The organism is Solibacillus sp. FSL R7-0682 (assembly GCF_038005985.1).
Taxonomy (GTDB): Bacteria; Bacillota; Bacilli; order Bacillales_A; family Planococcaceae; genus Solibacillus.
In genome coordinates this window covers 3926316-3983986 of sequence record NZ_JBBOUI010000001.1, presented here as the reverse complement: position 1 = coordinate 3983986, position 57671 = coordinate 3926316, and the positions used below count along the sequence as shown (strand labels likewise).

The 57671-nt window shown below is 35.9% G+C and carries 62 protein-coding genes, 1 pseudogene and 2 riboswitches (2 of these 65 cut by a window edge); of the genes and pseudogenes, 50 read left to right on the top strand and 13 right to left on the bottom strand.

The genetic code is table 11. From position 1 onward, the window contains the following. The 3 genes from MKZ17_RS20110 to ychF all read left to right on the top strand — a co-directional run. Positions 1 to 623: the 3' portion of a mechanosensitive ion channel family protein gene (locus tag MKZ17_RS20110; RefSeq protein ID WP_445326958.1), read on the top strand. The gene continues 190 nt to the left of window position 1, outside the view; only the last 623 of its 813 coding nucleotides appear in the window; the start codon falls outside the window, past its left edge; its stop codon occupies positions 621 to 623. Between the two features lie 3 nt (positions 624 to 626). Further along, a complete protein-coding gene (locus tag MKZ17_RS20105; RefSeq protein WP_340725463.1) occupies positions 627 to 827 on the top strand; it encodes a DUF951 domain-containing protein in 201 nt (66 codons plus the stop codon). 83 nt (positions 828 to 910) lie between these two features. Further along, a complete protein-coding gene (ychF, locus tag MKZ17_RS20100) occupies positions 911 to 2011 on the top strand; it encodes a redox-regulated ATPase YchF (RefSeq protein WP_340725462.1) in 1101 nt (366 codons plus the stop codon). Between the two features lie 49 nt (positions 2012 to 2060). Here the strand turns inward: ychF and MKZ17_RS20095 are convergent, their stop codons facing one another. Beyond that, positions 2061 to 2594, bottom strand: coding sequence for a DUF3267 domain-containing protein (locus tag MKZ17_RS20095; RefSeq protein WP_340725461.1), 534 nt, complete (start codon positions 2592 to 2594; stop codon positions 2061 to 2063). A 181-nt stretch (positions 2595 to 2775) separates the two neighbouring features. Here MKZ17_RS20095 and rpsF point away from each other — a divergent pair, with 181 nt between their 5' ends. From rpsF to MKZ17_RS19990, 21 genes are all read left to right on the top strand, one after another. Next, a complete protein-coding gene (gene rpsF, locus MKZ17_RS20090; protein ID WP_340725460.1) occupies positions 2776 to 3066 on the top strand; it encodes a 30S ribosomal protein S6 in 291 nt (96 codons plus the stop codon). A 38-nt stretch (positions 3067 to 3104) separates the two neighbouring features. Next, positions 3105 to 3668: a single-stranded DNA-binding protein gene (ssb, locus tag MKZ17_RS20085; RefSeq protein WP_340725459.1), complete on the top strand. Its 564-nt coding sequence runs from the start codon at positions 3105 to 3107 to the stop codon at positions 3666 to 3668. A 45-nt stretch (positions 3669 to 3713) separates the two neighbouring features. Then, positions 3714 to 3953: a 30S ribosomal protein S18 gene (rpsR, locus tag MKZ17_RS20080; RefSeq protein WP_188227411.1), complete on the top strand. Its 240-nt coding sequence runs from the start codon at positions 3714 to 3716 to the stop codon at positions 3951 to 3953. A gap of 123 nt (positions 3954 to 4076) precedes the next feature. Then, on the top strand, positions 4077 to 4202 hold the full coding sequence (locus MKZ17_RS20075; RefSeq protein WP_340725458.1) for a hypothetical protein: 126 nt from the start codon (positions 4077 to 4079) through the stop codon (positions 4200 to 4202). Positions 4203 to 4469: 267 nt separating this feature from the next. After that, a complete protein-coding gene (locus tag MKZ17_RS20070; RefSeq protein WP_340725457.1) occupies positions 4470 to 5417 on the top strand; it encodes a YybS family protein in 948 nt (315 codons plus the stop codon). A 13-nt stretch (positions 5418 to 5430) separates the two neighbouring features. Further along, on the top strand, positions 5431 to 7404 hold the full coding sequence (locus MKZ17_RS20065) for a DHH family phosphoesterase (protein WP_340725456.1): 1974 nt from the start codon (positions 5431 to 5433) through the stop codon (positions 7402 to 7404). Beyond that, positions 7401 to 7847, top strand: a complete 447-nt coding sequence (gene rplI, locus MKZ17_RS20060) for a 50S ribosomal protein L9 (RefSeq protein WP_340725455.1) — start codon at positions 7401 to 7403, stop codon at positions 7845 to 7847. The genes MKZ17_RS20065 and rplI overlap by 4 nt, the downstream gene beginning before the upstream one ends. 12 nt (positions 7848 to 7859) lie before the next feature. Beyond that, on the top strand, positions 7860 to 9212 hold the full coding sequence (gene dnaB / locus MKZ17_RS20055; RefSeq protein ID WP_340725454.1) for a replicative DNA helicase: 1353 nt from the start codon (positions 7860 to 7862) through the stop codon (positions 9210 to 9212). A 134-nt stretch (positions 9213 to 9346) separates the two neighbouring features. Then, the gene (locus tag MKZ17_RS20050) at positions 9347 to 10633 is read left to right on the top strand and encodes an adenylosuccinate synthase (RefSeq protein WP_340725453.1); all 1287 of its coding nucleotides are present in this window, start codon (positions 9347 to 9349) and stop codon (positions 10631 to 10633) included. A 360-nt stretch (positions 10634 to 10993) separates the two neighbouring features. Further along, entirely contained in the window at positions 10994 to 12463 is a 1470-nt protein-coding gene (locus tag MKZ17_RS20045; RefSeq protein WP_340725452.1) for a M23 family metallopeptidase, read from the top strand. 241 nt (positions 12464 to 12704) lie between these two features. Beyond that, entirely contained in the window at positions 12705 to 13415 is a 711-nt protein-coding gene (yycF, locus tag MKZ17_RS20040) for a response regulator YycF (protein ID WP_340725451.1), read from the top strand. Between the two features lie 5 nt (positions 13416 to 13420). Beyond that, positions 13421 to 15262, top strand: coding sequence for a cell wall metabolism sensor histidine kinase WalK (gene walK, locus MKZ17_RS20035; protein WP_340725450.1), 1842 nt, complete (start codon positions 13421 to 13423; stop codon positions 15260 to 15262). After that, complete coding sequence (locus MKZ17_RS20030) at positions 15259 to 16614, top strand: YycH family regulatory protein (RefSeq protein ID WP_340725449.1); 1356 nt, start codon at positions 15259 to 15261, stop codon at positions 16612 to 16614. Before walK ends, MKZ17_RS20030 begins: the two co-directional genes overlap by 4 nt. Continuing rightward, a complete protein-coding gene (locus MKZ17_RS20025; protein ID WP_340725448.1) occupies positions 16601 to 17428 on the top strand; it encodes a two-component system regulatory protein YycI in 828 nt (275 codons plus the stop codon). Before MKZ17_RS20030 ends, MKZ17_RS20025 begins: the two co-directional genes overlap by 14 nt. A 12-nt stretch (positions 17429 to 17440) precedes the next feature. After that, positions 17441 to 18229 carry an MBL fold metallo-hydrolase gene (locus tag MKZ17_RS20020; protein ID WP_340725447.1) on the top strand — a complete coding sequence of 263 codons (789 nt, stop codon included), beginning with the start codon at positions 17441 to 17443 and terminating at the stop codon, positions 18227 to 18229. A 139-nt stretch (positions 18230 to 18368) separates the two neighbouring features. Beyond that, positions 18369 to 19658, top strand: a complete 1290-nt coding sequence (locus MKZ17_RS20015; protein ID WP_340725446.1) for a S1C family serine protease — start codon at positions 18369 to 18371, stop codon at positions 19656 to 19658. Between the two features lie 155 nt (positions 19659 to 19813). Continuing rightward, positions 19814 to 19978, top strand: coding sequence for a CxxH/CxxC protein (locus tag MKZ17_RS20010; protein ID WP_340725445.1), 165 nt, complete (start codon positions 19814 to 19816; stop codon positions 19976 to 19978). A gap of 90 nt (positions 19979 to 20068) precedes the next feature. After that, entirely contained in the window at positions 20069 to 20548 is a 480-nt protein-coding gene (gene rlmH / locus MKZ17_RS20005) for a 23S rRNA (pseudouridine(1915)-N(3))-methyltransferase RlmH (RefSeq protein WP_340725444.1), read from the top strand. Between the two features lie 121 nt (positions 20549 to 20669). Beyond that, on the top strand, positions 20670 to 21788 hold the full coding sequence (locus MKZ17_RS20000; RefSeq protein ID WP_340725443.1) for a DUF418 domain-containing protein: 1119 nt from the start codon (positions 20670 to 20672) through the stop codon (positions 21786 to 21788). 9 nt (positions 21789 to 21797) lie between these two features. After that, positions 21798 to 22901 (top strand): sensor histidine kinase, encoded by a 1104-nt coding sequence (locus tag MKZ17_RS19995; protein ID WP_340725442.1) that lies wholly within the window; start codon positions 21798 to 21800, stop codon positions 22899 to 22901. After that, complete coding sequence (locus MKZ17_RS19990; protein WP_340725441.1) at positions 22898 to 23503, top strand: response regulator transcription factor; 606 nt, start codon at positions 22898 to 22900, stop codon at positions 23501 to 23503. The genes MKZ17_RS19995 and MKZ17_RS19990 overlap by 4 nt, the downstream gene beginning before the upstream one ends. Positions 23504 to 23760: 257 nt before the next feature. Here MKZ17_RS19990 and MKZ17_RS19985 read toward each other — a convergent pair whose 3' ends face one another. After that, positions 23761 to 24831: a Fic family protein gene (locus MKZ17_RS19985; protein ID WP_339196678.1), complete on the bottom strand. Its 1071-nt coding sequence runs from the start codon at positions 24829 to 24831 to the stop codon at positions 23761 to 23763. Positions 24832 to 25153: 322 nt separating this feature from the next. Here MKZ17_RS19985 and MKZ17_RS19980 point away from each other — a divergent pair, with 322 nt between their 5' ends. From MKZ17_RS19980 to MKZ17_RS19970, 3 genes are all read left to right on the top strand, one after another. Then, entirely contained in the window at positions 25154 to 27529 is a 2376-nt protein-coding gene (locus tag MKZ17_RS19980; protein ID WP_340725440.1) for a TOTE conflict system archaeo-eukaryotic primase domain-containing protein, read from the top strand. A 180-nt stretch (positions 27530 to 27709) separates the two neighbouring features. Continuing rightward, on the top strand, positions 27710 to 28138 hold the full coding sequence (locus MKZ17_RS19975; protein WP_340725439.1) for a hypothetical protein: 429 nt from the start codon (positions 27710 to 27712) through the stop codon (positions 28136 to 28138). 103 nt (positions 28139 to 28241) lie between these two features. Next, complete coding sequence (locus MKZ17_RS19970; RefSeq protein WP_340725438.1) at positions 28242 to 28973, top strand: Fic family protein; 732 nt, start codon at positions 28242 to 28244, stop codon at positions 28971 to 28973. 48 nt (positions 28974 to 29021) lie between these two features. Here MKZ17_RS19970 and MKZ17_RS19965 read toward each other — a convergent pair whose 3' ends face one another. Next, positions 29022 to 30212 (bottom strand): MFS transporter, encoded by a 1191-nt coding sequence (locus MKZ17_RS19965; protein WP_340725437.1) that lies wholly within the window; start codon positions 30210 to 30212, stop codon positions 29022 to 29024. Between the two features lie 279 nt (positions 30213 to 30491). On the opposite strand from MKZ17_RS19965, the gene MKZ17_RS19960 reads away from it, so the two are divergent. The 6 genes from MKZ17_RS19960 to MKZ17_RS19935 all read left to right on the top strand — a co-directional run bounded on the left by MKZ17_RS19960 (position 30492) and on the right by MKZ17_RS19935 (position 35361). Further along, a complete protein-coding gene (locus MKZ17_RS19960; RefSeq protein ID WP_340721992.1) occupies positions 30492 to 30809 on the top strand; it encodes a hypothetical protein in 318 nt (105 codons plus the stop codon). Positions 30810 to 30820: 11 nt separating this feature from the next. Beyond that, on the top strand, positions 30821 to 31654 hold the full coding sequence (locus MKZ17_RS19955) for an IS3 family transposase (protein WP_340721991.1): 834 nt from the start codon (positions 30821 to 30823) through the stop codon (positions 31652 to 31654). Positions 31655 to 32239: 585 nt separating this feature from the next. Further along, a complete protein-coding gene (locus MKZ17_RS19950; RefSeq protein ID WP_340725436.1) occupies positions 32240 to 33019 on the top strand; it encodes a transporter substrate-binding domain-containing protein in 780 nt (259 codons plus the stop codon). A gap of 33 nt (positions 33020 to 33052) precedes the next feature. After that, a complete protein-coding gene (locus tag MKZ17_RS19945; protein ID WP_340725435.1) occupies positions 33053 to 33718 on the top strand; it encodes an amino acid ABC transporter permease in 666 nt (221 codons plus the stop codon). 27 nt (positions 33719 to 33745) lie between these two features. After that, on the top strand, positions 33746 to 34474 hold the full coding sequence (locus tag MKZ17_RS19940; RefSeq protein WP_340725589.1) for an amino acid ABC transporter ATP-binding protein: 729 nt from the start codon (positions 33746 to 33748) through the stop codon (positions 34472 to 34474). Between the two features lie 143 nt (positions 34475 to 34617). Continuing rightward, positions 34618 to 35361: a DUF4230 domain-containing protein gene (locus MKZ17_RS19935; RefSeq protein ID WP_340725434.1), complete on the top strand. Its 744-nt coding sequence runs from the start codon at positions 34618 to 34620 to the stop codon at positions 35359 to 35361. A 319-nt stretch (positions 35362 to 35680) separates the two neighbouring features. On the opposite strand, the gene MKZ17_RS19930 is transcribed toward MKZ17_RS19935, so the two are convergent. Next, on the bottom strand, positions 35681 to 36877 hold the full coding sequence (locus tag MKZ17_RS19930; RefSeq protein ID WP_340725433.1) for an MFS transporter: 1197 nt from the start codon (positions 36875 to 36877) through the stop codon (positions 35681 to 35683). 58 nt (positions 36878 to 36935) lie between these two features. Continuing rightward, positions 36936 to 37035: riboswitch (purine riboswitch) on the bottom strand. Positions 37036 to 37276: 241 nt separating this feature from the next. On the opposite strand from MKZ17_RS19930, the gene MKZ17_RS19925 reads away from it, so the two are divergent. Further along, entirely contained in the window at positions 37277 to 37936 is a 660-nt protein-coding gene (locus MKZ17_RS19925) for a prolyl hydroxylase family protein (protein WP_340725432.1), read from the top strand. Between the two features lie 147 nt (positions 37937 to 38083). Here the strand turns inward: MKZ17_RS19925 and pdxR are convergent, their stop codons facing one another. Next, on the bottom strand, positions 38084 to 39538 hold the full coding sequence (gene pdxR / locus MKZ17_RS19920) for a MocR-like pyridoxine biosynthesis transcription factor PdxR (RefSeq protein WP_340725431.1): 1455 nt from the start codon (positions 39536 to 39538) through the stop codon (positions 38084 to 38086). 118 nt (positions 39539 to 39656) lie between these two features. On the opposite strand from pdxR, the pseudogene MKZ17_RS19915 reads away from it, so the two are divergent. Both MKZ17_RS19915 and MKZ17_RS19910 read left to right on the top strand, forming a co-directional pair. Further along, positions 39657 to 40276 (top strand): annotated as a pseudogene (locus MKZ17_RS19915) (LysE/ArgO family amino acid transporter). 166 nt (positions 40277 to 40442) lie between these two features. After that, positions 40443 to 41096: an SIMPL domain-containing protein gene (locus MKZ17_RS19910; RefSeq protein WP_340725430.1), complete on the top strand. Its 654-nt coding sequence runs from the start codon at positions 40443 to 40445 to the stop codon at positions 41094 to 41096. A 147-nt stretch (positions 41097 to 41243) separates the two neighbouring features. Here the strand turns inward: MKZ17_RS19910 and MKZ17_RS19905 are convergent, their stop codons facing one another. After that, positions 41244 to 42008, bottom strand: coding sequence for a hypothetical protein (locus MKZ17_RS19905; protein ID WP_340725429.1), 765 nt, complete (start codon positions 42006 to 42008; stop codon positions 41244 to 41246). A 152-nt stretch (positions 42009 to 42160) separates the two neighbouring features. On the opposite strand from MKZ17_RS19905, the gene MKZ17_RS19900 reads away from it, so the two are divergent. The 10 genes from MKZ17_RS19900 to MKZ17_RS19855 all read left to right on the top strand — a co-directional run bounded on the left by MKZ17_RS19900 (position 42161) and on the right by MKZ17_RS19855 (position 49814). Next, positions 42161 to 42718 (top strand): RNA polymerase sigma factor, encoded by a 558-nt coding sequence (locus tag MKZ17_RS19900; RefSeq protein WP_340725428.1) that lies wholly within the window; start codon positions 42161 to 42163, stop codon positions 42716 to 42718. Beyond that, the gene (locus MKZ17_RS19895; protein ID WP_340725427.1) at positions 42715 to 43656 is read left to right on the top strand and encodes a hypothetical protein; all 942 of its coding nucleotides are present in this window, start codon (positions 42715 to 42717) and stop codon (positions 43654 to 43656) included. Before MKZ17_RS19900 ends, MKZ17_RS19895 begins: the two co-directional genes overlap by 4 nt. A gap of 116 nt (positions 43657 to 43772) precedes the next feature. Next, complete coding sequence (locus MKZ17_RS19890) at positions 43773 to 44126, top strand: helix-turn-helix domain-containing protein (protein ID WP_340725426.1); 354 nt, start codon at positions 43773 to 43775, stop codon at positions 44124 to 44126. A gap of 202 nt (positions 44127 to 44328) precedes the next feature. After that, positions 44329 to 44817, top strand: coding sequence for a DUF4358 domain-containing protein (locus tag MKZ17_RS19885; protein WP_340725425.1), 489 nt, complete (start codon positions 44329 to 44331; stop codon positions 44815 to 44817). A gap of 3 nt (positions 44818 to 44820) precedes the next feature. Beyond that, complete coding sequence (locus MKZ17_RS19880; RefSeq protein WP_340725424.1) at positions 44821 to 46206, top strand: MBOAT family O-acyltransferase; 1386 nt, start codon at positions 44821 to 44823, stop codon at positions 46204 to 46206. A gap of 11 nt (positions 46207 to 46217) precedes the next feature. Beyond that, on the top strand, positions 46218 to 47360 hold the full coding sequence (locus tag MKZ17_RS19875; protein ID WP_340725423.1) for a DHHW family protein: 1143 nt from the start codon (positions 46218 to 46220) through the stop codon (positions 47358 to 47360). Positions 47361 to 47496: 136 nt separating this feature from the next. Then, on the top strand, positions 47497 to 47835 hold the full coding sequence (locus MKZ17_RS19870) for an isocitrate lyase/phosphoenolpyruvate mutase family protein (protein ID WP_340725422.1): 339 nt from the start codon (positions 47497 to 47499) through the stop codon (positions 47833 to 47835). Between the two features lie 30 nt (positions 47836 to 47865). Beyond that, positions 47866 to 48444, top strand: coding sequence for a bifunctional transcriptional activator/DNA repair enzyme AdaA (locus MKZ17_RS19865; protein WP_340725421.1), 579 nt, complete (start codon positions 47866 to 47868; stop codon positions 48442 to 48444). Next, positions 48425 to 49333 (top strand): DNA-3-methyladenine glycosylase 2, encoded by a 909-nt coding sequence (locus MKZ17_RS19860; RefSeq protein WP_340725420.1) that lies wholly within the window; start codon positions 48425 to 48427, stop codon positions 49331 to 49333. The genes MKZ17_RS19865 and MKZ17_RS19860 overlap by 20 nt, the downstream gene beginning before the upstream one ends. Next, positions 49326 to 49814 carry a methylated-DNA--[protein]-cysteine S-methyltransferase gene (locus MKZ17_RS19855; protein ID WP_340725419.1) on the top strand — a complete coding sequence of 163 codons (489 nt, stop codon included), beginning with the start codon at positions 49326 to 49328 and terminating at the stop codon, positions 49812 to 49814. Before MKZ17_RS19860 ends, MKZ17_RS19855 begins: the two co-directional genes overlap by 8 nt. 135 nt (positions 49815 to 49949) lie before the next feature. Here MKZ17_RS19855 and MKZ17_RS19850 read toward each other — a convergent pair whose 3' ends face one another. After that, positions 49950 to 50645, bottom strand: coding sequence for a metal-binding protein ZinT (locus MKZ17_RS19850; protein ID WP_340725418.1), 696 nt, complete (start codon positions 50643 to 50645; stop codon positions 49950 to 49952). Positions 50646 to 50867: 222 nt separating this feature from the next. After that, positions 50868 to 50914, top strand: a riboswitch (PreQ1 riboswitch). A 122-nt stretch (positions 50915 to 51036) separates the two neighbouring features. Between MKZ17_RS19850 and queF the strand changes: the two genes are divergently transcribed. From queF to MKZ17_RS19835, 3 genes are all read left to right on the top strand, one after another. Continuing rightward, on the top strand, positions 51037 to 51537 hold the full coding sequence (gene queF, locus MKZ17_RS19845; protein WP_340725417.1) for a preQ(1) synthase: 501 nt from the start codon (positions 51037 to 51039) through the stop codon (positions 51535 to 51537). 124 nt (positions 51538 to 51661) lie between these two features. Next, positions 51662 to 52321 (top strand): 7-cyano-7-deazaguanine synthase QueC, encoded by a 660-nt coding sequence (gene queC, locus MKZ17_RS19840; protein WP_340725416.1) that lies wholly within the window; start codon positions 51662 to 51664, stop codon positions 52319 to 52321. A gap of 14 nt (positions 52322 to 52335) precedes the next feature. Next, positions 52336 to 52875: a VUT family protein gene (locus MKZ17_RS19835; RefSeq protein WP_340725415.1), complete on the top strand. Its 540-nt coding sequence runs from the start codon at positions 52336 to 52338 to the stop codon at positions 52873 to 52875. A gap of 55 nt (positions 52876 to 52930) precedes the next feature. Here the strand turns inward: MKZ17_RS19835 and MKZ17_RS19830 are convergent, their stop codons facing one another. The 6 genes from MKZ17_RS19830 to MKZ17_RS19805 all read right to left on the bottom strand — a co-directional run bounded on the left by MKZ17_RS19830 (position 52931) and on the right by MKZ17_RS19805 (position 57467). Continuing rightward, on the bottom strand, positions 52931 to 53503 hold the full coding sequence (locus MKZ17_RS19830; RefSeq protein ID WP_340725414.1) for a GNAT family N-acetyltransferase: 573 nt from the start codon (positions 53501 to 53503) through the stop codon (positions 52931 to 52933). A gap of 148 nt (positions 53504 to 53651) precedes the next feature. Further along, positions 53652 to 53984 (bottom strand): hypothetical protein, encoded by a 333-nt coding sequence (locus MKZ17_RS19825; protein ID WP_340725413.1) that lies wholly within the window; start codon positions 53982 to 53984, stop codon positions 53652 to 53654. Positions 53985 to 54288: 304 nt separating this feature from the next. Further along, on the bottom strand, positions 54289 to 54723 hold the full coding sequence (locus MKZ17_RS19820; RefSeq protein WP_340725412.1) for a VOC family protein: 435 nt from the start codon (positions 54721 to 54723) through the stop codon (positions 54289 to 54291). Between the two features lie 160 nt (positions 54724 to 54883). Continuing rightward, a complete protein-coding gene (locus MKZ17_RS19815; RefSeq protein WP_340725411.1) occupies positions 54884 to 55600 on the bottom strand; it encodes a class I SAM-dependent methyltransferase in 717 nt (238 codons plus the stop codon). A gap of 94 nt (positions 55601 to 55694) precedes the next feature. Continuing rightward, a complete protein-coding gene (locus tag MKZ17_RS19810; RefSeq protein ID WP_340725410.1) occupies positions 55695 to 56405 on the bottom strand; it encodes a class I SAM-dependent methyltransferase in 711 nt (236 codons plus the stop codon). A 162-nt stretch (positions 56406 to 56567) separates the two neighbouring features. Continuing rightward, positions 56568 to 57467: a multicopper oxidase family protein gene (locus MKZ17_RS19805; RefSeq protein ID WP_340725409.1), complete on the bottom strand. Its 900-nt coding sequence runs from the start codon at positions 57465 to 57467 to the stop codon at positions 56568 to 56570. A 194-nt stretch (positions 57468 to 57661) separates the two neighbouring features. Between MKZ17_RS19805 and MKZ17_RS19800 the strand changes: the two genes are divergently transcribed. After that, positions 57662 to 57671 carry the 5' end (the start) of a CotD family spore coat protein gene (locus MKZ17_RS19800; protein WP_340725408.1) on the top strand. Its footprint extends 326 nt past the window's final position, so only the first 10 of its 336 coding nucleotides appear in the window; it begins with the start codon at positions 57662 to 57664; its stop codon lies off the right edge, out of view.

Below are 57671 nucleotides of genomic sequence, written 5' to 3'. Positions count from 1 at the left end.
TGTATTTTTCTGCGATTATGGGAATTCTATCCGCGGTTAATATTCAAGTAGCAGGTTTAATTGCCGGTGCCGGGATTGCATCCGTTGCGATTGCGTTTGGTGCGCAAAACTTAGTAAAGGATGTTATTACAGGGTTCTTTATTATTTTGGAAGATCAATTTAGTGTTGGGGATTATGTCAGAATTAATGCTGCTGAAGGAACTGTTATGGAAATTGGTCTTCGTACGACTAAAATTAAAGGTGGTACAGGAGAGCAGTTTATTATTCCAAACGGAAGTATTACAGAAGTAATTAACTTTTCAATTAATAACTCGAAGGCATTTATTGATATGCAAGTTTCGCTAGATGCAAATATTGAAAAAGTGCAAAAGGTGATTCAAGATTATTTAGAAACACTTCCTACGTTTCACGAGGAACTTGTAACAGCACCGGTATTTTTGGGAATAACGAATACAACGAGTACGGAGGCAACTATCCGTATTACCGTAGAGACATTACCACTTAAACAATATGCTATTTCACGCATTATTCGAAAAGATGTAATCGATATATTAACAAAGAACGGGATTCCGTTAGCTGTTCCAAAAATGATGTTCTACGAAAGAGGTCAAGGAGGAGAATAAGTAATGGAAGGAAAGATTTATCAATTAAATGACGTAGTTGAAATGAAAAAACAGCACCCTTGTGGCACGAATGAATGGAAGATTATTCGTGTAGGAGCAGATATTCGAATTAAATGTGAAGGCTGTGGACATAGTGTCCTGATTCCTCGTCGTGAGTTTGAAAAGAAAATGAAAAAAGTCCTTCGTTCAGCAGAAGCGAAATAGACTTTTAAGCGAGTAATCAATATAATAGACAAGGTTATAGAAATTTAGCAAAAATGGACCGAACATAGAAAGGTTGTGTCAAAATGGCATTAACAGCTGGTATTGTTGGATTACCGAACGTAGGAAAATCCACATTATTTAACGCAATTACAAAAGCAGGCGCACTTGCAGCAAACTACCCGTTCGCAACAATCGATCCAAACGTTGGGGTTGTAGAAGTACCTGATTATCGTTTACAAAAACTAACTGAATTAGTTGAACCGAAAAAAACGGTACCTACTTCATTTGAATTTACGGATATTGCGGGAATCGTAAAAGGGGCATCCCAAGGTGAAGGTTTAGGAAACAAATTCTTATCACACATTCGCGAAGTAGATGCGATTTGCCAAGTTGTACGTTGTTTCGAAGATGAAAACATTACACACGTTGCAGGGAATGTAAACCCAATTGACGATATCGAAGTCATTAATTTAGAGCTTGTATTAGCAGATTTAGAATCAGTGGACAAGCGTTTACAAAAAGTATCTAAAATGGCCAAGCAAAAAGATAAAGAAGCATTAATTGAAGAGCCTATTTTAGTGAAAATTAAAGAAGCATTAGAAAATGATCTACCAGCACGAGCAGTTGAACTTTCTGAAGATGACTTAAAAGTTATTAAAGGTTTACACTTATTAACGATTAAACCAATGCTTTATGTAGCAAACGTGTCAGAAGACGAAGTAGCAGATGCTGACAACAACAAATACGTACAAATGGTACGTGAATTTGCTGCTAAAGAAGGCTCAAAAGTGATTACAGTTTGTGCAAAAGTAGAAGAAGAAATTTCTGAGTTAGATGATGATGAGAAAGCAATGTTCTTAGAAGAGCTAGGAATTAAAGAGTCGGGTCTTGACCAATTAATCCGTGCTTCTTATGACTTATTAGGCTTAGCAACGTACTTCACAGCTGGTGTACAAGAAGTACGTGCTTGGACATTCCGTAAAGGCATGAAAGCCCCTCAATGTGCGGGTGTTATTCATACTGACTTTGAGCGCGGTTTCATCCGTGCAGAAACGGTTTCTTTTGAAGATTTAGTAGAAGCTGGGTCACATGCAGCTGCAAAAGAAACAGGTAAGGTTCGTTCAGAAGGTAAAGAGTACGTCGTTCAAGATGGCGATGTTATGCTATTCCGTTTTAACGTATAAAATTAAAACTCGATTTACTCCTAAGACTGTGAGTAAATCGAGTTTTTTATTAAAGATAAATATAAAGTTTTGGCTCTTTCGGGTCATCCTTCACGACAGCTTCTTCTGGATATTTTCTTAATTCTTTATACATATAAAAATCCCCTATAGCACCGGCAATTAGAAGAGCTCCTAATAAAACAAGAAGAAAATTATCAATAGAAAAACCAACTATTGCTGGGAGGACACCAGTTGTCCAAAAGGGTAAAAGTAATGCTTTTTTCATCGCAGCATTTGATAAAGGCTTTTTAGTTGTTGCATATGCAACGCCTAATTTTAAATTGACGCCATAATCAAGTTCCTTGTAGGCTACTTTGCCGAATAGCATAAACCCAATTAAATGAAAAGCTTCATGAAGTATGATAAGTAATAGATAGCTTGTAAAAAGAATCATGAAATCCCAAATGGAAAATTCAAATTGAAAACGTTGATGAATAAGCATATTCATAATGACAAAAATAATAACTAACAAGATCGTTAAAATAATATTGTCCCGGGCAATTTTTTTCATATCGAGTTCAACGACAATAGGTTGTTGATCCATTTCATCCCTCCTCGTATTCTTTTTAATTATAACAAAGGTTGGATTCCAATATAGAAGGTAAAGCTAGTTGCGCCTAATAAGGAAATGTGATACAATTCATTGATGTGAGTAATAGAAGTTACTTACTCCTTGCTCCCTACTTGCTAGGAGAGCCCAAGTCCATAAGGAGGTGCAAACACAAATGAGAAAGTATGAATTAATGTACATCATCCGCCCAAACATTGAAGAAGATGCGAAGAAAGCTTTAGTAGAGCGTTTCAACGAAATCTTAACTTCAAACGGTGCTGAGATCGTTGAAGCAAAAGAGTGGGGTAAACGCCGCTTAGCTTACGAAATCAACGACTTCCGCGAAGGTTTCTACCAAATCGTGAAAGTTAACGCTGATACAGCTGCTATCAACGAATACACTCGTTTAGCAAACATCAGCGAAGACATTATCCGTCATATCGCTGTTCGTGAAGAAGAAAAATAATTTTTAAATTTAAATGCTGAGAAAAGGAGGGTGTACTGATGATCAACCGTGTCGTATTAGTCGGAAGACTGACAAAGGATCCAGAGCTTCGTTACACACCGAGTGGCGTTCCAATGGCGCGTTTTACAGTTGCTGTAAATCGTACTTTTTCGAACCAATCAGGTGAAAAAGAAGCTGATTTCATAGGCTGTATTGCTTGGAGAAAACAAGCTGAAAACTTAGCAAACTTCATGAGAAAAGGAAGTTTGATTGGTGTAGAAGGTCGTATTCAAACAGGTAGCTTTGAAGGACAAGATGGGAAGCGTGTATACACGACAGATGTAGTAGCAGATGCAGTGCAGTTCTTAGAGCCGCGCGGAGGAGCGAACCAATCTCAAGGTATGCCAAATCAACAGTATGGTGGACAGGGCTATGGTGGCGGTCAACCGTCTTACAATAGTCAACCAAACCAACAATTTGGTGGTGCGCAACCACAGCAAGATTCTTATGGTTCATATCAACAACCACCTCAAAATCAGCAAAACTATACACGTGTAGATGAAGATCCATTTGCTAATAGTAAAGGACCGATTGAGGTTTCAGAAGACGATTTACCGTTCTAAGAAATTTTGAGTGTCTACAAATTAAAAATTAAAAGGAGGAACACGATAATGGCACCACGTCGCGGAGGCCGCAAACGCCGTAAAGTTTGCTACTTCACTTCTAATAACATTACGCACATCGACTACAAAGATGTAGATCTTTTAAAGAAATTCATCTCTGAGCGCGGTAAAATTTTACCACGTCGCGTAACAGGTACTTCTGCTAAATACCAACGTAAACTTACATCTGCAATCAAAGTTTCACGTATTATGGCTTTATTACCATTCGTTGCTGAAGACAAATAAGAACAAGATAAGTACAACAAGGGTTTAATTTAACCTTTGTTGTATTTTTTTGCTTATTTTGAGTTTGTAAGTGTTGGAAATAAAAGTGGTCATTATGTTTTGTTAAAAAATGAGGTCGATATAATGGATAAATTTATTAAAATTATTATAACAATTTCTCTTGTAGCTTTAGCTATAAATAGTTATTTTATAGTTGCTTATTTAAAGAATATAGTAGAATTGCTTGCTGGATTACTTAATTCTCATTGATAGAAATACTCAGAACCATATAAGACGTACAAAATCCACCATTAGATTTTGTGCGTTTTTTCTTCTATATAATAGGAAGTGGGAATTTCTATTGCTTGTTCGGTAACGCTAGTTTGTTTGCCCATATAAAAATGGTACAATAGAGTAGTTAGAAAAAATATTAGGTTGATATAAATTTTTCTTTTCAATCAGCCTTTAAAAAGATCCATACGTGAAGGCATATGCTACACGGGCGGTCTTTTTAATTTTAGATAAGGAAGGTTCTCAATGCAAAATAATCAATCAAAAAGGCTAGCACATGGGGCTATGATGATTGCGCTATTTACCGTGTTAATGGCTGTTGTATTCTTTGTGCCCTTGGTAAGCATAATTGCAATGTTTTTTGCTCCATTGCCGATTATTTGGTACAGTGCGACCTACGATAGAAAGTCTTCATTCTTAGTGGCTATTATCGCTATATTTGTTCCTTTTTTTATTGGAGGATTGTTCATTTTACCAGTGTCCTTCATTTTTGCAGCAGCAGGTGTAGTAATTGGTGATGCAATTTACAATAAAAAGAGCAAATTGTTTATGTTTCTCTCCACAAGTGTTGTCATATTAATTACATTTTCAATTCAGTACCTGATCTCAATACGTTTGCTAGGTATTGATTTTATTAAAGAATCAATAGAGCTAATGCGTACAAGCTATAAGGAATCCATTGAATTGGCCACAAAAATATCGGGTCAACCGGCTCCAGAACAAATGCTGGACAGTATGAATAAAATGATGGATACAGTTGAAATGACGATACCAGCTTCAATTACGTTAGGGGTATTGTTAGTGTCGTTACTATTAATAACAGTGAATTTACCATTATTAAAACGCTTCAAAATAGATGTCCCAAAGTTCTCGCAGTTTAGCGAATTGCGTTTACCTCGTGCAGTTTTATGGTACTATTTAATCGTTTTATCGATTAATTTATTTGTTCGCCCAGATGTAGATTCAGCATTGGCAATGGTTATGTTAAATATCTCGATTATTTTATGGGTATTGTTAACAATCCAAGGCATTTCGTTTATTCATTTTGTATTAGATGCTTATAAGCAGCCAAAATTTCTTAAAGTGCTGATTACTATAATGGCTATTCCTTTATATTCTTTTGTTATTTTAATTGGAATAATTGATTTAGGATTTAATGCACGCGGATTCATTCAGGAAAAGAGTCAAAAATGAGGAGCTGATTGAAATGGGGATTTTTCGTAAAAGACCAATTCGATATCCACTTTTAGTACTAGCCATACTAGGTATAGTAGCAGCTGTCCTTATGATGAGTTGGAATGTATGGATTGGTATTGCCTATATTTTAGTATTTGCATGCGTGATGTATTATACGATGAAGCTTGAAATGCTGACGTATATAGAAACAGAAAAACATATTGAAACCCTTTCATATCGTATGAAAAATGTAGGGGAAGAAGCATTTTTAGAAATGCCCTTTGGTATTTTATTGATAAATGATGAAAACACAGTCGAGTGGGCAAATCCATTTATGTTAAAAGTGCTGCAAGCAGAAACATTAATTGGTCACGATTTATTTACAATATCAGAAGATTTGCATGCATTTCTGCTTCAAGATCAAGAAGATGAATTAATTCTTACTCTTCAAGATCGAAAGTATCACGTGTATTATAGAAAAGCAGAAAAATTAATTTATTTCTTTGATGTGACAAAGCAAGTTGAAATTGAAACACAGTATTTTGCCGATCGAACAGTGCTAGGTATTATATTCATTGATAATTATGATGAAATAACATCCGGAATGGATGACCAAGCAAGGAGTTTAACCAATTCGATGGTGACATCAATTATTAATGAGTGGGCAGCCCATTATGGAATATTTGCAAAACGAATTGCATCAGACCGTTTTATGGCTGTATTAAATGAGTCGATTCTCGAAGAGTTAGAGCAAAAACGTTTTTCAATTTTAGATGTTATCCGTGAACGAACGATGCAAAAAAACCTATCATTAACTTTAAGTATTGGTATTGGCGCAGGTTCGCAAAACTTATTGGAGCTTGGTCAGCTAGCGCAATCAAGCCTTGACTTAGTATTAGGGCGTGGGGGCGACCAAGTAGCCATCAAGGAAACAAATGGTAAAATTCGTTTCTATGGAGGAAAAACGAACCCTATTGAAAAACGAACGAGGGTACGAGCACGTGTCATTTCCCACGCTTTACGCGATTTAATACAAGATAGTGATCGTGTGTTTGTAATGGGACATAAAAATCCTGATATGGATTCAATCGGTGCCTCTGTAGGTGTACGAAAAATGGCAGAAATGAATGAAGTGGAAGGCTTTATTGTTGTTAATTTTGATGAAGTCCGTGGTAGTGTGGATCGCTTAATGAATGAACTTAAAGAAAAGACAGACTTTTATGATCGGTTCATCACACCGGATGAGGCGCTCTCAAAAATGACGTCAAAATCTTTAGTCATTATTGTAGATACTCATAAGCCTAGCATGGTAATCGATAATCGCTTATTAGATAAAACGGATAAGATTGTTGTCATTGATCATCATCGACGTGGGGAAGAATTTATATTTAATCCGACGCTCGTTTATATGGAACCATATGCGTCATCTACTGCCGAACTTGTAACAGAGCTATTAGAATACCAACCACAAAATGAAAAATTAGTGACACTTGAAGCAACAGCTCTATTATCTGGTATTATAGTGGATACAAAAAGCTTTACGCTGAGAACCGGTGCCCGTACATTTGAGGCAGCCTCATATTTACGTACGCTCGGTGCGGATACAGTATTAATTCAGCGCTTATTAAAAGAAGATGTTGATACGTACGTTACCCGCTCAAAAATTATACAAACGGTTGATTTCCCTTACAAGGGGATTGCTGTCGCAAATGGCGAAGAATCAAAAGTATATGACTCAGTATTAATTGCACAAACAGCGGACATTTTGCTGACATTAAAAGATGTCGGAGCATCGTTTGTCGTAGCACACCGTAATGATGGATTAATCGGTATAAGTGCCCGTTCATTAGGTGAAATAAATGTTCAGCTCGTTATGGAAAAGCTTGGTGGTGGAGGACATTTAACAAATGCAGCTACACAGATCGAAGCAAGTACTATAGATGAAGCTAAAAAATATTTATATCAAGCAATTGGTGAAATCGTCGAAGGGAGTAAGGAATCATGAAAGTAGTATTTTTAAAAGATGTTAAAGGTTCAGGTAAAAAAGGTGAAATTAAAGAAGTGGCAGAAGGTTATGGCCGCAACTTTTTAATTAAAAATGGTTATGCCAAAGAAGCAACAAGCCAAGCTTTAAGTGAATTACAAGGCCAAAAGCGTCTAGCTGAAAAAAATGCTGCAGCTGAATTACAAGCTGCTAAAGATTTAAAAGAGCAATTAGAAGCAATTACAGTAGAGGTAAAAGCTAAATCAGGAGAAGGCGGTCGTTTATTCGGCTCAGTTTCTACAAAACAAATTGCTGAGGCATTACAAAAGAAACATGGTTTTAAAGTTGACAAGCGTAAAATGGAGTGCAATGACGGAATTCGTTCATTAGGCTTTACAAACGTTCCTGTAAAATTACATCATGATGTAAAGGCTACTTTAAAAGTGCATGTAATTGAAGAATAAGGAGCGACAACGATGAACGAATCCATGATGGATCGCGTTCCGCCACATAATAATGAAGCCGAGCAATCGGTCCTTGGCGCGATCTTCCTTGAACCGCAAGCACTTATAACAGCATCTGAAATTGTTATTGCCGATGATTTTTATCATATTGCACATCAAAAGATTTTCCAAACGATGCTGAATTTAAGCGATAAAGGAAAAGCGATAGATGTTGTCACAGTTACAGAAGAATTATCAGCAAAAAAAGAGTTAGAAGATGTCGGGGGGCTTAGTTACTTAACGGAGCTTGCTAATGCCGTTCCTACAGCTGCTAATATTGCACACTATGCAAAAATTGTAGAGGAAAAGGCACTATTACGCCGCCTTATTCGTGTAGCATCAAAAATAGCTGATGATGGTTATACACGTGAGGACGAAGTAGAGGTTCTTTTAGCAGAAGCTGAAAAGAAAATGCTTGAAGTATCCAATCGTAAAAATGCAGGGGACTTTAAGCATGTAAAAGATGTATTAGTTCAAACATTTGATAACATTGAACAGCTGCAATCACGTGACGGGGACGTGACAGGTATTCCTACTGGCTTCCGCGACCTTGATAAAATGACTGCAGGGTTTCAACGTAATGATTTAATTATTGTTGCAGCACGTCCATCTGTTGGTAAAACAGCCTTTGCGCTGAATGTTGCACAAAGCGTTGCGGTTAAAGCACGTGAAAATGTGGCAATCTTCTCACTAGAGATGGGTGCAGACCAACTTGTCATGCGTATGTTATGTGCGGAAGGAAATATTGATGCACAACGCTTACGTACAGGGGCTTTAGAAGCAGAAGACTGGAGTAAGCTTACGATGGCCATGGGAAGTTTATCGAATTCAGGTATTTTTATTGATGATACTCCGGGTGTACGTATTACAGATATTCGGGCAAAATGCCGACGACTGGCGAAGGAACAAGGATTAGGAATGATCCTCATCGATTACTTGCAGCTAATTTTAGGTAGTGGTAAGCCTGGCGAAAACCGTCAGCAAGAAGTATCGGAGATTTCTCGTTCGTTAAAGGGCTTAGCCCGAGAGTTAAAAGTACCGGTTATTGCTTTATCACAGCTTTCTCGTGGTGTAGAGCAACGTCAAGATAAGCGTCCAATGATGAGCGACTTACGTGAATCTGGTTCGATTGAGCAAGATGCGGATATTGTAGCTTTCTTATATCGTGATGATTACTATGATAAAGAATCGGAAAGCAAGGATATTATTGAAATAATTATTGCTAAGCAACGTAACGGTCCAACTGGTACAGTAAGCTTAGCATTCCGAAAAGAGTATAATAAATTTTTAAATTTAGATTTTACCCCGCCACCCAGGGAAGAATGACCATTAAACACGAACGTTAATCAGAAGTGATTAAAATATGTTCGTGTTTTTTGTTGCTTTTTTAATTCCGAATTGTTAAAATGTTCATGGTTCATAAGTAGGGACGTTTATACGTTCGTCGGAGGTGCTCGAGTATGACAGCAGTAGTTGTAGTAGGTACACAATGGGGAGACGAAGGAAAAGGAAAGATTACGGATTTCCTTTCAAAAAAGGCCGATGCGATCGCACGCTTTGCTGGCGGAGATAACGCAGGTCATACAATTAAAATAGGTGAAGAAACATATAAGCTTCATTTAATTCCATCAGGTATTTTTTATTCAGATAAATTGTCTGTTATCGGAAATGGTGTCGTACTTAATCCTAAATCGATTGTAAAAGAGTTAAAAGGGTTACAAGAACGTGGTATTGATACATCAAACTTACGTATTTCCAATCGTGCACACGTGATTTTACCTTATCATATTCATCAGGATATTGTTGACGAAGCAAGTCGTGGTGATCAAAAAATTGGTACAACAGCAAAAGGAATTGGACCATGCTATCAAGACAAAGTAGGTCGCATTGGGATTCGTGTCGCAGATTTATTAGATAAAGATATTTTTGAGAAGAAGTTAAGAGCGAATTTAGAATTAAAAAATCGATTATTTACAAAGTTTTACGAAGTAGAAGGATTAAAATTTGAAGATATTTTTGAAGAGTATTATGCATATGGACAAGAAATTGCGAAATATGTAACAGATACATCGAAAGTATTAAATGATGTGATTGATAAAGGCGGGAAAGTATTATTCGAAGGTGCACAAGGAATTATGCTTGATGTTGATCAAGGTACATATCCGTTCGTAACATCTTCAAATCCTGTCGCAGGTGGTATAGCCATTGGTTCGGGCGTTGGACCAAATGCTGTGGAGCGTGTTGTAGGTGTTTGTAAAGCATATACATCTCGTGTAGGAGATGGTCCATTCCCAACAGAGTTACATGACGAAGTGGGGCATCAAATTCGTGAGGTTGGTCGTGAATACGGCACGACAACAGGTCGTCCCCGCCGTGTAGGCTGGTTTGATTCTGTCGTTGTCCGTCACTCTCGCCGTGTTTCTGGAATTACGGATTTAGCTTTAAACTCAATTGATGTTCTTTCAGGTCTTGAGACAGTCAAAATTTGTACAGCGTACAACTACAACGGTGAAATTATTACTGAGTATCCGGCGAATTTAGAAATTATTGATAAGTGCCAGCCAATTTATGAAGAGCTACCAGGATGGTCTGAAGATGTGACAGGTGTCCGCACATTAGAAGAATTACCAGAGAACGCACGTAATTATATTAATCGTATTCTTGAAATAACAGGGATTAATTTAATGACATTCTCTGTAGGACCAGCTCGAGAGCAAACAAATATCGTAAATGGTATTTGGGAGTAAAAAATAGATCATAAAAGAAGCCCTCTAATAGTTAAATTAGAGGGTTTTTTAATGTTTTTAATTGAAGAAGTTAAACGAAAAAAATAATAAATTTCATTAAGAAAAGATAGTTTTTTACTCTAAAAATAGACGTTAAAACGCATAATAAAAGTAGGCTTTGAATATAAAAAAGAATGTAGAACTTACTAGTAATACAGAATGTAACAAATTTTTAGAAAATAATACAATTTCATTACAAATCGAATTTATAGTTCATTTGAAATGAGAAATATGATACATTAACGGAGTGTGATTTTTATATAAGGAAAAAAACTACATTTTATTTCAAATAGATAAGATATTTTTGGAAGGGGCTTTATCATGAGTTCAAATAGAAACAAAATAGACTTAAAGGACTTTAAGCTAAGTCTAAAGAATGGTCACAATAGTAAACTAAAAATCGCAGCAGTAATGGCATTAATTGTTTCAACTGTGACATTCAACCTTGGTTTCGCAAATGAAGCAGATAAAGAAAAATTTGATAAAATTTATCACGTATATGTGGCTGATGCATATATCGGTGCAGTTGCAAATGAAGCTTCGATCCAACAATTAGTTGAACAGAAAGAGCAAGAGGCAACTATGCAGTACAAGGATTTAACAATCGATGCAGGCTCTGATATTACGATTATCCCTGAACAAGTATTCAAGGTAGATGCGAAAGAGCAAGAAACATTAACTAAGCTGCAAGAAGCAATTTCAGTTCAAGCACAGGCTTACTCATTGCAAATCGGTGATACTGTTATTGCATCTTTAAAGGATCAAAAGGATTTTGAAGCCGTAATAGACGGATTAAAGCTTCAATATGTATCACAACAACAACTAGATGAATTAGAAACGAGAGCTACTTCTACTTCTCTTCCCGAATTACAGGCAGGTCAAACACGTCTTGTTGATGTTGCACTATCTGCAGATGTGACAGGACAAGAGATTTCAGTGGAGCCTTCGGAAATTGTATCCGTACAAGAAGCGATCCAATTACTCCAAACAGGTACGCTTGAAACGGAAAGCTATGCAGTACAGGCGGGGGATGTATTAGGATCAATCGCTAAAAAACACGATTTAACAATTGCGCAATTATTAGAATTAAACCCATCTTTAACAGTCGATTCGATTCTTCAAATAGGGAATCAATTGAATGTAACGGTTGAAAAGCCATACGTTTCAGTAAAAGCCATTTATGAAAAGAAAGCAGCTCAAGAAATAGAATTTGATAAAATCGTAGAAGAAGACGAAACAAAGCTTAAAGGTGAAAGAATTGTTAAACAAGAGGGCGCTAATGGTAAGAAGGAAGTTTCTTATTTAATTACCGAAGAAAATGGGGTACGCACTGAGCTTGTTCCAACGGCTGAGGAAATTATAGTTGAACCTCAAGATTATGTCGTTGTTATCGGGACTAAAGTAATTCCTTCAGTGGGGACAGGTACATTTGCATGGCCTGCAAATGGCGGTTATATTTCAAGTCAAATGGGCCATCGTTGGGGACGTTACCATTATGGAATAGATATTGCTCGTCCATCTAATTATACAATTAAGGCATCAGATAATGGTGTTGTAAAGACTGCCGGAAAACATTCAACATACGGAAATTATGTTGTTATTGATCATAATAACGGTTACGAGTCACTATATGCGCATTTATCAAAAATTGATGTAACAGTAGGGCAAGTTGTTGAGCAAGGTTCTGCTATTGGTGTAATGGGTTCAACAGGTCGTTCAACAGGAACACATTTACACTTTGAAATCCATAAAAATGGAGCAGAAGTTAACCCACTAGCATATTTAAATTAATTGACATCGGAGACAGTCCAAGTTTATTTGGGCTGTCCTTTTTTAGTAGAATAGTAAACGGTACCATATACTTTCTATAACATAGATTTTTATAAATTATAGTAATATATTTCCCGGAAAATAATTAATTGAAAATATCTGTTTAATGAAAAGAAACAAAAAGCATGTTAGAGTATTGTTAGTAAAGAGAAATATAATCCTTTTATAATAGAGAAATTATTAAAGAAAAGAGGAAAGAGTTATGGAAAAGACTATTTTAGTTGTTGATGATGAAAAGCCAATTGCAGATATTTTACAATTTAACTTAATTAAGGAAGGTTATCATGTCATTTGTGCATATGATGGCGATGAAGCACTTCAAAAAGTAGAAGAAGAGCAACCAGATTTAATGTTACTAGATATTATGTTACCTAAACGTGATGGGATGGAAGTATGTCGAGAAGTGCGTAAAAAATATGATTTCCCAATCATTATGCTAACAGCAAAAGGCTCAGAAATTGATAAAGTACTAGGCCTTGAAATGGGGGCAGATGATTATGTTACAAAACCATTTAGTACACGCGAATTAATTGCTCGTGTTAAAGCAAATATGCGTCGACTAAATGTCCCTGCACAAGTCGAAGACCCGCAAGCAGAGACAAATGATATTGTCATCGGTTCTTTAACAATTCAACCAGATGCATACTTAGTATTAAAGCGTGAAGAAGCAATTGAATTAACACATCGTGAGTTTGAGTTATTGCATTACTTAGCGAAGCATATCGGCCAAGTTATGACACGTGAGCACCTACTCCAAACGGTTTGGGGCTATGACTATTTTGGTGATGTACGTACGGTTGATGTAACAATTCGTCGTCTTCGTGAAAAAATTGAAGATAATCCAAGTCATCCTTTATGGATTGTAACAAGACGAGGAGTTGGCTATTACTTACGAAATCCTGAGCAGGAGTAAAATACATGCAAAAAGTAAGTTTTTTTAAATCGATCCATGTAAAGCTAGTACTAATTTATGTGTTATTAATAATTATTGCTTTGCAAATTATAGGGATTTATTTTTCGAAGGAATTAGAAGAAAACTTAAAAACAAATTTCCAAGATTCTATTGAGCAACGAATAGAGTTAGTTCATTACAGCATTCGTGAAGAAATGGTAAAAGAACGTGATGAACGTGATGAAAATACTCCTTCACTTGAAGAAAGTTTAAGAAGTATTTTACAAGAGTTCTCAACGGAGGATATTAATGAAATTATCGTCATTAATGAACGTTACCGAATTTTAGCAACGTCAGAAAATAATAACCAGTCTATTGTCGGTCAACGGGCAAATCAGGATATTATCCGTAAAGCAATCTCAGCCGGAACACTCGAAGATTCAATCGCAATCGATGAAGACACAAGAGAGCGTGTTTGGTTATTAGCTGCACCGATTGCTACAGTTGGCCCGAATGGGGAAGTATTAGGTGCCTTTTATATTAAGTCGAATATTGAAAAGGTTTATGAGCAGTTAAGTGAAATTAACCGTATTTTTGCAGCAGGAATTGCGATGTCACTAGCTATAACAATTATTCTAGGGATTTTAGTAGCTCGTACCATTACGCGTCCGATTTCAGATATGCGTAAACAAGCACAAGCGATGTCAAAGGGGAATTATTCACGCAAAGTACGCGTATACGGTACGGATGAGATTGGACAGTTAGCGATTGCATTCAACCATTTAACGAATCGTTTACAGGAAGCGCAATCTACTACGGAAGCTGAGCGACGGAAGCTTGCCAGTGTTTTAAGTAACATGACCGATGGAGTAATTGCAACTGATCGTAAAGGGAAAATAATTTTAATTAACGAACCAGCACTTAGTCTATTGCAAGACACTAGGGAGACTACATTAAATCGGCCAATTGCCTCTGTTTTAGGATTGGACCAAGAATATAGCTTCGAAGATCTAATTCATATGAAGGAGTCCGTTAACCTGGATTTTAGTACAAATGAGACTCCATATGTTTTGCGTGCCAATTTTTCGGTCATTCAAAAAGAAACAGGCTTCGTCAATGGTTTAATTACAGTACTTCATGACATTACTGAGCAAGAAAAAAATGATATGGAGCGCCGTGAATTCGTAGCAAATGTATCGCATGAATTACGTACACCATTAACGACAATGCGGAGCTATTTAGAAGCATTAGCGGATGGGGCATGGCGAGATGCAAATATTGCACCAACCTTTTTAAATGTAACCCAAACAGAAACAGAGCGTATGATTCGCCTCGTGAATGATTTATTACAATTATCAAAAATGGATAGCCAGGAATATGAATTAAACTTGGAATTTGTTGAGTTTAATAAGTTCTTCACACGGATTATTGATCGCTTTGAAATGTCAAAATCGCAAAATGTTGAATTTGTTCGTCTTTTACCAGAAACGAGTTATTTTGTAGATATTGATACGGATAAGTTAACGCAGGTAATAGATAATATTATTTCAAATGCATTGAAGTATTCTCCAGACGGTGGGAATATTCGTTTTGGCTTTACTGTCCATGACAATATGCTACGCGTTATGATTTCTGATGATGGGATGGGGATTCCAAAAGAAAACGTTGGGCGAATTTTTGACCGTTTTTATCGTGTCGATCGTGCGCGTGCACGCTCCATGGGTGGCACCGGTTTAGGTCTAGCAATTGCTCGTGAAATGATTGAAGCACACGGAGGAAAAATTTGGGCTGAAAGTGAGGAAGGATATGGCACGACGATTTTCTTCACGTTGCCGTATGAACTTGATGAAGCGGGGGATTGGGAATGAAGTATATCGAACAAATAAAATCCATTCTATTAACTTTTCTCGTTTTATTAAGTCTTGTCTTAACGCTTTTGATTTGGAACTATAAGCCGGATTATGAACTAATTGAAGAAACTCAAATTGATGAAGTTTTAGTTGGTGAACAAAAGGAATTAAAGGATGTTTTAAAGCCTTATCGGTTATTATTTCATGATGAAGGTCAATTTTATGGAACTGTTTCAACAAATGTAATCAATCAATTATATGATCATCTAATGACCTTAAATACGGGGGATGTAGACTTAATTAATAGTAATATATCCGACGTAAAAATGAATGAAATGATCCGTACGAATAATCGGGTGACGTTATTTTTTAATGATGAAATACCGTTGCATGTTTTTAAAGACATTCTTCCTATAACGGATAGTGATTTGCCTGATGGAAACTTCACCCGTCTTATTATTGACTACGCGAATATTGATTCAAAAAATCAAGTGCAGTTACTATTTTTAAATACTGAAAAAAAGATTTTGTTTGGTGCAGTTGAAGAACTGGACGATCCGAATCTATTTAAAGAAGAGTTTATAACATCCGTAACAGATTTTAGCCCATATATGGAAGTGGAGAGGGATATGCGTCGCTCTCTTTATATAGCACAAAACCCAATTGAAACAATTCAATATAGATATTTCATTGATACGATGGGTCCACTTGATAAATATAAAGATATTTTATTTAGTGATCCTAATATTGTTCAGCATAATGTGGAAAACTTGCAGTCTGAAAGATATACAGACGGCACATCACTTATGACCGCGGACACACAAAATCGGATTTTAAACTATGTATATCCACCAGCAGAGAGCGTTGCGCCTATTCCATCTGCTCGTTTACTAAAAGATAGCTTTGATTTTATTAATGAGCATGGCGGGTTTACAGAGGACTATCGCTATTCTTCTATGAATGTTAAAAAGCATAATATAAAATATCAGCTATTTTTACAAGGATATCCGATTTATAGCAAGATGACGACAACGCATATCGTAACAACATGGGGAGAAAACCGTCTTTTCCGTTACCGTCGTCCATATTACACAATTGAATCCGATATTACGAGTATCCATACAATTAAGGAGCTCGCTTCTGGAGAAAAAACAATTGAGCATATTCGTAGTATGGAAGACTATTCTCTTGATGAAATCGATGAAATCGTTGTCGGTTATTATTTAATGCAAGATCAAAATCAAGATGAAGAGCAAATTCAAGATCGAGATGTCTTTTTATTAGAGCCGAGTTGGTTTATTATTTCTAATGATGATTGGACACGCATTTCGCCCGATAAATTAGGGGGTAGTGAAAATGGATTGGAGTAGAACAAAATCAATTTTCATCTGGGTCTTTTTAATATTAAATATCTTTCTATATACGCAATATTTAGAGAGCTATAATGAAGGGGAAACGATTGAAATAATAGGAGAAACGACAAAAATTGAGTCCCGTTTAAAAGAGGATAATATTACGTATATTGCTCTACCTAATAATAATGAAACGGCTTCCTATTATTCAGGTCAAATTAAAAATTTCTTACCTTCAGATCTACCGTATTTTGCCAATCAAATTGCACGTATAGAAAATGATAATAAACTACTTGTAACGATGGAAAAACCGGTGAAATTACAAGGGACAGCAACGCTTGATTCGTATACAGCTTTTGTTCATAGCTATGTTCATGAAGGAAGTTCGTATGAGTTATGGGGTTTCGATGAGAAAAAGAGAGAAGCGACATTTTTTCAAAAGGTTAATAATTTAACGCTTTATTATAACGTTCGAGGTTATGTTAAAATCTATTGGAACGAAGATAATCGCGTATATGCATATGAGCAGACGATTCTTGAAAAGCATGAAAAATTAGAAAAACAAAAAAACCTAATTACCCCGATTCAAGTGCTTCAAATTTTGTATGGGAATAATTTATTAAAACCAAATTCTGAAATAGTGAATATAAAGCTAGGCTATTCAACAATTGTTCAAATAACGCAAACGCAAGTGTTTGCACCAACTTGGGAAGTACGCGTAAAGCGAGACAATGGCAACCAAGAAGTACATTTTGTGAATGCGGTAGATGGGAAAATCGTTGATATACAAAATGATTTAACAGAAGTTGAGGAAAAGGATATAGAAAAGTAAGGAGTTTTATAAATGCGATTCAGTGTTTTAGCAAGTGGTAGTACAGGTAACGCAGTCTACGTAGAAAATGATGAGCATGCTTTTTTAGTCGATGTAGGCTTAAGCGGGAAAAAAATGGAGCAACTGTTTGCTAAAATTGATCGGGATATGAAGAAATTATCGGGTATTTTAGTAACACATGAGCATAGTGACCATATTAAAGGCTTAGGAGTGGTGGCAAGAAAGTATAATGTTCCGGTATTTGCTAACGCTAAAACTTGGGATGCGATGGATGGGCATATTGGCAATATTCCAACGGAGCTACGCTACCACTTTGATATGGAGACGGTTAAAACCTTTGGGGGAATGGATATTCAATCCTTTGCAGTGTCTCATGACGCAGCAGATCCAATGTTTTATACGTTTTATGAGGATGGGCGCAAGCTTGTAGTCATTACGGATACAGGCTATGTTAGTGATCGTATGAAGGGACATATTGCTGCAGCCGACTCCTATGTTTTTGAAAGTAACCATGATGTTAGTATGCTACAAATGGGGAAATACCCATGGAATATTAAGCGCCGTATTTTATCGGATGTTGGTCATGTATCAAATGAAGATGCAGCTGTTGCAATGAGTGATGTCGTAGCAGAAAAACCAACACAAATTTACTTAGCCCATTTAAGTAAAGATAATAATATGAAAGATTTAGCGCGTATGAGTGTCTCACAAACGTTACAGTCCTGTGGCATAATTACAGGAGAATATTTGCATCTTCATGATACAGATGCAGAGCAACCAACTGCGCTTGTAACGGTTTAATAACGGGTAAAAGAACTTTGCTGACTTTTGGCGAAGTTCTTTTTTATTTTTTTATGGATGTTTTAAGGGATTTTCATCTAATTTTAATGTTTGATGTGTATGCTAACAGTAAGTGAAACAACGAAAGGATGATTTGAAGATGAGTTATTTTCCTGAAGATGATCAAAAACCAGTAGAAAATGAACGAATAACAGAGTTGGAAGAACGCCTAAAGCGAGAAGAAGAAGAGCGTCGTCAACGTCTGTCCAATAAAAAAAATAAAGGAGGCAGCAAGTTCGGATACTTTATTTCTGGGCTAAGTGGAATTATTGTTGGTGCGCTTTTACTTTGGCTGCTATTACCTTCGTTAGCTAACCAATTACCAGGAGCGAGCCAGATTACATCAAATTCAGAGGCAAATGGGTCAACAATTAAACAAACGGCAACAGAAGTTACATCCGATGTTGTATCAGCCGTTGAGAAGGTTTCAAGCGCGGTCGTTGGTATTACCAATATTCAAAAAGCGACACCAAATTTTTGGAACCAAAATAATGGTGCGTTACAAGAAGCAGGTAGCGGCTCAGGGGTTATTTATAAGGTAGAAGGAGACCGTGCATTTATTGTCACGAACCATCACGTAATCGAAGGTAGTGACCAACTTGAAGTCATGTTAGATGATGGAACGAAGGTAGAAGCACAGCCAGTTGGTAGTGATATTTGGACAGACTTAGCGGTCATTTCTATCCCGAGTGAAGGCATTAAAACCGTAGCACAATTTGGGGATTCCGATGCGTTAAAACAAGGTGAAACAGTGATTACAATTGGTAACCCGCTAGGATTAGATTTTTATGGATCTGTTACGACAGGAGTTGTTTCTGGTAAGGATCGTTCTGTGCCAGTTGATTTAAATCAAGATGGTGTCGAGGATTGGTCAACAGATGTTTTACAAACAGATGCAGCTATTAATGAAGGGAATTCAGGTGGCGCATTAGTTAATATTACAGGGGATTTAGTTGGTATCAATTCAATGAAAATAGCTTCCACATCTGTCGAAGGATTAGGCTTTGCTATCCCAATTAACTCAGCTATTCCAATTATTGAAGAGCTTGAGAAAAAGGGTGAAGTACAACGACCAACAATGGGGATCTCTTTAATGGATTTAACAGAGGTTCCTGCTTACTATCAACAACAAACATTACAATTACCACAAGAAGTTACAAATGGTGTCGTTATTTCACAAGTTGTCCCAGGCTCTGCAGCAGATAAAGCGGGCTTACAGCAATATGATGTTATTGTAGAAATGGACGGCAAAAAAATTGAAAATGCAATTGAACTTCGCAAACATTTATATAATGAAAAAGAAATTGGCGACACATTACAAATGAAAGTATATCGCCAAGGAAAAGTAGTGGAAGCAAAATTACAATTAGTTAATAACACACAGTTGTAAATTGTGGATAACTGAATAGTGGATAATGGCGAGTAGGAGAGGAAAAAGGCTTTTCTTTTCTACTCGTTTTTTGTTTGTTACAATGGATTGTGGATAACATCTTATAAATTGTGAATAAGTTTGTGGAAATTTCAGAAAAGAAAGAAGGTTTAAAAATGAAAAAGTATAGCTGTGAAACCCATATAGATCACGCTTTAGATATGCACGTTGCAGAGACAGGAGATTTTCCAATGATGGATTTATTAACAGAAGAGCAAAAGTTATCAACAACTTGTTCTTATTGTGAAGCGCAGGCAACATATATTGTATCAAGTAAATAACTTTACACAATATATGGACAACGATTGTGGATATGTGGATAACTTTTGTGGATAAAGTGTTTGTAAATGGAATGTAAAGGTGGATAAGTTGTGAATATAACGATTATCTCTGTAGGAAAATTAAAAGAAAAATATTTAAAAATGGGTATTGATGAATATGTTAAGCGATTAGGGGGCTATGCAAAAATCGAGATAATCGAGGTACCCGACGAAAAAGCACCAGAGCAATTAAGCGATGCGGAAATGGAGCTCGTAAAGAAAAAAGAAGGCGAACGTATTTTGGCTAAAATTAGTGATGGTACATATGTCATTGCCCTCGCACTGGATGGAAAAATGAAAACGAGCGAAGAAATGGCAGCGGATATAGATGCATTAATGACTTACGGGAAGAGCAAGGTTGCCTTTGTAATTGGCGGATCGCTTGGCTTACACGATGAGGTGTTTAAGCGAGCAGATGAAAGGCTATGTTTCGGCAAAATGACACTCCCTCACCAGCTGATGAAGCTCGTGCTAGTGGAGCAGATTTACCGTAGCTTTCGGATTATTAAGGGTGAACCGTATCATAAGTAAGTGCGTTTTTTTCTACGTTCTAATAAATGACAGGTGTCATCTGCATTAATTGACGCCTGTCGATATTTTCATATATGGCCTGTCATGTACGATAAAGGTACAGAAATGGAGGGGCATTTATATGAAACGTATAGCATTAATCGATATTTTAAGAGGAATTGCTATTTTGGGGACACTTGGAACGAATATTTGGATTTTTGCTCATTTAGGGGATCTAAAGTATATAACGACTACGGATTTTACCGGTTGGTCGAGTGTGAATGATATTTTACGCCTCCTTGTACTGTTCGTATTTAATGGCAAGCTGCTTGGTATGTTAACGATAATGTTCGGAGTAGGAATGGAGATTAAATATCAGCAGTCCATTAGGCACAATAAGCCTTGGATCGGTATGTATAAATGGGTAATCGTATTTTTAATGGTGGAAGGTTTGCTGCATTACGTGCTCGTCATGGAATATGATGTGCTCATGAGCTATGCGGTTACTGCAGGTATTATTGCGGTCATCCTAAAGCGCGGGGAACGGGCGATGAAAAGGGCACTATGGGTTGCAGGAGCTATTCATTTAGGGTTGCTTGCTCTTATTTTTACTTCCATGCTGTATGGACCGGCATTTTCAATGGCAAGCTCGCCACAGTTGATTGCAATATATACCGAGGGAACATGGCTAGATCAGGTCCAGAATCGTATCATGAATTTTATGTTCTTTAGAGCAGAGGCAATCTTTATTATTCCTTTAAATGTTATGTTATTTATTGTTGGTATAAAGCTGATGCGCAGTGGTGCGTTCTCCTTTACTGAGCGCGGTAATGCCATTCAACGGAAACTGCTCATTTGGGGGTTAGGTCTAGGTCTGCCTTTGAATGTGTTGACTTTTGTACCAGGCGGTCTATTTGATTTACCTGTCCGTTATCTGTTTGCCCCTATCCTGGCATTAGGCTATATAGGACTGATTACTTTTATTGTTCGGAAGTGCAGTACGTGGGGAATGTGGAAGTGGCTTGAGAAAACGGGGCGTATGTCTTTAAGCTGTTACGTTCTGCAAAACATTACTGCAACAGCTATTTTCTACGGATGGGGTTTAGGCCTTGGAGGTACTCTAAATAGCGTGGAAATTATAGGGATTTTTTGTATGATAGTAGTAGGGCAAATTATACTGGCGAATGTGTGGTTAACTAAATTTCCTTATGGACCGGTCGAATGGCTGCGGAAGGGAATGCTGCAGAGGCTGGAAAGATAGGAGTGTTAGATGCTGGAATGGTATCCTAAAAGTCAGGCAAGCTATTATTTAATTATTGATGTATTGACCGTCCTGCTATTTAGCTATGCGGTTGTCGTCTCGGAGCAGATTCCGTCACTTGTTTTTAAGGTTGTATTAATCGTCATCTATATAGGTGCCTATTACACGGCACTATGGTATCAGGATGGTCTGCTGCTTCCTGCTGTTGTGCTTGGTTTTGTTATGACAGCATATTTGGCTTATTTAAGCGGCCCACAGTGGATTTTCTTTCAGTTTGCCTTTGCAGATTTTGTCGGGCGCGCTGTCAACCGGCATATTTTATGGATTGCTACGTGCGTAAATTTCCTCCTCCTAGCCAGTCTCGTTTGGCGCTATCAGGAGGTACTGTTTTCAAATGCGCAGTCAATTGTACTGGCGGTTATGCTTTTTATCCTACTGTTGCCGTGGTTACGCTATTATATTGAAAAATCCAAGCTGCTTCAGCGTGAGGTTGATGAAGCGTCGGTTCACATTGCGATGCAGCGGGAACGTCAGCGGATTGCCCGCGATCTGCATGATACTTTAGGACATACGCTGACGGTCATAAAGGTAAAAACAGAGCTCGTTTCCAGGCTGGTGCCAAACGAGAATCATAGGATTCATAAGGAACTTGATGATATGATTCTAACAGTCCGAACAGCACATAAGCAGGTGCGTGAAATAATATCGGAAATAAATTTTTTATCCTTGCAGGAAGAGCTTAAGCATTGTGAGCAGTTGCTTAAGAATGCCGGTATCCGTGTGCAGATTGATCATCAGCTTACCCATATTCTGCTGTCTAGTGTGCAGGAAACGATGCTTGCCTACAGTATCCGAGAAGCGGTAACGAATGTTGTTAAGCACAGTCATGCTGCTGATTGCAGAATACATCTATATCAGAATGAAGACCGGGGAGAAGCAGCTATTATTGATAACGGAGTCGGTTTATCCGAAAAGCAGCATGGCAATGGACTGTTTACAATGAAGGAACGGATGAGGTCATTAAAGGGAAATATGGAAGTGACGTATGATCAGGAAGGAACAAAGGTGCTTCTGACTATACCACTGGATACGATTCGGGAGGGTGTGAAATGATTAGACTTAGTATCGCTGAGGATCAGCAACTGTTGAGAGATGCCTTAATATCCATTATGGAGCTTGAGGATGATTTACATATTGTGGGTGAAGCAGCAGATGGAGCAGAAGCATGGGCTTTAATTGAAAAGGAAAAGCCGGATGTATGCATTTTAGATATTGAAATGCCGCATTTGTCCGGGCTGGAAGTAGCTGCGAGAATACGTCATCACAATTATCCGTGCAAAATTATGATTATGACAACCTTTGCGAGAGTCGGTTATTTGCAGGAAGCAATGGATCTAAATATTGAAGCATATGTTCTGAAAGACGAGCCTATCCAATATGTAATTGGTGCAATACGCAAAATTATGCAAGGTGAAAGGGTAATCAGTCAGGATCTTGCCGCTGCTTTATTTATGAATGAAAAAAATCCTCTGAATGACCGGGAAATCAATGTACTGAAGCTCGTGAAGGATGGCTATACGACGAATGAAATTAGTAAAAAGCTATTCCTGACTAAAGGAACAATTCGCAACTATCTATCTTTATCCATTCAAAAGCTCGAAGTTGAAACAAGGCAGCAGGCTGTACAAAAAGCAACTGAAAAGGGATGGATATAAATTGCAGTTCAAAAACCTCCTTTATTTATGGTGAGGTGAACCGTATCATAAGTAAGTGCGGTTTTTAATAAACCATCGATTACAGTAGATTTATTGTAGTTGGTGGTTTGTTTTTGTTAGATAGTAAATAGAAATTTGCAGATAGATTACGGGAGGGCGTAACATATTCTAGAAGAAAGCTAAAGAAGTGAGATAAGAATTAGTGATCAATATTGCCACGCCAAACATTTATTTGATAATGTTTGGCGTGATTTTATTTAGTCTTCTTTATAACCTAAATCATTCAAAGTTAAATCTTTATAATTTTTACCAATTCTATACGATGTGATACGCTGATTTCCACTAGCCCCTTCAATTATATTTCTTTCTAACCAAGTATTAGCCCATTTTGTAATCGTTATTGGTTTCACTTGGAACAGTTCAGCAATTTCTTTTGGTTTAACAGGTCTATTGCGTTCAATTAAATAGCGAAGTAACGTTTTTTCTTTTGGCTCTAACGATAAGATACGCTGATCTGTAGTGGAGGTAGCAAATTGGATAGATAGATTAGCAACTTTTTCATAGGCAAGTGCCATTGTTCTAAGGAAATACTCAATCCATGGAGCTAAATTTTTTGGATTTTCACGCCCATCATAATAAAGAGCGGGTAAGCCCATTTGTAAATGTTTGTAGTAGCCTTGTAAATCTTCAACATAATATTCTTCAATAGAATGGAAGCCTTTCACATCATAATTAGTTGTTGATAAAACATAAGATGCTAAAGCTCGTGCGGTACGTCCATTACCATCTTCAAAAGGATGAATCGTTAGTAGTTGATAAGTAACAATTGCAGCTTTAATCGGAACAGGCATTTCGTTTTCTGACTGTATCCATTTAACAAAAGATTTCATTAACGCAGGGACATCAGAGTATTCTGGAGGAATATAATCGGGTTGTCTTGTTTGATTATCGAAAACAGCAAATAGTACTCCTGGAGGCATTGGTCCACGGTAATTACTTTTAGAAGACTTTCTACCTGAGCCATGTTTAACAATGATGGAGTGTAACTTTTTAATAAAATCTTCAGTTATGGGTGTATTTTTATTTTTTTCTTGTGTTAAAAACGAAAGGGCTTCCCAATAATTTCGTACTTCTTCCTCGACAGGTATTCTTAAGTCGTCCTTCTTTTGTTTAACTACACGTGCAACCTGTTCTAAATCTAAAGTATTCCCTTCAATTCGTGTTGAGTAATGGGTTGCTTTTAATTTAGCTTGTTCTTTTAAGTCACTTTCAATATGTGCCGGAATAGGCATTAGTTCTACGATAGATCGAGAACGTTCAATTGACATTAAATCTTTTACAATAGCTTGCGTGTAAATAAATTTTGGTGTGTACAGATGAATCACCTCAAATAGAATATAATAACGTACGTTAATTATACGCTATTCGTATGCTAATTTATAATTTAAATACGCTATTTATACGCTAAATTTAAATTAATGATACGTTAATTTGTTGAGATATTTTGATAGCGAAATAATTGGTTATTTTTTACTTTTTCTAATTTTGAGTTTAATTTAAGGATACAAAAATCTGGTGCAAAAAATTATAATGAATTTAGATGAATCGGAATAAAAATTGAGTTTTAAAAAAACGGAAAGGCACAATTTGATGAATATTGAACAACAACTCCATCAAGCCCTTTTAGAAATCGAACATTTAAAAAAAGAAAATGCACATTTGAGGGGATTGCTTAAACAAAAGCAAGTTGAACCAAATAAAATAGTAGAGCCAGTTAAGCGAGCTAATCATAACGAACAATTGAAAGAAAAAATCCTTCAAAAAAGAGTGCAGATTTTTAAAAGTTTATTCCGCGGAAGAGACGATGTTTATGCTGTTCGATGGCAGTCTAAAAATAATAAATCAGGCTATACACCTGCCTGTTCGTTAGAGTGGCAGCCTCCGTTATGTCAGAAGCCAAATATAAAATGTTCGCAATGTCAGGTTAGAAAACTAATACCTCTTAGCGATGAAACGATTTATCGGCATCTTTCAGGAGAGATTACTATCGGTCTATACCCATTGTTAAAAGATGAAACGTGTTGGTTTTTAGCAGTAGATTTTGATAAACGTGATTGGCAAAAAGATATTCAAGCATTTGTAGATACATGTCAACAACTTGATGTACCTGTTAGTATTGAACGTTCGAGATCTGGAAATGGAGGACATGTGTGGCTGTTTTTTAGTGAGCCCATTTCAGCAAAAGTAGCTCGACAATTGGGGCATTTTATTTTATCAGAAACGCTCTCTAATCGATATGAAATCGGAATGGATTCCTATGATCGTCTATTTCCAAATCAAGATACTTTACCAAAGGGAGGATTCGGAAATTTAATCGCACTTCCTTTACAAAGAGGTCCTCGAATACAGTTGAATAGTGTATTTGTAGATGAAAATTTTAATGCTTATGAAGATCAATGGGGATATTTAGAAAAAGTTCGTAAATTAGATTTAAATGCAATCAAAAAAATACTATGGGCAACTTCTCAGCCGAAGCAGATTATACAAGTGAAAGAAGTGAAGGATAACGATGTAGATAAGCTTCCATTAGCTATTACAATCATCGAAAAAAACGGACTATATTTAAATAAGCATGAAATTCCTTCGCAAATAATGCATGAGATTTTAAAGTTATCCTCAATAAAGAATCCTGAATTTTTCAAGGCACAGGCTAGACGCTTAAGTACGCATAGTATACCTAAAAATATAAATTGTCATGAGGAAACTACTGACTTTATTATTATCCCTCGCGGATGCAAGGAAGCGTTAATAAAGGTATTAGAGGGCAGAGGAATTACGGCTTTATTTGACGATCAAACACAATTAGGTGAAACAATTACATCTAACTTCAAAGGGAATTTAACGCCAGAACAACAAGTAGCGGTAGAAAAGCTTTTGGAACGTCCAATAGGAATTTTATCGGCCACAACAGGTTTTGGTAAAACGGTTGTAGCTGCATCACTGATAGCGCAAAGAAAGGTGAATACATTAATTATTGTTCATCGGAAACAATTAATTGAACAATGGAAAGAACGTCTTAATGTTTTTTTAGATAAAGATACATTAATAGGTCACATTAGTGGAGGGAAAAATAAGCAAACATTTAATATTGATATAGCCACAATTCAAAGCTTAAATTATCGTGGAGAAATAAAGGATGAAGTGAAAAACTATGGTCAGGTTATTGTGGATGAGTGTCATCATATTTCAGCAGTAAGCTTTGAAAAAGTAATGAAAAAAGTAGAAGCTAAATATATTTGCGGTTTAACGGCTACTCCTACTAGAAAAGATGGTTTACATTCAATTATGACGATGCAATTAGGTTCAATTTGCCATAGAGTTACAGCTAAATCCTATTCAAAAGTACATTCATTTGAGCATCTTCTATATCCTCGTTATACGCAATTTAAAGATAATACAACAAATGATTCTAAAAAAATTCAGGACGTTTATAAAGCACTAATACAAGATGATGTTCGCAATCGATTAATTTTTGATGATGTGTTACAAGCTTTAGATAACGGAGCTACCCCATTGATTTTGACTGAAAGAGTAGAGCATGTGAAAATTTTAGAAGGTATGTTTAGAAACTTCGTAAAAAATTTGATTGTGTTAACGGGCGGTATGAAGTCTAAGGAGCAATTGGAGAAATTAAATGCATTGCAAAATTTAAATGCGAATGAAGAGCGGCTCATTATCGCAACAGGAAAATATATAGGAGAAGGTTTTGACCATGCAAGTTTAGATACATTATTTTTAGTGATGCCTTTATCATGGAAAGGAACATTGCAGCAGTATGTTGGTAGGTTACATCGGGTAGATGAAAATAAATCAGTAGTAAAGGTATATGATTATGTTGACCGAAAAGAGCCAATGCTGCAGAGAATGTTTGAGAAAAGGTTGAAGGCTTATCAATCAATGGGATATAAACTTGTTGATGAAAATAAAAGTAAGTTATCAAGTACAGAGCAAATAAAGTTATTTTGATTTATATGAAAGTGCTAGAGTAAATAGATATCCATATTAAATATGTACTTCTTTTCTTTATTATAAACGTTAGTTAAATAACCGCACTTAGCTACATTACGGTGAACCGTATCATAAGTAAGTGCGGTTAATTAGGCAGCATCAATTTTATATTGGTGCTGCTTTTTAGGAGGAAAGTAAATGAGTATGATTTTATGTTTAGGTACTAATGTTGAAATGTTGATGAGTGATGAGTATAACGATGAAAATTCTTTATTTATATTAGATAACTGCCGAGAAGAAGGCTTAACGATTCAACGACATGCTTTTACAACACCGTTTGCTTATGAAATTGACTTTAATTATAACTACGAAAGCATTTGGGCAATGACATCTTATAATGAGCAATACTCGCCACATAATTTTATAAAGGCTGAAACTACATTTAATGCTTTTTGTGAGGAACTAAAAAAGATGATCCCTAAAGGAGATTTTTGTGAGTTTTATTATTGCTGGATAGGTGAAGAAGATGATGCAATCGAAGGTCGAATCGAATTTAATCTAAATGATGTTGTTGAACAACGTGTTTATATAAATGAAAAGTGTTATATCAAATTCATCAATAAATAGTCTAGTTTAATCATTGCGTGTAAATCTGTGCTTGTTTGTGTGAAAGTAAGACATTATATAATATGATAAGTAATAAACATTCATCTATAAAGGAGATGAAAAGATGTTCGAACAAATTGATTTTAAGAAGCAGCAGTTAGATGCGAAAAGACCGTTACCAAAATATACAGTACAAAGCTTACGTGAAAAGCTGTTTCTAGAATGGACATATAATTCCAACGCAATCGAAGGCAATACATTAACAATTAATGAAACAAAGGTTGTACTTGAGGGCATTACGGTTGGTGGTAAAACGATGCGTGAGCATTTAGAGGTTATTAACCACCGAGATGCGATTTCTTACGTTGAAGATGTTGTGCATAAAGAAGAGCCTTTTTCTGAGTGGCAAATTAAAAATTTACATCGCCTTGTACTAAAGGGGATTGATGATGGCTATGCAGGCGTCTATCGTGACCAGCAAGTATTTATTTCAGGAGCTGTTCATACACCGCCGCCACCGTTTAAAATTCAAGAGCTGATGGATCGGTTAATGCACTGGTATGACGGAGAGGCGCAAAGCTTACATCCAATTGTACGTGGAGCTATGTTACATGCCATTTTCGTGGGCATTCATCCATTTATTGATGGCAATGGTCGCACGTCACGTTTACTTCTTAATTTAGAGCTCATGAAATCAGGCTATCCACCGATTATTATTCGCGTCGAAAATCGATTAGCGTATTACAATGCTTTAGACAAAGCGCATACGACTGAGAACTATGATGATTTTGTAAAGCTTGTTGCAAATGAAGTTGAGGCTTCTCTAGATTTATATTTGAGTGCAATTTTCTACTAAAGTATAGGTTGTAACTAAGTAAGCACTTTAATTGGCAACTGTACATGTCTATTCTGATGTATTTTGTTTTTGGTCTAATTGATGACTAAAGAAAGTTAGCAGACTTGCACAGACAGCAATTATCCCACCGACCCAAGCTACATTCATTAAATTTCCTTGATGGTAAACAATTCCACCTAATGCAGAACCAAAAGCGATGCCTACGTTGCTTGCTACTGGCATTAGTGAGGCGGCGAGTCCTGTTGCTTTTGGCTGATAAATTCCTGCGAGGTCAATTAAATATAGCTGAGTAGATGTTGTTAAAAGGATAGCCATTAACGACATTAATCCAATATTTATTAATCCTAAAACAAATTGATTGGTAGTCCAAAATAAACTTGTCAGAACAACTGCTTGCACGAGAAAAACAAACCGAAGGCGACCGATAGCATTTTGGGTAGCAATTTTACCAGCGAGGATGTTGCTGAAAATCGAAATAAACCCATAACTAAATAAGATTATACTAATTGACTTATTTGGTGTCCCCATTTCTTTCAAGATTGGTACAAGGTATGTAAAGACTGCATAAGTTGCTCCAAATCCGAGTGCAGGAATGAAAAAAGCCATCAATATACGAGGCTTGGTCAATAAAGAAAACTGATCACGTATCGAACTGCGTACTTGGCTAAGTCTATGAGGTAAGACAAAAAAGGATGCCAAAAACGCCAATCCTCCTAGGAAAGTGGTTAACATGAAAGTGGCATTCCAGCTGTACTCTTCGGCGATAACAATACCAATTGGCACTCCAACGACATTTGCAAGTGTGAAACCACCGAAAACGAATGAAATAGCAAGTCCGCGTTTTTTAATCGGTATGGTTTCACTTGCTACAATCATGGCTAGAGAGATTAAAACTCCTGTTACAATCGCTGTCATAATCCGTAGTGTAAGGAGCATGATATAGCTCGTCGAAATTACGCACAAAGCATTTAGTATGATGAAAGATGCTATTAAAAACAACATCCATTTTCGCTTTGGTAAATGACTTGTTACTGACATCACCAGTGGCGTAGCGATGGCAAACGTAATTGCAAACGCAGAAACGAGTGTGCCGGTTTTTACATTAGTCATATTAAGACTTGAAGAAATATCTGTTAAGATTCCGACAATAACAAATTCACTTGTCCCGAGAACAAATGTTAATAAAGAAAGTGTTAAGATCAGCAACCAATGTTGCTTTGATAATTTTGTGGAGTGCATAAATACCTCTTTCTTAGATGAATGTAAATGTGTGACATAGTAATTACACAACCTTAACATCATACCAAGAATATGTTTGCCTGAAAAACCCTATCTTAGTCAAGTAGAGGATAATGGATTTCCAGAATTGATAAGGATGCAGAGTTAGCAAAAGACCATTAAAAAAGCACACTTCTTGAATTAAATTAAGGACTAACCTAATTTTATAAGACAACATAAAACACCACTAAAATGGGTATGTATGTAATACATGCTTAATCATTTTGGAGGTGTTTTTTTATGACAAGAGTAAGTTATTCTTCAGATATTAAATGGTCGGTTATAAAAGATAAATTAGCAGGTAAATTAACGACAAAAGAAATTTTGGCGAAATATAACATTAAACATCGCTCTCAAATTAATACATGGATGCGGTGGTACAAAAATAATGAACTTTACCGATTCGATCAACCTGTAGGCAAGCAGTACAGTTATGGACAAGGGCCTGAAGGGAAAAGCGAACAAGAAATGAAAGACCGCAAAATGATGCATCTAGAAATGGAAAATGAAATCCTAAAAAAGTTTTTGACCATCAAAAAGGAGTTGAACGGCAAGTAATTTTACAAACTGTGGAGAATCTGCGTAAGAAATATACAGTCACATGTATTTTAAAGGTGCTAGGGATTCCTCGTGCAACCTATTATCGTTGGATGAAAGAAGGAATCCGAGGATTTTCAGCCATTGAAACAGTACTGATTGAGCTATGTAAAAAAACGAAATATCGTTACGGTCATCGTAAGATAAGATATTTACTTCAAAAAGAATATGGTTATCAATTGAATCGCAATACGGTACAAAAGCTGATGCAAAAGCACAACCTACAATGTCGGGTGAAAAAGAAACGAAAATTTAAAATAGACCAAGGGCCAGAAATCATTGCCCCTAATTTATTAGCACGCTGTTTTACAGCTACGGCACCCAATGAAAAGTGGGTAACAGATATAACGTACATTCAATATGGTTCTACAACGATGTATTTGGCAACGATTTTAGATTTGTTTAACAATGAGATTGTCGCATATAAATTATATGACCATCAACAAACACCACTTGTGATGGATGTGTTAAAGGCGGCTTTAGAAGAAAGAAATTATCCAAAAGGAATCCTTGTCCATTCAGACCAAGGAAGTGTGTATACATCGTATGCCTATCAAAATTTTTTAGAGGAAATGAATTGTCGAGCAAGTATGTCACGACGAGGAAACTGTTGGGATAATGCGGTGATTGAGTCATTTCATTCACATATCAAAAGCGAAGCATTTTTACGTGTGAAAGTTCATTCACTAACAAACGAAGAAACGAAATTACGTGTAGCAGCATACATGTGCGAGTATAATCAAGAACGTATACAAGAAAAATTAGGCTACTTAACTCCCCTTGAATATGGAAAGCAAGTAGCTTAATTAGGTGTTTTATGTGTGTCTCAAATGACTAGGTCAGTTCATTAGGCTGTTCTTTATTTATTGACATGGAGTTAACTCCATCTTTTAAAGTGAATATATTAATATGGCAAGCGTTCATAGGGGCCTTTACTATCCAAATTCAATAATGTCGTAATAAAAGAAGGTAGACGTTTTTGAATTTCCTCTAATGGCATAATTTTAACTTCATTTGAAATAATACCAGTGCCAGCATAGTCGTGACCTAAACAGCAAATGGTTGTAGGGCCATTAAAATGCTAACAAACTGTTTCTTCTAGAGAACTAGAAACTCAAGTTCATTAGAGTCTCATAACTTTTATCATTACACTCATACTCGGTTATATAAAGGCTGCAAAAAAAGTATGATGAAGCAAGAAGCCACAAGGAAAGAGAAGACTAGAGAAATTAAAATATATTCTTTATATCACAAAAAGTGTCAGGTGCTATTAAAAATGCCTGACGCTTTTTTTGTTTTATTGTGAGTAGATTGGGTATTAACTATCATAAGCAAGTTATAGCAAGAGACATTGTAGGAATAATCGAAAGGGAAAAGGAGTAATAGCCAACATGTTGTTGAGTAATAAATTTATATTGGTCTTTAGTATAATCATAGTTTGCTTTTTGTCTGGTTGCACAGAGAAAAAGTTTGAAGAGGGATCTGAACTAATTAATAAAAATCAATTTGTTTTTGCGGCTTCAGGTGAATTTAAGCCATTTAGTTATATAAATGACGATCTCACAATGTCGGGCTTTGATATTGAGGTTGGTGAAGCGATTGCTAAGGAAATGGGCCTTGAGCCGGTTCAGAAACGAATCAAATTCAAAGGGATTGTTGAAGGGGTAAAAACAGGACGAGCGGATGCAGCGGTAGCGAGTCACACGATTAACCCACAACGAAGTAAACATGTTTCTTTCTCTACTCCGTATTATTATTCGGGACCAAAAATTTTCACCCGACCAGATAGTAAAATTAAGACTGTCGAAGATTTAAAGGGAAAGGAAGTAGCTGTTGCAAAAGGATCGACATATGCAGATACAGCTTCCAAGTATACAGACAAAATAAGAACATATGACAGTGATATTACAGCTTTAAAGGCGTTGAGCAGCGGACGTCATGATGCAGTAATCACAGATTTTGTTACAGGAAAAACTGCTGAAAAGGAAGGATTTAAGATTAAAGGACAGCAATTAATTAATCGCAGTGAGCAAGCGATTGTGCTGCCCCAGGATAATCCAAAGCTATTGAAGCGAGTAAATGAATCTTTGGAACAACTCCGGGAAAATGGGACATTGACTCAAATCAGTCTCAAATATTTTGGTGAGGACATTACTGTAAAACCAGAATAAACTAATGCTTATTAAAAGAAAGGAAGTACTATTTTGCCAAGTTTTTCGCATTTTTTTCACACACTAATGGAAACAAAAGGTGTATTCTTTAATGCCATGCTATTAACATTAGAGCTGACGGTGGTTTCAATCTTATTTGGAATCGTCATTGGACTTGTTTTTGCTTTATTAAAAATTTCTAATATAAAAATTTTAGAACTTATTTCAGATATCTATGTTTATTTGGTCCGCGGAACACCGTTGATTGTACAAATATTTATCCTCTACTTTGGAATTAGCGGGATTTTCCTTCTTCCTGATTTTTGGGCTGCTTCACTTGCTCTAGCCTTACATAATGGGGCTTATATTTCTGAAATCCTTCGAGGAGCAATTCAGTCAGTCGATAAAGGCCAATTTGAGGCAGGACGTTCTTTGGGGATGACAAAGACACTGACTTTAAGAAGGATTATTCTTCCACAGGCATTCCGTCGAGCGTTGCCACCTTTAGGCAATCAATTTATCATAAGTTTAAAAGATTCTTCGTTAGCCGCATTTATCTCCATGAATGAGTTGTTTAACGTGGCGACAACACTTGGGTCGAATAATTTTGATGAGATGACCTATTTACTCATTGTAGCAGTTTACTATTTATTGCTGGTGGCATTGATGACATTTATAGTGAAACGAACTGAACTGAAATTATCAGTAAGCGACAGATAGGAGTTGAAAAGGTTGGGCACCAAGGAAATGATTAAAATAAACCAATTGAATAAATCGTTTGGAGATTTACACGTATTGAAAAGTATCGACATGACAGTCTACGAGAGCGATGTCGTTTGTCTAATAGGAACAAGCGGATCAGGGAAAAGCACCCTCCTTCGTTGTTTGAATTTTTTAGAAAGAAAGGATAACGGCAATATTATAATTGAAGGAAAGGAAATCGATCCACGGACAGATGACCTTAACGAGATTAGAGAAAAGGTAGGTATGGTGTTTCAAAACTTTAACTTATTCCCACACAAAACAGTACTGGAAAATATTATTGAAGCACCTATTATGGTAAAGGGTGTAGACAAAGAGAAGGCTATAATCAAAGCAAAACAATTATTAAAAAAAGTAGATTTGGAAGATAAGTCGGATGTCTATCCTAGTAAACTATCGGGTGGGCAAAAACAACGGGTAGCGATTGCTAGAGCGCTTGCAATGGAACCAGATATTATGCTTTTTGATGAGCCAACATCAGCACTCGATCCCGAGCTTGTGGGAGAGGTTTTAACAACTATGAAAGATTTGGCTGAAGAAGGAATGACAATGGTTGTTGTAACCCATGAAATGGGATTTGCAAGAGAAGTAGCGGATTGGATTGTATATATGCACGATGGGAAAATTATTGAGCGCGGCACACCTGAACAATTTTTCAACCACCCGAAAGAGGAGCGAACGCGGGAATTTTTAACTGCGACAATGCTTAAATAAATCTAAGAGGTCCTGCCTATATTAAAGCAGGGCCTCTTATGGCTTGAGATAAATATTTGCCGATATAACTTGCTAAACTCACTAAATTCCCCTACTTTAAAATATGAGACTATTATATAGCAAGAGGGTAATGGGGGAATGACATGAGTAAAAAAGATGAAGCCTTACTACAAATTGAGCGAGTATTGGAGGAACTGAAAAAGAGCGAAGAAGAAAGTGCTGCTACGGCCGTTGTCGGACAGCGTAGAGGAAATGCCAATATCTCAAGAGCCTTATTTAAGACCATATTTAAATTCTGGGGATTAAAAATTTTTTTAATAGCACTACTTCTCATAGTCATAGCAACTGGAGGTACTTGGTTATTTTTTGGAAATACATTTAAAAATGAAAGCACAGTATTTGTAGAACAGGTTCAGGAATTAGCAACGCTTGCAACGGCTGAAGCACATGTAACAGTAACCATTGAAGAAGAGGATAATAAGCTGTTCGGAAATAACATTCCGGTTAATTTACCTGGTACAAAGAGAGAGCTGTTATTAATTGTACCTGCCATAGTCATTGCGGGAGTTGATCTTAAAGAGATAACTTCAGAAGATATAAAAGTTAATGAGAATAAGAAGGAACTAGAAATCACTTTACCACGAGCAACGCTTATACATGATCCCGCAATCCAGATGGACTATGTCAAAACATTCTCAGACGAAGGACTATTCCGTGGTGAAGTCAAATGGGATGAAGGGTTTGACCTAGCAGCAGTAGCGCAGAAGGAAATTAAAGATAAGGCAATTGAAATAGGTTTATTAAATTCAGCAGAAAAAAGTGCGGAGAAAGTTCTCAAGGGGTTCTTTAGCAATCTTGGCTATACAGTGAAAATAACATATAAATAAACTAAAAATTATTAAGCTCAATAATGAAATCCTCTAGTTAAAAAATGGAGGCAAGCTAGTTTCCCTTTTTACAGTAATAAATAGAGAGAGATAGAAATTTACTCCAACAAATTGTGTGAAATTCTCTTAAAATAAAAAAACTCCCTTCCCTCTGCACATAGAATGAAGGGAGTTTACTTACTATTATTCCAATACTTAACGATTATGTCCGCACATTTTTTGGATTTGGTGCTTCATCTTCTTCAAACTTTAAGCTACATAAGGATTCTAAAATAGAAATAGCATCATTCGCTAATAATGTGAATGATGCTATTTTAAATCAAATATTTGATTGTTGAACATCCGAAGCCGTCGTTTTATATTCGCCCCTTACATTCGTTTTTCTTGTTAAAGAAAAGACTGCACATGCTAAGGCAATAAGAACAAGGAATCCCCCATACCAAGCTGCATGCGAGATCGTACTTGTTTGATTTAAAACAATCCCTCCAAATCCAGAACCCATGGAAATCCCGATTTGTAAAGCTGAATTGTTAAAGCTTTGCTGAATATCCGAAGTAGCTGGATCTGTTTGAATTAGATAGCTTTGTTGTGGTGGAGATAGACTCCAGCTTAATGCTCCCCAAATCATCATTACTGGAATAAATACAATGAGTGAGAAGGTAGTGAATGGGAGCAGGAACAGCACAACAGCAAATGAGATTATGACAATAAGGATACTTTTAGGAGCGCCAATTGTATCTGAAAGTGTTCCACCAAATGCTCCGCCGCTAACCGCTGCAATACCAAATAAAAGATAACAAAGGCTTATCCAATAAGAGTTCAGATGAAGTTCCGTTTCTAAAAATGGAGTGAAATATGCATATATTGTGTAATGTCCTGCTAGCATAAACATCGTTGCAAGATGGGCAGTACCTATTTTCGAGCTTGCAACTGCCTTTAATTGTTGTGAAAGCGGGATTACGATTTCACCTGGAATCCGCTCTAAATAGATTGAAATCAGGATAAAAGAGCCTACCGATAATATTGCAATACCTAGGAAAATAACCCGCCAACCAAAATAATCGGAAATTAGAATTCCAAGTGGTACGCCTAATACAAGCGATGAACTAATCCCCATATAAATTAGGCCTAGCGCCTTCGCTCGATGCGTCGGTGCAACAACTTTTGCAGCGATTATTAAAGAGAGCACAGTGATAAGTGATGTACTCATTGCACTTAAAACACGGGCAATCATCATAAAAGTGAAATCTGTGCTAAAATAAGTGATGATATTACTGATGAAAAAAATAAATAACGAAATAAGGTATAGCTTCTTCCGTTCGATTTTACTCGTTAAAACTAATAGTACTGGGCCAGCAATCGCATAAATAAGGGCAAATACCGTAATTAACTGTCCTGCAGTACTTATGGAAATATTCATATCAGTTGCAATGATTGGAAGAATACCGCCGACGATTAATTCAACCAGCCCAACAGCAACTGTAGATAATGCTAGTATAATAACTTTGAAATTCATTCTGCTTACATCCTCTCTGATGAAATAATTAGAAAATAAAAAAATCCTGATTACAAAAAATGAATAGTTCATTTTCTGTAATCAGGATTTTAAGGTTCCTGGTAGAGACCCTCAAGCCGTATTCTTGAGGTTATACAGTACAATATTAATGTGTAATATATCGAGCACGTTGAATAGTTTACTAGCTTTTCTTTGAATTATCAAGATACAATTTTAACAAGACCATTACAACGTTTATTTTAAGCGACTTTTGATGGTTTTGTCATTGATTAAATAGGATTCATTCCTAACTACAATCCATTTCCTGGATTTCTAAAATATTTTTTTTTGGAAAAGAAGGGAATGGAACTTATTTTATAGAAATTTAAAGTTATTTCGAGAAAATAAGGGGGATGGTATATGGATTCTATATTTGTTGAAGAAGTAAGTGTAAAAGAGCAGACAATTTTTAATCATGTTGGAAATAAAATAAAGGCAATCGATCGAGAAATCGACATTATCGCGAAATTTAAAGAGCCGTTGGTCGTCGTTTTAGGTTCCGTATTAGATGAAGGGGAATGTGAGGCACTAATTCAAATTTCAAAAGATCGTCTGGAGCGTTCAAAAATCGGGAGTTCCAAAGAAGTGAGCAATATAAGAACGAGTAGTGGTACATTTTTAACGGATATCGATCATGATGTGATTACAAACGTGGAAAAAAGAATTGCTTCTATTATTGATATTCCAATTGAGCACGCGGAAGGCTTACATATTTTAAATTACAAACCAGGACAAGAGTATAAAGAGCATTATGATTATTTTGCTACGGCAAGTAAGTCCGCGAGTAATAATCGCATTTGTACATTTGTGTTGTACTTAAATGATGTGGAAGAAGGCGGAGAAACCTATTTTCCAAAGCTTAATTTATCAGTTTTCCCTAAAAAGGGGATGGCGGTTTATTTTGAATATTTTTATAACGATCAACTCTTGAATGAACTGACATTACATGGTGGTGCACCTGTTATTTCGGGAGAAAAATGGATCGCAACACAGTGGATTAGAAGGAAAAAAATTGATTAGGCATAAGGCTACGAAAGGTTTCCGTAAATAAAAAACGAACTATCGTGAAATGCTCTGAAGTATTTTACGATAGTTCGCTTTTTCATCATAAAAAGTTCGGTTATAGGACCTATAATTTAGGTTTGTTCCATCCGATCAACTGAAAGGTTAGTTAATAAAACAATCTTTAATAAGTTGTGCTAAACGAATTAGCCCTTCTTCTAATTGAGCCATTGAGGCGTAAGAGTAGGATAGTCGAAGGTGATGATCATCGGCTTTATCGTAAACGCTTCCCGGATTTAATAAAATACCTTCTCGAAGTGCGCTATCAAATAGTTTTCGAGTAGAGATGCCTGATTGTAATGATAGCCAAATATAAAATCCACCTTTAGGAACTTCCCAAGTGGCTATGTCAGAAAAATATTTTTTTAAAATTTGAATAGTAAAATCTCTTCTGAATTGTAAGTCCTTTCTTATATCCTGTAAATATTCCTCATATAAACCACTAGAAATCCATTTTTCTACAACATATTGTGATAATGAGCTTGAGCCATAATCGGTTTGCATTTTTATATCTGCCAAACGTTCAATGACTGGTTGTGGTCCCACAATCCATCCAATCCGTAAACCAGGGCTTAAGGTTTTTGACACACTACCTATATACAACACATTCCCTTGTGAGTCATTGGATTTCAAAGGCTTTGGAGGAGTATTTTCAAACCATAGATCGCCATAAACATCATCCTCAATAATAGGAATGGATTCTTTTTGACAGACCTTTAATAATTCTATTCTTCTTTTCTCAGACATTAAAGTCCCTGTAGGATTGTGGAATGTCGGAATCGTATAAAGTAAAGCCGCATTATGTTGACGCTTTATCCGTCCAATCGATTCAACTGTGATGCCTTTATCGTCTAATGGAACACTTAATAAGTTCATTCCAGCGGATTGGAATACGTGTACCGAGTTCAGATACGAGGGTGTTTCATGTAAGATTGTTGATCCTCTTTTTAATAGACCGATTGATATTAATTGCAATGCTTGAAGCGCTCCAGAAACAATTAAAATTGATTCAGTTGATGCTTCAATTCCTTTTGATTTTAAATATCCACTAAGCGTTTTACGCAATGACAAACTACCTTTAGGCTCCATGTAACCAAGCGATATAGATTGTTCATTAATTAGTTGTAGTATTTGTTTCATTTTATTGTTTGGTAACAAATCTGGAGAAAGTTCACCTGTTCCAAGCCTAATTATTTGAGGGTCTGTTTCTGCCTGGTTAATTTTTTGGATGATCGTCATATTAGGCTGATGCATACCAGATTTAACATAATTAATCCAATCTGGAGGTGGGGTAGAAGCAAGCAGACCCCATGAATTATTAATAACCTTCGTACCGCTGCCAACTCTAGATTCAATTAAACCATCCGCAGCCAATTCTTCAAGTGCAAATACAATTGTACTTCGGTTGACTTGAAATAGTTTTGCTAAATGTCTTTGTGGAGGTATTTTTGTACCAATTGTCCATTCGCCATTTATTATTTTATTTTTCAGGTAGTCAGATATTTGCTGATGTAATGGAATAGATGAGGATTTTCGTGGTTTCCACTCGATTTCGGACATGTCGATCTCCATTCATTTTCTTTTATTATAACAAAATGGTTGGGATACTTCCCATCCAATTGGTTGGAGACAGAGTACAGTTCCACCTTTATTCTAAAAAAGAATAGGGGGAATTACTATGGAACCATTAATTCATGGAATGCTATTAGCATTTGGTTTAATCTTGCCGTTAGGCGTTCAAAATGTCTTTATATTTAATCAGGGAGCGACACATAAAAAATTTACTAATGCTTTGCCTGCAATAATTACAGCAGGAGTTTGTGATACTGTGCTTATTTATTTAGCTGTAACCGGTGTATCAATTATTGTTTTTAGTTTTGAATGGTTGACATTGTTGTTATATTTAATAGGTTTCTTTTTTTAACGTATATGGGATGGGTTATATGGAAAGACAAGTCTGAAGTAAGCACTAATCAAGAGGAAAATCTATTTTCAGCACGGCGTCAAATCACATTTGCTGTATCTGTATCATTACTTAACCCTCATGCTATTTTGGATACAATAGGCGTAATTGGGACAAGTTCATTGACTTATACAGGGTATGATAAATGGGTATTTACGCTCGCTTGTATAGTAGTATCTTGGATCTGGTTCATTTCCTTAGGAGTTCTCGGAATAAAGGTCGGTCAAATTAATGGAAATAGGAATTTCCTAAAACGTATAAATCAAATTTCAGCCATTATTATTTGGATTATGGCTATTTATATGGGATATAAACTGTACTCGTTGTTATTCTAATATGAATTTTTTAGGGAGACTTACATAGTAAATAGGGAGAATCTTATTAACACTCCGAAACTGCTCGGTTTGTTTATATACGTTTCGGTAAAAAAGTAAAATAAGAACAAACATCTAGATAAAGTGCATAGTATATTGAAAACAATTACACGAAAGGCGGAATCCTTTGTATCAACCACAAATTTCGTTTCAACCCTCTCCTGTTTCACGTGAAATAACTGTGACAGGAAATGGAGAAATTGATGCACAGCCCGATTATGTTCAAATTCAGATAGAAGTGCGTACAGAAGGAAAAAATGCCAGTCTGGCTCAGCAAGAAAATGCCATCATCATGAATCGCGTTCTCGGATCGCTCGTGGCGTTAAATATCCCTAGAGAGGCGATCCAAACAACGGCGTATACAATTTCTCCAAGCTACGACTATATTGAGGGAAGACAAGTGTTTAGAGGCTACGAGGTGCAAAATGCGATTACAGTTAAAATAACGGATATTAGTCAAGCTGGTACAGTTATTGATACGGCAATAAAAAATGGGGCAAATCAAGTTTCAGCGATTCAGTTTAAAATAGAAGATTCGGATATGTATTATAAAAAGGCTCTTAATTTAGCACTTGTCAATGCAATCGCGAAAGCCAAATCTATGGCTGAAACGTTACATGTACCTTTACAAATTATACCAGTCGAAATTATTGAAGAGAGTCATAATATTACGCCAGTTCCATATAAGTCGATTCAAATGAGTAATCAGGAATTTATGACACCGATTGAGCAGGGGAGAATTCCTATTACTGCATCTGTACGGGTAAAATTTCGATTTTAATGGTGCTTTTTCTATACTCCCCCTCTGATTATCATTTGGTAGAGGGGGATGCTTTATTATTCCTACATAAATGAATGAAGCTTTATATCCCCTATCAGTATAAGTGAACCGATTGGCATAGCATTACCTGTGTTACGGAGAACTGCATTATTTAGCAATAGGAATAACAGTTAACTTCATTTTTTGATTATGTGAATTGAATTCATAGTTTTCCCCAGATTTTATAGAAACTATTGCTTCCTCGCCGCTAAACTTTTCATCCATATAGACGAATACATAATCTTCTGTTTCAATCGAAATCAATTCACCCGGTATCCCTTCGACAAAATGCTGTAAACTGTAGCCAGCTGCACTATATGTAAAAATAGCAATAGCTGGTGAATCGTTGATCTTTAAAGCAAATGCAGTTAATTCATCTTCATTAAACCAAAAATCTTTTTTTGTAATGACTGGTATAGTTTTATCGAGTGTATATTCTTTTAAAAGATGAAATTCGAGCACTCCCCATAGATTCTCTTGTGTAGGATATTCCTTATTTGTCCACGTAGAGACTTGTGTAACTTTTCCATTTTTATTAATACTTAGGTTGACGCCAATTTGGGGTGTTTCTAATGCATGTACACGAAATTGCCCAACTGTATAGCCAGGCTCATAGTGTTCAGGCGTTACCGAAAATTGTTGATTCGGATATGTTTGGTTCAAATAAAATTCTAATTGATTATATCTTTCTGAGTGGGTTTTAGTTTTTAAAGTAGGATAGTAAGCAATATAACTTATATAACCGATTATTAGCAGAATAATAATTATGAATAAGCCTTTATTTCGTTTTCTAAAAAGGATTGCAATAATTAAAATAATGATTAATAGAATAAAAGCAATCATGCCAAAATAAATTACTTCAGATGGTGACAATTTATCCCCCCTCAAATAAAAAGCAAATATTTACTTTTAGCATAGCAGAGAAGAGTGAGTTAATACATAAATTCATTAAGATGCAACCAAATCGATTAACTTTCTACTATATAGTTAGGGAAAAGAATTATGTATATAAAGGAGATAATCAAATGGACGATCAAAAAATTATTCAATTATATTTAAATCGTTCGCAACAAGCTATCGAGGAGACGAAAAAAAAATACGGGGCCTATTGTAAAGTCATAGCAAGAAATATACTGTCCGATTATTCAGATGTTGAAGAATGTGAAAATGATACATATTTTGCAACTTGGAACGCAATACCACCTCATATACCGAGGAAGTTCTCTGTATTTCTTGGAAGTATTACACGTAATATTGCGCTAGATAAATTCGGCTATAACACTGCTAAAAAACGTAATCATGAGTTTGAACGAATATTAAATGAACTCGAAGAATGTTTAGCATCTCCAATGACAGTCGAGGGTCAATATGAATCTGGTGAAATCGCTAACCTAATCAATCAATTTCTCTATAGAATTGACGAACAAGCAAGAAACTTATTTATTTTAAGATATTGGTATTCAGATTCAATAGAAAGACTATCTAGTAGATTTAATATAAGTAATAGTAAAGTGAAATCTATATTGTTTCGGACGAGAAAAAAGCTTCGAATTTATTTAGAAAAAGAGGGAATTAATCTATGAATAAGAAAGAATTATATAAGGAGCTCGGTTTAATTGATGAAGATCTAGTTGCGGCTGCTTTAACTAGTGGCGGAGAAAAACAGAAAAAAAAGCGCTCCAAAAAATGGGTAGTTTTAGTGGCGTGTCTTGTCCTGTATTGTTCAACCTCTACAATTTTACTGGCAGCCGCGTATTATAAAGACCAAAATACAGAACCCTATATACGTTATTTAACAGCAGAAAGTCTGGAGTTAATGCCTACACCTAAATTTGAAGCAAAAAAATTTCTTGAAGCATTAAAAAGTGACAATAATGAATATGTGTATATTGCAATTAATCGATTAATTGAAACCTTTAATGATGAAAAGTTGAGAGAACAAGCAATAAAAGAAATTCAGCCATTTTTAAAAAGTGAAAATGAAAAGATTGCCGATGCAGCAACTTTTGCGCTAGATCTTTTAACGAAAACGTATCAAAGTCCGATGCTTACGAAATTAAAAGATGGCAGTATAGTATTTACGTTATTTAATAATTATTCCGATTATGGTAGCCAAAATGTTCTTTGGAAAATTAAAGATGATAAACTTGAAGAGTTTTTTAGTTTTTCTTCACCTTCTATGTATATAACAGACATTGTTGCTTCACCAAATAAGCAGTTAATTGCAATAGTTACAAGTTCTAATAAAAGTGAGTTCGTGCAAATTATTAATGTAGAAGAGGGTAAAATAAGTCCGGAAATTATCGAATCAGCAAGAGTAAACTATGGAGCACAAAAAGGGTTAGATACTTGGATTCGAACTGATCATGAAAATTATAATTCTGTCATGAATATCTCTTGGAAAGATAATGATACTTTAGAAATTGAGGCATCTTTAGCTTATGATGATACAGCGATTATCGAAAATGTCCATATCGTATATCAATCAAGCCATAAGGTAATGGAAGTAAAAGCTCGATAGTGGAAGAGGGTATTAGAAGGATTCTTCATTAATTCTATAGAATTTTTATCAGGTTTGATTTTGAGAGTTGGTTCGTTTACAAGAATATACCATACAAATTCAAGGAGTAAATTTTGATGATGATTGTCAAAGCCTCGAAGAATTCGGAAGCAGGAAATCTTCCAAGCCCAGAACTCATTGAAGCCATGACGAAGTACAATTTTTCTTCAAGAGTAAATGCATTATCCCCTGTTTCAGTTAGATTAGCTGCTTATTATTGTACAATTGAGTCTACCAACGGAAACAGCGAATACATTACTTCAAATAAATTAGATGAAGTAGCTTCTCTAATAGGTACAACAAAGAGACACCTGAATCGCATTTTAAAGCAATGGAGTGAAGAAGGTAGCATTCATCGGGCAGGAGACCATATTCAAATTTTGAATTGGGAAAAGATTAGAATGTATTCAAATAATGTACGATTTGAATAATAAATATAAACCAAACCAGGATAACCATTGAGCAGTCTATGCATGAAATAGACTGCTTTTTTAATGTATTTTGAAGCTGTATTCTGTTCAAAATAAGAGAATGAAAATAATTTTTTGTTTTTTTGGAATAATTTTTGTAACTAAACTAAACTACTCACGTCTACTTGTTTGAAATCTAATTTGAAAAGGAGCACACATATCAATGAAAAAGCTACAGCTGTTATTTATAGCAACAATTATAGGGGGATTACTAATGGCAGGTTGTTCAAAAGATGACACAACAGCGCCGGTAGAACCAAAGTTAACTCCAAATGAAATGGTTGAGGAGATGCTAGAGAAAGTGGAGCAACCAGCACTAATGGAATTACCTGCAGAGCAGGTGAAGGACATTTATAATATAGATCCTGAAAAGTTTGAAGAATATGCGATTAGAATACCCATGATGAATGTGAAGACAAATGAAATTGCTATTTTGAAAGTGAGAAATACAGAAGATATATCAGAAGTGGAAGAAGCGGTAAAACAACGAGCGGAAATGGTGAAAAAGCAATTTGAAACATATCTTCCAGACCAATTTGAAAATGCGAAAAACTATAAGCTAGTTACGAAAGGCAACTATGTATTGTTTGTCATTTCAGAAGAGGCAGACGAACTTGTAAAAGTATACGATAGTTTCTTTAAACAACAATAAACAATGGTTTTTAGCGGTCTACTCTTTCTATTTTTGTTCCTGCCGGCTGTATTCATTCTTTACTATTGTTCGCCACGGCGGATACGAAATTTAATTTTATTTAGTACAAGTCTTATTTTCTATGCATGGGGAGAACCTGTTTATATTGTCATTATGCTCGTGTCGACCCTTGCGGATTACTTTTTCGGGCTGCTGCTGGATAAACCTAAATTAAGTAATTTTAAACGAAAGTGCATTGTTGCAGTATCTATTGTCTTCAGCCTGACACTGTTATCTTACTTTAAATATGCTGATTTTCTTATTCAAAATATAAATGCATTGTTCGGTCTGGATATTCCTTTAACGGAGCTTCCATTGCCTATCGGAATATCCTTTTATACGTTCCAGTCGATGTCTTATATTATAGATGTATATAGGGGGACAGCGAGGGCGCAGCGAAACTGGATTGACTTTGGGGCATATGTGGCGTTGTTTCCTCAATTAGTTGCAGGTCCAATCGTGAAATATAATACGATTGCAGAACAGCTTCATAATCGGTCAGAAAGTATAGAGCTATTCGCAGAAGGAATTAGAAGGTTTACGATCGGTCTGGCGAAAAAGGTGCTACTTGCAAATAATATCGGTTTGCTTTGGGATAGCATTTCGAGCTCCCACCCAGGGTCATTGCCTATGTTAACCGCTTGGCTGGGAATCATTGCGTTTGCCTTCCAGATTTATTTTGACTTTAGCGGCTATTCTGATATGGCGATTGGTCTTGGGCTTATGTTCGGTTTTCGGTTTAATGAAAATTTCAATAAGCCGTATACTTCCCAGAGCATAACCGATTTTTGGAGGAGATGGCATATTTCGCTTGGTAGCTGGTTCAGGGAGTATGTTTATATTCCGCTTGGAGGCAACCGGCATGGGTTACTCAAACAAGCACGGAACATTTTGATTGTCTGGCTGCTGACAGGATTTTGGCATGGAGCAAGCTGGAATTTCATTTTATGGGGGCTGTATTTTGGTATTATCCTCATGATTGAAAAGTGGTGGGGATTAAAGCTATTGTCTGCCTTGCCACGCTGGGTTCGACATGTATATGCGATTATTCTAATTTTAGTAGGCTGGGTATTGTTCGCTTTTGAAACACCGTCTTTAATCGTGGCTTATTTAAGTGCTATGGCGGGCTTCAATGATCAACCACTATGGAATACTGAAACCGGATACTTTTTTTATACGAACGCAGTTTTGTTGTTTGTATTAGTTATCGTCTCTTTACCGAAGAAGCAATGGGCAAGAACGAGTGAATTGTCGCTGCTTCATCTAGTATGGTACGGCTTTCTCTTCCTTCTTGCGGTTGCCTATTTAGTAGACGCAACGTTTAATCCGTTTTTATATTTCCGTTTCTAAGGGGTGAAAACTTGAAGAAGAAAGCTGAGCAACTATTAGTCATTTTGTTTGTTGGGACATTGTTTCTTTTGTCGATGTTATTTTTTCTTTTGCCACACCAACGTTTTTCTGAGCTAGAAAACAGATATTTACAACGTCCACCAAAGCTAACGCTAGAAAATGTACTGTCCTCAAAATATGCAGAAGAAGCTGAGAATTATGTAACGGATCACTTTCCTTTCCGAAATAAATGGCTATGGGCAAAGTCCGTGAGTGAACAAGCTCGACTACAGCAAGAAAATAATGGTATTTACAAAGGGGAAGCCGAATACTTATTTGAAAAGTTTTTACAGCCTAATTATGAAAAGTTACAGGAATATATAGAAGCATTAAATGTATTTTCTGGGAATCATCCTGATGTAGACATGACATTAATGTTGGCACCTACATCAGTAGGACTTTATCCCGAGCGCTTGCCATGGCTTGCCCCTTCGTATTCGCAAGAAAAGGTAAATAATTATATTGGTGATCAACTAAAGAAAGAGGTAACATATTTGGACGGCTTTAATTTTCTTCGGCCCCATGTTTCGGAATCCATCTACTATCGTACCGATCATCACTGGACGACATACGGAGCTTATTTGGCATATGTTGCATATGCGGAGAAAAAGGGGTGGCAGCCTCTTTCTCAACGGGAATTTTTGATTCGAGAGGTGAGTAATTCGTTTCTTGGTAGCTATCATACAAGAAGTCAGTTTCAAGGATTATCTCCAGATACGATTGAAGCTTACCTTCCCCATGAGCAAGTAGCAACCGAACTATTCATCGCGGATACGAATGAAAGGTTGACAAATATGTATGATGAAAGCTTTCTTCAGAAGAAGGATCAATACTCCTATTTTCTAGGCGGCGTACATGCGTTGATGACGATTAAATCCGATCTTGATGCACAGCACATTGAACAGGAAAAGTTGCTCATTATTAAAGACTCCTATGCCCATAATGTAATCCCATTCCTTACAAATCACGTATCCGAAATCCACGTGATTGACATACGGTATTATAATGGGAGTATTGCTGAGTATATGTCTGAGAATGCACTGAAGAATGTTTTATATTTATTTAATACTGCTACCTTCGTTGATGAAGCATCATTATTAAAGCTGAATAACTAAAAAAGCATTTGTTAGATGAATTTAAACTTGAATTAATAATAAGTATAGACTATGAAAAGTGAAGCAGATATTGCTTCACTTTTTTTATTTTAAGGACAGACCATAAAAGCAAGAATGAGGACGAAATCCAAGGCAATTGCTTGTTAAAATGAGTCCATCAAACATTAGGAGGATTTTATATGATTTAATTGAAACAATCGAACGGGCAAAAGTATATGTAGAACACGTTGCTAGTGGAATATTTGTTCCAGGGATGAAGGAATTTGAAGATATTAATGAAATTACAATGAATGTAAATGCACCAATCAATGTATTATCTTTACCAGGTCTAACCAATTGTAATAAGCTTAAAGAAATAGGCGTGAGAAGATTTGGTTTTGGAAATGCCTTATCTGATGAAGTCATGGCTTTTATTGAAAAGAGGGCAGCTGAATTACTATCATTTATGGATACGTCCTGTTTATATGAGTGTTAGTTGGAGGGTAGAAAGGATAGTGGAGCTGATATGATCAATAATATTAATCTCTCTTTTGAAGAGATGTGGGATAAAATCATGGCCTGCGATCATAAGTATGATGGTTTATTTTTTACTGCTGTGAAAACAACGAAAATATACTGTCGCCCTTCCTGCAGATCAAGAAAACCTAAAAAAATAAATGTAACATTTTATAAAGATATTCAGGCTGTAGAAGCAGCTGGTTTTCGTCCGTGTAAAAGATGTCAGCCAGAAGTTGAACATTCTCCACATATTGAAATTGTCAAAAGTATCGTCGCTTTTTTAGTTACCCATTATAAACAACAGTTGTTGTTAAAAGATATAGCAGAAAACGTTGGCTTAAGCCCTTACTATTTAGAGCGTTTATTTAAACAGGAAACTGCTGAAACACCACGTACGTATTTAGAAAAAATACGGGTAGATAAAGCAACGTATCTTCTTAAAAGCACTAAGTTGACAAACATAGAGATTTGCTATGAAGTAGGCTTCCAAAGTCCTTCAAATTTTTATAAAGTATTCCGCAATTTAACTAACTGTACACCTAGCGAATATAGAAAGGGATTCCAACATGAAGTGGATCGACTATGAATCTTATATAAAGATTTTTCCTCCAAAGGACTTTAATTTCAACGAGTGTTTAATTTTTTTGTGTAGGTCCAACCAAGAAGTACTTCATAAAGTTAAAGATGAGACTATATATAAAGTAATAAATTTAAATGATGCGCTCACTTTATGTAAAGTAGATTATATTGATAATTACTTAAAAGTAGAATTTCCTTTAGGGACTCCAGATATTCTTAACCGTCAGCTTGTAGGGAACTATATTTGGGAGTGGTTTGATTTAAATCAAGATTTATATTTATTTTACCAATTGGCTAATAATGATGCAGTGTTAAAGACACTTGCCAATAAATATAGGGGCTTACGGATTATATGTATTCCAGATTTATTTGAAGCACTAGTTTGGGCAATATTGGGCCAACAAATTAATTTAACATTTGCGTACACATTAAAGAAAAGATTTGTTGAACAATATGGAGAATGGGTGGATGTCGAAGGAGAAAGACATTGGTTGTTCCCAACCTTTAATAAAATAGCTTCCCTAGATGTAGAGGAGTTAAAGCAACTTCAATTTACGACGAGGAAGGCGGAATATATTATAGGCATTGCAAAGGAAATGGAGAGCGGATCCTTAACAAAGGAGTTATTACTTCAAGTAAAAGATGAGGATCAAATTCGAAAATCATTAATGTTGTTAAGAGGCGTGGGTGCTTGGACAACAGATTATGTGATGATGAAATGCTTGCATAAAACTTCGGCTTTTCCAAAAGCGGATGTCGGACTGCATAATGCTGTAAAGAGAGTATTAAATCTTAACGAGAAGCCTACTATTGAAGAGCTAGAGGAATATTCAGCTAAATGGGAAGGGTGGCAAGCGTATGCTACCTTTTATCTTTGGAGGTCATTATATGACTAGAAGTTATACACTATATTATAGATCACCGATTGGAACGATAGAAATTATAGGTAGCACTAAAGTAATTCGTTCTATTATGTTTTGTGAAGAGGGTGAAATAGAAAATTTACAGATGATGGAAACCCCTATGGTTTTAATAGAATGCTACAACCAACTTAATGAATATTTTAATGGTCATCGGAAACAATTTACGTTTCCATATGAATTTGAAGGAACCCCCTTTCAAAAATCAGTATGGAACGCTTTAGAAAAAATTCCTTACGCTAAAATAGCATCATATAAGGATATAGCGAGTTTAATTGGAAATGAAAATGCGATTAGAGCGGTAGGGAATGCAAATAGTAAAAATAAATTAAGTATAGTCATTCCATGCCATCGGATTATTGGCTCTTCAGGAAAATTAACAGGTTATGCAGGCGGGCTATGGAGAAAGGAATGGCTGCTTCAGCATGAAAAAGCGATTATCAAGAATAATCTGTAAATGAGTTATTGATGTAAAATTGGGAACTGTCATAAATAAATGAGTTTAATCAAGGAACCACCTAAACATTGATTTAATAATGGTTTAGGTGGTTTAAAAAGGTTTAACATAGTTTCCAAAGAAAAATTGTAGTAACTAATGTGCGATCATTTCATGGGCAATTGTATGACCATCTAGGTGTGAAAAATAAAATGTTGGCCAGTTATCCATTTCCTCTAACAGTTGGTTACGGTCATCTCCCATATAAATGTGATAATGGTCTACCTTTTTTGGAGAGATGTTATGATCACTAAATTGAATATATTTTGGTAACCCCTCGCCATTCCCATTTAGCTTAAAAATATAGCGTACACCACGGTTTCCTTTTGTATACGTAAGAATCTCGTAGCCGTCATATAAGTACTCTCCAGTATGTCCGTGCCCATGATCATAAAATGTTACATGATTGCCCTCGATGACAATACGTTCCACCGATGTTTTGTATCCAACTTCATAATATTCCTTATAAGCTTCAGCTGTTTTCTCCGTATTAAGGGACGCTTTATGTTCAAAAACCTCATCTAAAGAGCCATCTAATAAGTAAGGATAAACAGATTGCCAGTCTCCGGCCCAATCTGAAAGCTTACGATCTTTAACTTGTGCATCATCAAAATAACCGTCGTAAATCTTTTTTTGCTCATTCGTTAAATTTGTATGGACATGAACATCTTTTGTGCTTTCTGTCACCACGGTTTCACTTACATCCTCTTTCATTGCTGTGTTGTTTTCTTGGCACGCTGCTAGCAGCGAACTAACGGCTAAAATAGTTATCCACTTTGCTGTTTTCTTCAATATTATTAACCTCCTCAAATAGTAATCGTTACGTTTTGAAATTATAAATGACATTTTGTGTGCTGTCAACATAAATAGTAATGATTACTATTTATAAAAGAGCAGGTTTTATTAGCTTACCGCGGATGGTCATGGTAATAGTGATATTTATTCCGAATATAGCGGTTTGACATTTATCTCCATGTAATATATTATGTTTTAAGATAAAATACCTGAAACTTCTCAGGAGAGGTTCATAGCTGATACCCTCTATAAAAAACTATGGATACGTGACGAATACGCCATGTCCATATATGGACATGGCTTTTTTTCATCCTGTATGTAGTTGTATAGATAATGTCAGAGCCCTCTCCTTGAAAAAAATGGTATTACTTTTCAAGGGGGTTTTTTTATGTCTGGCCGCAAGCCTACTGAAGGATTAGAAGATTTAACATTATTAGGGAATCAAAAAGTGCAGTATGCATTTAATTATTCACCTGAAGTATTAGAGTCAGTGGACAATCTACATTCAAATCGGGATTACTTCGTGAAATTTAACTGTCCAGAGTTTACGAGTTTATGTCCGATTACGCAACAACCGGATTTTGCAACGATGTATATTTCGTACATTCCGGATAAAAAAATAGTTGAAAGTAAATCATTAAAGCTTTATTTATTTAGTTTTAGAAACCACGGAGACTTCCATGAAGACTGCGTGAATATTATTATGGATGATTTAATCAAACTTTTAGACCCAAGATACATCGAGGTATGGGGGAAATTTACTCCGCGTGGGGGAATCTCAATTGATCCATGGTGTAACTATGGAAGACCGGGAACTAAATACGAAGAAATCGCCAATTATCGTTTAATGAATCATGATTTAAATCCTGAAAAAATCGATAACCGATAGAAGAGAAATAGAATAAATCCTTGTTGGTAAGGAAGAGGTTATTAGCGACCCTCTTAAAAAAACTAAGATGAAAAACAGCATTTCTCTTAGAATGCTGTTTTTTTCTCGATGAAGGAGAATGTAAATGATACAAGAGAAAGCACTCGTTGTATTTAGCGGAGGGCAAGACAGTACAACTTGTTTATTTTGGGCAATGGAACGTTTTGCAGAAGTGGAGGCTGTGACCTTTGATTATGGTCAACGACATCTGCTTGAAATTGAATGTGCCAAAGAAATTGCAAAAGAACTGGGGATTAATCATCACATACTTGATATGTCCTTACTGAATCAGCTTACCCCGAATGCTTTAACTCGGGAAGAAATAAAGGTTGAAGAAGGGGATAGTGATGCGCTACCAACGACATTTGTTCCTGGGCATAATCTACTTTTTCTCTCCTTTGCAGGTGTTTTAGCAAGTCAAGTGAGCGCAAAGCATATCGTAACAGGTGTCTGTGAAACAGATTTTAGCGGATACCCTGACTGTCGTGACATTTTTATTAAATCAATGAATGTCACATTAAATTTATCAATGGATTATTCCTTTGTCATTCATACGCCATTAATGTGGATTAACAAAGCACAAACATGGGGGCTAGCAGACCAACTTGGCGTATTTGAATTTGTGAGAGAAAGAACTCTTACTTGCTATAACGGTATAATCGCAGATGGTTGTGGTGAATGCCCAGCATGTAAGTTACGAAAAAAAGGGCTTGAGGATTATTTAATCGAGAAAAGGAAGTTTTAAAAAGGAGAAAAATTATGAGAATAGTATTTTATTTATTATCCATTGTTGTTGCCAACGTCGTAACAGCAAGGTTTGCACCGTTAGAGTTTGGTATGTTTATCGTTCCTATGGGTACATTTTTTGTTGGAGCAACCTTTATTTTTCGGGACCTTGTACAAAATAAATATGGCCGAAAAAAAACCTATTTCTTTATTTTCTTAGCACTATTTTTATCAGGAACGGCTTCATTTTTATTAGGCGATACTTTAATGATTGTTGCGGCATCTGCGTTATCATTTGTTATTGCTGAAACAGCCGATACAGAAATTTACACACGTTTGAAGCTCCCAATGGCTTGGCGTGTTTTCTACAGTGGAATTGTTGGTGGTCTTTTTGATTCTGTTATTTTTGTCATCGTTGGGTTGAGTCCCCTTGGCGCAGGTTTTTTACCGTGGGCAGCTGTACCGGCTGCTATTGTAGGCCAAGTAGTTGTAAAAACGGTCGTTCAACTGTTAGGTGCTTTAATTTTAAGTCAAGGACTAGCAATAAAGGAAAAACGACTAACAGAAGTGTAGTTTTGAATATAAACCAGTGAGAAGGGATGTTACCACCTTCTCCTGGTCATTTGATTTATCTACTTGTTAATTCTTCATCCACTTCTTCTGGATTAATAATGCCATAATAAAACAGATCTTCATATTTTCCATCTTTTATTACTTGATCTTTTAATAAACCTTCTTGTTTCATACCAATTTTTTTCATTATTTTACCTGAGGCTGGATTTGATTTAAAATAACGTGCGAATACTTTATGTAATTTCTTTTCTTTAAATGCAAAATCGATGATTGCTTTTGCAGCTTCTGTACCGTAACCTTTACCCCAGTATTTTTCACCGATCCAATATGCGATTTCTCCATTATTAAACTGCCGGTTATTAGATAATGAAATTGCGCCTAATAAATCGCCATTTTCTTTATCTGTGATCGCCAATTCATAGGAGCGATCTTCATCAAAATTTTTCTTATGGCGTTCTATCCATACTAATGCGTCGTTTAACGTATAAGGATATGGTATGTAAAGTGTAGTTCTGTAAATATTAATATTATTACAAAGTTCTTTTACCATTTCTGCATCTTGCTTGTTAAAAAGTCTTAATTCCAATCTATCTGTGTAAATCTTATAATTCTCTTTATCGAAATTCATAATAGAACAGCTCCTCATTTTTTGTTATGTTACTATAGCTTTTATGTTCTTCTATATTAAAAAATAAAACTTTTAAAAAAGCGTTTCTACTTGTTTAAGAAAAAAAGCCAGAAGCGGAAGAAAATCTGCTAGTGGCTCAAAAATTAAATTATTTTATGTCAGTTAAGCTAGTTGGTAAATAACAATTCCCGGTACAACTAACAATACCTGAATATTGAGATACTGTTTGATTCCTATCATGGTCAAATCTAGAAAAACCTAAATTTAATGTACCTGTCCATCCGCCCTTATTGTAGTAAATTGTTTTTGGTGGGAATGAGATGATACCTTCATAATACACCGTTTCAACTACCTTTTTAGACTGTACTTGCATTTCGACAATATCGGATTGAGTAGTTGTAGCAGAAGATGGATGTGGTATACTCGTAATAATACCTAATGCTAAAATAAGTGCTGCAAAAATGGATGATGTTTGTTTCATTTGTGACCTCCAAGTTTTTTATTATGAATTAAAAATTTCCTATATTGTATATTCTTTGGAGGTTATTAGTAATCCTTCTTTTTATAATGGTATTTATTGGTTCATAAACTTACTGATATTTAACATCAAGAATTAGCCAGCTTGAGCTAGTTCCAATACCTAATTCATGCTAGCCAATTAACTGCATAATAAAAACCATGACTTTACATAATCATGATTTAATTAGAATAAATAGATTGCGCTCTTTTAACTATCTACATTATATAATTATAATTTTCGTATTACGTAAAATTAGCGAGTGATTCTAGGAACCTGCCCCCTTATACTCATTTTCCTGCAGTTGTCTTATATGTTGTGAATGATAGGGAGAACTCGTAACTTCATTTACTACACTAAATGGATTTCCATCTAAATCGAAAAAGTCAAAGAACTTCATATCACCATATGCATCAATTTCGGTTGTTGTTATGTTGGCGGCATTAAAGTGTTGATAGGCAGCTTCAATATCATCCACGACAAAATTATAGTAGGAGTTCTTCTTGTTTTCGTTGATAAAAAACTCAGTGGGCTGAGAAAATTCAACCTTTACTAATGCTAATTGCGTTGAACCAGTGGGTAAATAAAAACCAGCTCCATCTTCCCAGCTATCAATTTCTTTTGCACCTAGATATTTTTCATACCATTCTGAGGATTTTTTAACATCTGTAACCGGAATAAATATGCTACCTACTTTAAACATAATTTACCTCCTATTTAATATTTTTCCTGATAATTATAATGTAAAGGATAGACAAAAACCACCTAAAGCGTTGAATATCCAACATTTTAAATGGTGATTGCTATGCATTCAATTAATAACTATAGTCGTTTCCTTCTGTTAGTTCGTTCGTAAATCTTAATTATTTCGTACATAAGTAAATTCGATAACTCAAAATTTCTTCATAATTTTCGTTTATCTCAGCTAGCTTTTCCATGGTGGAATAATATTCCAGATCGATATCCTTTGAGAAATGATAATCTGCCTCTGAATCCACTACGATACCTTTTTCAACTTCAATGTTATGAAAACCAGCTTGTTGGAGTAATGAAATCCAATCGTTTTCTTTTAAAAGCGCGTCAAAGCCAAAAAACTGTTTAATTTCATTTTCCTCTTCTTTGTTTATAGTATGCTCGTTCAGTGTATGCTCAATGGCTATTAAGCGCCCACCACTCTTTAATAATCGAGAAATCTCCTTTAAGGCACGTGGCTTATTTACAAAAGAGAGAACAGATTCTGAAATAATTAAATCAAATTGGTCGTCAAGTAAAGAAGTATTTTCTATGGAACCTTCAATAATTTTTACCGATAACGGTCCACTTGCCATTCGCTCTTTTGCTTTTTCAACCATTATGGTGTTATTATCAATCCCTGTAACGTTGGCACCATAGGTTAGCGCTAAATAAGCAGCCGATTGCCCGGTGCCACATCCCACATCTAAAATTTGTGTAGATCTTTTAATACTTTCCTTTTGAAAGACTTTCTTTGATAATTCAATCCCCCCAGGATGCGCACCGCCAATACCAAACTTCGCTAAAAAATTTAGATAATTGTAATTGGAATTCGAAATAGCGACCACCTTCTTTAATGTTCATATCCTTATTCTATGAAATAAAAAATACATGGTGCCTTTGAGGTAAATGTAAATTATGCGTAACTCGTATTAAGTGAAACTATTTTGTGCACGTATAAATTCTATAGCCTAAATTTCCTTGATATTTGAAAATTAACTCAAAATGTTTTTGCATAATCTCATAAATTTCAGGGGCAATATCTTCTGAATAATGGAAATCAGGCACTGAATGTATGGCTGTATTTTTTTGTATACGGATATGTTCGAAACCAGCCTCCCTAAAAAAAGTAACCCAATCTTTTTTCGTAGAGAGGGAATCAAATCCATAAAATTCTTTTATTTCGGTTTCTTCGTCTTCCTTTAGTGGATAATTAATCGTTTGTTCAATCGCAACGAAACGTCCACCGGTTTTTAATAACCGAAAGATTTCTTTAAGTGCTCTTGGTTTATTTGCAAAGGAAAGAACGGATTCAGATATAACAAAATCAAAATCACTATCTGGCAGTGGGATTTCTTCTACTGAGCAATGAATGATGTTTACTGCTAGGTGTTTTTTTTCTATTCGTCTTTTGGCTTTTGCCACCATTATTGGACTGATATCTATGCCAGTTACATATGCTCCATATTTATAGGCTAAATAAGCTGCCGTTTGCCCGGTACCGCACCCCACATCTAAAATACGAGAAGATTTTTTTATAGTTTCCTTCTTAAAAATTTCTTTGGTTAGATTAATACCGCCTGGATGTGCACCACCAATACCAAGTTTTGTTAGGAAATCTAGATACTTAGAATTCTGAATTAGGACCCCCACCTTCTTTATTCGTCTTTTGAACGATAGTATAGTTCACACCTTCACTTATACTATGATGAGAGACCATGCGCTAACTAGGTGAGCGGATAGTTTAGTTTTTGATGATAAATAAATAGCCCATCTTTGAAAAAGAAAAATGGGCTAAAAATGCGTAAATTTAATTTATTTTTCATATTTCAATGTCGTAAACATACCACCTAAACCAACTACGCCATTATTTGTAACATGGTGAGGCATATGGCAGTGCATTGGCCAAATTCCAGGGTTGTTGGCTTGGAATCGAATATCCCATGTTTCACCTGAGGCAACGAGTATTGTATTTTTATATATTTGCGTATGTGGGGCAATTGGAAAGCCATCCGCACCTACTACTTTAAATTGATGTCCATGTAAATGAATAGGGTGATGGTTCATTTGAATATTACCAAAACGTATTCGAACCGTATCCCCATATTTTACGAGTAAAGGTTCCGTTAAAGGGTAGCAACGCCCATTGATTGTAAAGAAATTAAAGTCGGGTTTAACAAAGGTTAAATCGTACGTACCTTTTTGTAGATCCCCCCAAGGTAAAGCACCAATCGCCCATTCTTGGAGTAAACAAAGATAATCTTTATAATTAGATTTGTTTTTTTTCGCGGGTTCTTCGACAATAAAACCACCTAATAGCCCCGCATTATCTTGTATAGAAACATCTACATGAGAATGGTACATATATGTCCCTGGAGGATTAATAATTGTAAAATGATAATCAAAATAATGCCCAGGTTCAATAAATGGAGAAGGTTCAATTGGAGGGACACCATCCATATTATTAGGGACGATTAAGCCATGCCAATGGACGCTTGTAGCAACAGGTAGTTGATTAATGACCCGAATGCATACGTGATCTCCAGGACATACACGAATTGTGGGCCCAGGTGTAGAGCCGTTATATCCCCATGCCTTAATAAATATACCATCCACTAATTCCCATGTAATTTCTTCCGCCACTAAAGTAAAAAATTTCACCCCATTTTTTTGAAGTACAAAGGGTAAATCCTGAATACCGGGTGTGATGACCATACGAAACCTCCTTGAAAAAATATATGTTTCGTAAGGAATCTTATTCTGTAACACTGTTCCTCAATTAATTCCAATTTCATTTTTAATAAAACTGGTGTTAAATTTATTGTGAATAATAGGCATGTAAATAGTTCTTCTAGGTTCCTCTTCATACGTTAGTAAAGACACAATACTATTAAGGAAGGAGGATATTAATGGTTAATA

Bases quoted from the DNA above. Each gene is read 5' to 3' on its own strand.
- MKZ17_RS19805 (WP_340725409.1), bottom strand. From the start codon at position 57,467: ATGGTCATCACACCCGGTATTCAGGATTTACCCTTTGTACTTCAAAAA.
- MKZ17_RS19880 (WP_340725424.1), top strand. From the start codon at position 44,821: ATGGTTTTTAGCGGTCTACTCTTTCTATTTTTGTTCCTGCCGGCTGTA.
- MKZ17_RS20045 (WP_340725452.1), top strand. From the start codon at position 10,994: ATGAGTTCAAATAGAAACAAAATAGACTTAAAGGACTTTAAGCTAAGT.
- MKZ17_RS19925 (WP_340725432.1), top strand. From the start codon at position 37,277: ATGGATTCTATATTTGTTGAAGAAGTAAGTGTAAAAGAGCAGACAATT.
- queF (WP_340725417.1), top strand. From the start codon at position 51,037: ATGTCTGGCCGCAAGCCTACTGAAGGATTAGAAGATTTAACATTATTA.
- MKZ17_RS19900 (WP_340725428.1), top strand. From the start codon at position 42,161: ATGGACGATCAAAAAATTATTCAATTATATTTAAATCGTTCGCAACAA.
- MKZ17_RS20070 (WP_340725457.1), top strand. From the start codon at position 4,470: ATGCAAAATAATCAATCAAAAAGGCTAGCACATGGGGCTATGATGATT.
- MKZ17_RS19995 (WP_340725442.1), top strand. From the start codon at position 21,798: ATGCTGGAATGGTATCCTAAAAGTCAGGCAAGCTATTATTTAATTATT.
- MKZ17_RS19855 (WP_340725419.1), top strand. From the start codon at position 49,326: ATGACTAGAAGTTATACACTATATTATAGATCACCGATTGGAACGATA.
- ssb (WP_340725459.1), top strand. From the start codon at position 3,105: ATGATCAACCGTGTCGTATTAGTCGGAAGACTGACAAAGGATCCAGAG.
- MKZ17_RS19860 (WP_340725420.1), top strand. From the start codon at position 48,425: ATGAAGTGGATCGACTATGAATCTTATATAAAGATTTTTCCTCCAAAG.
- rpsF (WP_340725460.1), top strand. From the start codon at position 2,776: ATGAGAAAGTATGAATTAATGTACATCATCCGCCCAAACATTGAAGAA.
- MKZ17_RS19835 (WP_340725415.1), top strand. From the start codon at position 52,336: ATGAGAATAGTATTTTATTTATTATCCATTGTTGTTGCCAACGTCGTA.
- MKZ17_RS20075 (WP_340725458.1), top strand. From the start codon at position 4,077: ATGGATAAATTTATTAAAATTATTATAACAATTTCTCTTGTAGCTTTA.
- MKZ17_RS19960 (WP_340721992.1), top strand. From the start codon at position 30,492: ATGACAAGAGTAAGTTATTCTTCAGATATTAAATGGTCGGTTATAAAA.
- MKZ17_RS19970 (WP_340725438.1), top strand. From the start codon at position 28,242: ATGTTCGAACAAATTGATTTTAAGAAGCAGCAGTTAGATGCGAAAAGA.
- ychF (WP_340725462.1), top strand. From the start codon at position 911: ATGGCATTAACAGCTGGTATTGTTGGATTACCGAACGTAGGAAAATCC.
- MKZ17_RS20095 (WP_340725461.1), bottom strand. From the start codon at position 2,594: ATGGATCAACAACCTATTGTCGTTGAACTCGATATGAAAAAAATTGCC.
- MKZ17_RS19940 (WP_340725589.1), top strand. From the start codon at position 33,746: ATGATTAAAATAAACCAATTGAATAAATCGTTTGGAGATTTACACGTA.
- rplI (WP_340725455.1), top strand. From the start codon at position 7,401: ATGAAAGTAGTATTTTTAAAAGATGTTAAAGGTTCAGGTAAAAAAGGT.
- MKZ17_RS19950 (WP_340725436.1), top strand. From the start codon at position 32,240: ATGTTGTTGAGTAATAAATTTATATTGGTCTTTAGTATAATCATAGTT.
- MKZ17_RS19820 (WP_340725412.1), bottom strand. From the start codon at position 54,723: ATGTTTAAAGTAGGTAGCATATTTATTCCGGTTACAGATGTTAAAAAA.
- MKZ17_RS19890 (WP_340725426.1), top strand. From the start codon at position 43,773: ATGATGATTGTCAAAGCCTCGAAGAATTCGGAAGCAGGAAATCTTCCA.
- MKZ17_RS19985 (WP_339196678.1), bottom strand. From the start codon at position 24,831: ATGTCAATTGAACGTTCTCGATCTATCGTAGAACTAATGCCTATTCCG.
- MKZ17_RS20105 (WP_340725463.1), top strand. From the start codon at position 627: ATGGAAGGAAAGATTTATCAATTAAATGACGTAGTTGAAATGAAAAAA.
- MKZ17_RS20030 (WP_340725449.1), top strand. From the start codon at position 15,259: ATGAAGTATATCGAACAAATAAAATCCATTCTATTAACTTTTCTCGTT.
- pdxR (WP_340725431.1), bottom strand. From the start codon at position 39,538: ATGTCCGAAATCGAGTGGAAACCACGAAAATCCTCATCTATTCCATTA.
- MKZ17_RS20025 (WP_340725448.1), top strand. From the start codon at position 16,601: ATGGATTGGAGTAGAACAAAATCAATTTTCATCTGGGTCTTTTTAATA.
- dnaB (WP_340725454.1), top strand. From the start codon at position 7,860: ATGAACGAATCCATGATGGATCGCGTTCCGCCACATAATAATGAAGCC.
- MKZ17_RS19975 (WP_340725439.1), top strand. From the start codon at position 27,710: ATGAGTATGATTTTATGTTTAGGTACTAATGTTGAAATGTTGATGAGT.
- MKZ17_RS19935 (WP_340725434.1), top strand. From the start codon at position 34,618: ATGAGTAAAAAAGATGAAGCCTTACTACAAATTGAGCGAGTATTGGAG.
- MKZ17_RS19825 (WP_340725413.1), bottom strand. From the start codon at position 53,984: ATGAAACAAACATCATCCATTTTTGCAGCACTTATTTTAGCATTAGGT.
- MKZ17_RS19930 (WP_340725433.1), bottom strand. From the start codon at position 36,877: ATGAATTTCAAAGTTATTATACTAGCATTATCTACAGTTGCTGTTGGG.
- MKZ17_RS20010 (WP_340725445.1), top strand. From the start codon at position 19,814: ATGAAAAAGTATAGCTGTGAAACCCATATAGATCACGCTTTAGATATG.
- MKZ17_RS19980 (WP_340725440.1), top strand. From the start codon at position 25,154: ATGAATATTGAACAACAACTCCATCAAGCCCTTTTAGAAATCGAACAT.
- MKZ17_RS19865 (WP_340725421.1), top strand. From the start codon at position 47,866: ATGATCAATAATATTAATCTCTCTTTTGAAGAGATGTGGGATAAAATC.
- MKZ17_RS19895 (WP_340725427.1), top strand. From the start codon at position 42,715: ATGAATAAGAAAGAATTATATAAGGAGCTCGGTTTAATTGATGAAGAT.
- queC (WP_340725416.1), top strand. From the start codon at position 51,662: ATGATACAAGAGAAAGCACTCGTTGTATTTAGCGGAGGGCAAGACAGT.
- MKZ17_RS20020 (WP_340725447.1), top strand. From the start codon at position 17,441: ATGCGATTCAGTGTTTTAGCAAGTGGTAGTACAGGTAACGCAGTCTAC.
- MKZ17_RS20015 (WP_340725446.1), top strand. From the start codon at position 18,369: ATGAGTTATTTTCCTGAAGATGATCAAAAACCAGTAGAAAATGAACGA.
- MKZ17_RS19990 (WP_340725441.1), top strand. From the start codon at position 22,898: ATGATTAGACTTAGTATCGCTGAGGATCAGCAACTGTTGAGAGATGCC.
- MKZ17_RS20050 (WP_340725453.1), top strand. From the start codon at position 9,347: ATGACAGCAGTAGTTGTAGTAGGTACACAATGGGGAGACGAAGGAAAA.
- MKZ17_RS19885 (WP_340725425.1), top strand. From the start codon at position 44,329: ATGAAAAAGCTACAGCTGTTATTTATAGCAACAATTATAGGGGGATTA.
- MKZ17_RS20000 (WP_340725443.1), top strand. From the start codon at position 20,670: ATGAAACGTATAGCATTAATCGATATTTTAAGAGGAATTGCTATTTTG.
- MKZ17_RS20065 (WP_340725456.1), top strand. From the start codon at position 5,431: ATGGGGATTTTTCGTAAAAGACCAATTCGATATCCACTTTTAGTACTA.
- walK (WP_340725450.1), top strand. From the start codon at position 13,421: ATGCAAAAAGTAAGTTTTTTTAAATCGATCCATGTAAAGCTAGTACTA.
- yycF (WP_340725451.1), top strand. From the start codon at position 12,705: ATGGAAAAGACTATTTTAGTTGTTGATGATGAAAAGCCAATTGCAGAT.
- MKZ17_RS19830 (WP_340725414.1), bottom strand. From the start codon at position 53,503: ATGAATTTCGATAAAGAGAATTATAAGATTTACACAGATAGATTGGAA.
- MKZ17_RS19965 (WP_340725437.1), bottom strand. From the start codon at position 30,212: ATGCACTCCACAAAATTATCAAAGCAACATTGGTTGCTGATCTTAACA.